At 54.6% G+C, this 43306-nt stretch carries 47 protein-coding genes, 3 tRNA genes and 1 CRISPR repeat array (1 of these 51 running past the window's edge); of the genes, 19 read left to right on the forward strand and 31 right to left on the reverse strand.

What is annotated here, in order from left to right:
- On the forward strand, window positions 1-152 hold the 3' portion of the coding sequence (locus BT114_RS13310; RefSeq protein ID WP_072326988.1) for a K+/H+ antiporter subunit F. Its footprint begins 118 nt before the window's first position; 152 of the gene's 270 nt are visible here — the last part of the coding sequence; the start codon falls outside the window, past its left edge; its stop codon occupies window positions 150-152.
- A 9-nt stretch (window positions 153-161) separates the two neighbouring features.
- Window positions 162-521, forward strand: a complete 360-nt coding sequence (locus BT114_RS13315; protein ID WP_072326989.1) for a Na+/H+ antiporter subunit G — start codon at window positions 162-164, stop codon at window positions 519-521.
- Window positions 522-581: 60 nt separating this feature from the next.
- On the opposite strand, the gene corA is transcribed toward BT114_RS13315, so the two are convergent.
- The 15 genes from corA to flgA form a co-directional block, all read right to left on the reverse strand.
- Window positions 582-1727: a magnesium/cobalt transporter CorA gene (corA, locus tag BT114_RS13320; RefSeq protein ID WP_084662263.1), complete on the reverse strand. Its 1146-nt coding sequence runs from the start codon at window positions 1725-1727 to the stop codon at window positions 582-584.
- Between the two features lie 16 nt (window positions 1728-1743).
- Window positions 1744-2187: a monovalent cation/H(+) antiporter subunit G gene (gene mnhG, locus BT114_RS13325; protein ID WP_072326990.1), complete on the reverse strand. Its 444-nt coding sequence runs from the start codon at window positions 2185-2187 to the stop codon at window positions 1744-1746.
- Window positions 2180-2449, reverse strand: a complete 270-nt coding sequence (locus tag BT114_RS13330) for a cation:proton antiporter (protein WP_072326991.1) — start codon at window positions 2447-2449, stop codon at window positions 2180-2182. The genes mnhG and BT114_RS13330 overlap by 8 nt, the downstream gene beginning before the upstream one ends.
- The gene (locus BT114_RS13335) at window positions 2446-2919 is read right to left on the reverse strand and encodes a Na+/H+ antiporter subunit E (protein WP_072326992.1); all 474 of its coding nucleotides are present in this window, start codon (window positions 2917-2919) and stop codon (window positions 2446-2448) included. The genes BT114_RS13330 and BT114_RS13335 overlap by 4 nt, the downstream gene beginning before the upstream one ends.
- Window positions 2916-4436 (reverse strand): Na+/H+ antiporter subunit D, encoded by a 1521-nt coding sequence (locus BT114_RS13340; protein WP_072326993.1) that lies wholly within the window; start codon window positions 4434-4436, stop codon window positions 2916-2918. The genes BT114_RS13335 and BT114_RS13340 overlap by 4 nt, the downstream gene beginning before the upstream one ends.
- Complete coding sequence (locus BT114_RS13345) at window positions 4433-4780, reverse strand: Na+/H+ antiporter subunit C (protein ID WP_072326994.1); 348 nt, start codon at window positions 4778-4780, stop codon at window positions 4433-4435. The genes BT114_RS13340 and BT114_RS13345 overlap by 4 nt, the downstream gene beginning before the upstream one ends.
- 9 nt (window positions 4781-4789) lie before the next feature.
- Entirely contained in the window at window positions 4790-5221 is a 432-nt protein-coding gene (locus BT114_RS13350) for a Na+/H+ antiporter subunit B (protein ID WP_072326995.1), read from the reverse strand.
- Window positions 5218-7617 carry a putative monovalent cation/H+ antiporter subunit A gene (locus BT114_RS13355; RefSeq protein WP_072326996.1) on the reverse strand — a complete coding sequence of 800 codons (2400 nt, stop codon included), beginning with the start codon at window positions 7615-7617 and terminating at the stop codon, window positions 5218-5220. Before BT114_RS13355 ends, BT114_RS13350 begins: the two co-directional genes overlap by 4 nt.
- 168 nt (window positions 7618-7785) lie before the next feature.
- Complete coding sequence (gene hemH / locus BT114_RS13360; protein WP_281249045.1) at window positions 7786-8796, reverse strand: ferrochelatase; 1011 nt, start codon at window positions 8794-8796, stop codon at window positions 7786-7788.
- A 105-nt stretch (window positions 8797-8901) separates the two neighbouring features.
- Entirely contained in the window at window positions 8902-9204 is a 303-nt protein-coding gene (locus BT114_RS13365) for a DUF6482 family protein (RefSeq protein ID WP_072326997.1), read from the reverse strand.
- Between the two features lie 139 nt (window positions 9205-9343).
- Window positions 9344-9420 (reverse strand) — tRNA-Arg (locus tag BT114_RS13370).
- A 33-nt stretch (window positions 9421-9453) separates the two neighbouring features.
- Window positions 9454-10182 (reverse strand): flagellar brake protein, encoded by a 729-nt coding sequence (locus BT114_RS13375; RefSeq protein ID WP_072326998.1) that lies wholly within the window; start codon window positions 10180-10182, stop codon window positions 9454-9456.
- A gap of 15 nt (window positions 10183-10197) precedes the next feature.
- Complete coding sequence (locus tag BT114_RS13380) at window positions 10198-10689, reverse strand: flagella synthesis protein FlgN (RefSeq protein WP_072326999.1); 492 nt, start codon at window positions 10687-10689, stop codon at window positions 10198-10200.
- A 124-nt stretch (window positions 10690-10813) separates the two neighbouring features.
- Window positions 10814-11104: a flagellar biosynthesis anti-sigma factor FlgM gene (flgM, locus tag BT114_RS13385; RefSeq protein WP_084662266.1), complete on the reverse strand. Its 291-nt coding sequence runs from the start codon at window positions 11102-11104 to the stop codon at window positions 10814-10816.
- Between the two features lie 113 nt (window positions 11105-11217).
- The gene (gene flgA / locus BT114_RS13390) at window positions 11218-11841 is read right to left on the reverse strand and encodes a flagellar basal body P-ring formation chaperone FlgA (protein ID WP_245770450.1); all 624 of its coding nucleotides are present in this window, start codon (window positions 11839-11841) and stop codon (window positions 11218-11220) included.
- A gap of 187 nt (window positions 11842-12028) precedes the next feature.
- Here flgA and BT114_RS13395 point away from each other — a divergent pair, with 187 nt between their 5' ends.
- The 3 genes from BT114_RS13395 to BT114_RS13405 all read left to right on the forward strand — a co-directional run bounded on the left by BT114_RS13395 (window position 12029) and on the right by BT114_RS13405 (window position 14187).
- A complete protein-coding gene (locus BT114_RS13395; RefSeq protein ID WP_072327037.1) occupies window positions 12029-12967 on the forward strand; it encodes a chemotaxis protein CheV in 939 nt (312 codons plus the stop codon).
- 81 nt (window positions 12968-13048) lie between these two features.
- Window positions 13049-13891: a CheR family methyltransferase gene (locus BT114_RS13400; RefSeq protein WP_072327001.1), complete on the forward strand. Its 843-nt coding sequence runs from the start codon at window positions 13049-13051 to the stop codon at window positions 13889-13891.
- 26 nt (window positions 13892-13917) lie between these two features.
- Window positions 13918-14187 (forward strand): late competence development ComFB family protein, encoded by a 270-nt coding sequence (locus BT114_RS13405; protein ID WP_072327002.1) that lies wholly within the window; start codon window positions 13918-13920, stop codon window positions 14185-14187.
- 82 nt (window positions 14188-14269) lie between these two features.
- Here BT114_RS13405 and BT114_RS13410 read toward each other — a convergent pair whose 3' ends face one another.
- Genes BT114_RS13410 through BT114_RS13420 form a run of 3 tightly spaced genes read right to left on the reverse strand, consistent with a single transcriptional unit; the run spans window position 14270 to window position 17983 of the window.
- The gene (locus BT114_RS13410; RefSeq protein ID WP_218163517.1) at window positions 14270-15277 is read right to left on the reverse strand and encodes a TAXI family TRAP transporter solute-binding subunit; all 1008 of its coding nucleotides are present in this window, start codon (window positions 15275-15277) and stop codon (window positions 14270-14272) included.
- A gap of 43 nt (window positions 15278-15320) precedes the next feature.
- Entirely contained in the window at window positions 15321-15773 is a 453-nt protein-coding gene (locus tag BT114_RS13415; RefSeq protein ID WP_072327003.1) for a universal stress protein, read from the reverse strand.
- A 17-nt stretch (window positions 15774-15790) separates the two neighbouring features.
- Window positions 15791-17983, reverse strand: a complete 2193-nt coding sequence (locus BT114_RS13420; protein ID WP_072327004.1) for a TRAP transporter permease — start codon at window positions 17981-17983, stop codon at window positions 15791-15793.
- A 326-nt stretch (window positions 17984-18309) separates the two neighbouring features.
- Here BT114_RS13420 and BT114_RS13425 point away from each other — a divergent pair, with 326 nt between their 5' ends.
- From BT114_RS13425 to BT114_RS13460, 8 genes are all read left to right on the forward strand, one after another.
- Window positions 18310-19380, forward strand: a complete 1071-nt coding sequence (locus BT114_RS13425) for a class I SAM-dependent methyltransferase (protein WP_084662268.1) — start codon at window positions 18310-18312, stop codon at window positions 19378-19380.
- A gap of 5 nt (window positions 19381-19385) precedes the next feature.
- The gene (gene cmoA / locus BT114_RS13430; RefSeq protein ID WP_218163518.1) at window positions 19386-20141 is read left to right on the forward strand and encodes a carboxy-S-adenosyl-L-methionine synthase CmoA; all 756 of its coding nucleotides are present in this window, start codon (window positions 19386-19388) and stop codon (window positions 20139-20141) included.
- Entirely contained in the window at window positions 20138-21157 is a 1020-nt protein-coding gene (gene cmoB, locus BT114_RS13435; RefSeq protein ID WP_072327005.1) for a tRNA 5-methoxyuridine(34)/uridine 5-oxyacetic acid(34) synthase CmoB, read from the forward strand. Before cmoA ends, cmoB begins: the two co-directional genes overlap by 4 nt.
- A gap of 140 nt (window positions 21158-21297) precedes the next feature.
- A complete protein-coding gene (locus BT114_RS13440) occupies window positions 21298-22071 on the forward strand; it encodes a ferredoxin--NADP reductase (protein ID WP_072327006.1) in 774 nt (257 codons plus the stop codon).
- Window positions 22072-22200: 129 nt separating this feature from the next.
- On the forward strand, window positions 22201-22530 hold the full coding sequence (locus BT114_RS13445) for a c-type cytochrome (protein ID WP_072327007.1): 330 nt from the start codon (window positions 22201-22203) through the stop codon (window positions 22528-22530).
- A 15-nt stretch (window positions 22531-22545) separates the two neighbouring features.
- Window positions 22546-23865, forward strand: coding sequence for an FCSD flavin-binding domain-containing protein (locus BT114_RS13450; RefSeq protein ID WP_072327008.1), 1320 nt, complete (start codon window positions 22546-22548; stop codon window positions 23863-23865).
- The gene (locus BT114_RS13455; RefSeq protein WP_084662270.1) at window positions 23866-24885 is read left to right on the forward strand and encodes a YeeE/YedE family protein; all 1020 of its coding nucleotides are present in this window, start codon (window positions 23866-23868) and stop codon (window positions 24883-24885) included. It begins immediately after the preceding gene.
- 35 nt (window positions 24886-24920) lie between these two features.
- Window positions 24921-25709, forward strand: a complete 789-nt coding sequence (locus tag BT114_RS13460) for a thiosulfate oxidation carrier protein SoxY (RefSeq protein ID WP_072327009.1) — start codon at window positions 24921-24923, stop codon at window positions 25707-25709.
- 6 nt (window positions 25710-25715) lie between these two features.
- Here BT114_RS13460 and BT114_RS13465 read toward each other — a convergent pair whose 3' ends face one another.
- The gene (locus tag BT114_RS13465; protein ID WP_072327010.1) at window positions 25716-26492 is read right to left on the reverse strand and encodes a response regulator; all 777 of its coding nucleotides are present in this window, start codon (window positions 26490-26492) and stop codon (window positions 25716-25718) included.
- 209 nt (window positions 26493-26701) lie between these two features.
- On the opposite strand from BT114_RS13465, the gene BT114_RS13470 reads away from it, so the two are divergent.
- Complete coding sequence (locus tag BT114_RS13470; RefSeq protein WP_072327011.1) at window positions 26702-27487, forward strand: hypothetical protein; 786 nt, start codon at window positions 26702-26704, stop codon at window positions 27485-27487.
- Here the strand turns inward: BT114_RS13470 and BT114_RS13475 are convergent.
- The gene (locus tag BT114_RS13475; RefSeq protein WP_072327012.1) at window positions 27474-29099 is read right to left on the reverse strand and encodes a methyl-accepting chemotaxis protein; all 1626 of its coding nucleotides are present in this window, start codon (window positions 29097-29099) and stop codon (window positions 27474-27476) included. The two genes, BT114_RS13470 and BT114_RS13475, sit on opposite strands and share 14 nt — an antisense overlap.
- A gap of 106 nt (window positions 29100-29205) precedes the next feature.
- Complete coding sequence (trpB, locus tag BT114_RS13480; RefSeq protein ID WP_143142844.1) at window positions 29206-30387, reverse strand: tryptophan synthase subunit beta; 1182 nt, start codon at window positions 30385-30387, stop codon at window positions 29206-29208.
- Window positions 30388-30617: 230 nt separating this feature from the next.
- Here trpB and BT114_RS13485 point away from each other — a divergent pair, with 230 nt between their 5' ends.
- Window positions 30618-30950: a DUF3392 domain-containing protein gene (locus tag BT114_RS13485; RefSeq protein ID WP_072327014.1), complete on the forward strand. Its 333-nt coding sequence runs from the start codon at window positions 30618-30620 to the stop codon at window positions 30948-30950.
- 33 nt (window positions 30951-30983) lie between these two features.
- The gene (locus BT114_RS13490) at window positions 30984-31460 is read left to right on the forward strand and encodes a hypothetical protein (RefSeq protein ID WP_072327015.1); all 477 of its coding nucleotides are present in this window, start codon (window positions 30984-30986) and stop codon (window positions 31458-31460) included.
- On the opposite strand, the gene dnaB is transcribed toward BT114_RS13490, so the two are convergent.
- The 7 genes from dnaB to rnr all read right to left on the reverse strand — a co-directional run bounded on the left by dnaB (window position 31461) and on the right by rnr (window position 38609).
- On the reverse strand, window positions 31461-32870 hold the full coding sequence (gene dnaB / locus BT114_RS13495; protein WP_072327016.1) for a replicative DNA helicase: 1410 nt from the start codon (window positions 32868-32870) through the stop codon (window positions 31461-31463).
- A gap of 99 nt (window positions 32871-32969) precedes the next feature.
- On the reverse strand, window positions 32970-33419 hold the full coding sequence (gene rplI, locus BT114_RS13500; protein ID WP_072327017.1) for a 50S ribosomal protein L9: 450 nt from the start codon (window positions 33417-33419) through the stop codon (window positions 32970-32972).
- A gap of 18 nt (window positions 33420-33437) precedes the next feature.
- Complete coding sequence (locus BT114_RS13505) at window positions 33438-34307, reverse strand: hypothetical protein (RefSeq protein WP_143142845.1); 870 nt, start codon at window positions 34305-34307, stop codon at window positions 33438-33440.
- A gap of 51 nt (window positions 34308-34358) precedes the next feature.
- The gene (gene rpsR, locus BT114_RS13510; protein ID WP_072327019.1) at window positions 34359-34586 is read right to left on the reverse strand and encodes a 30S ribosomal protein S18; all 228 of its coding nucleotides are present in this window, start codon (window positions 34584-34586) and stop codon (window positions 34359-34361) included.
- A gap of 23 nt (window positions 34587-34609) precedes the next feature.
- Window positions 34610-35017 (reverse strand): 30S ribosomal protein S6, encoded by a 408-nt coding sequence (gene rpsF, locus BT114_RS13515; RefSeq protein ID WP_072327020.1) that lies wholly within the window; start codon window positions 35015-35017, stop codon window positions 34610-34612.
- A 194-nt stretch (window positions 35018-35211) separates the two neighbouring features.
- A complete protein-coding gene (gene rlmB, locus BT114_RS13520) occupies window positions 35212-36021 on the reverse strand; it encodes a 23S rRNA (guanosine(2251)-2'-O)-methyltransferase RlmB (RefSeq protein ID WP_084662272.1) in 810 nt (269 codons plus the stop codon).
- An 8-nt stretch (window positions 36022-36029) separates the two neighbouring features.
- Window positions 36030-38609 carry a ribonuclease R gene (gene rnr / locus BT114_RS13525; RefSeq protein WP_072327021.1) on the reverse strand — a complete coding sequence of 860 codons (2580 nt, stop codon included), beginning with the start codon at window positions 38607-38609 and terminating at the stop codon, window positions 36030-36032.
- Window positions 38610-38798: 189 nt separating this feature from the next.
- On the opposite strand from rnr, the gene BT114_RS13530 reads away from it, so the two are divergent.
- Both BT114_RS13530 and BT114_RS13535 read left to right on the forward strand, forming a co-directional pair.
- A tRNA-Leu gene (locus tag BT114_RS13530) sits at window positions 38799-38885 on the forward strand.
- A gap of 29 nt (window positions 38886-38914) precedes the next feature.
- Window positions 38915-39001: transfer RNA gene (locus BT114_RS13535), tRNA-Leu, on the forward strand.
- A gap of 57 nt (window positions 39002-39058) precedes the next feature.
- Here BT114_RS13535 and BT114_RS13540 read toward each other — a convergent pair.
- Window positions 39059-39904 carry a DNA/RNA non-specific endonuclease gene (locus BT114_RS13540; RefSeq protein ID WP_072327022.1) on the reverse strand — a complete coding sequence of 282 codons (846 nt, stop codon included), beginning with the start codon at window positions 39902-39904 and terminating at the stop codon, window positions 39059-39061.
- Window positions 39901-41331, reverse strand: a complete 1431-nt coding sequence (locus tag BT114_RS13545; protein WP_072327023.1) for an MBL fold metallo-hydrolase RNA specificity domain-containing protein — start codon at window positions 41329-41331, stop codon at window positions 39901-39903. Before BT114_RS13545 ends, BT114_RS13540 begins: the two co-directional genes overlap by 4 nt.
- A 135-nt stretch (window positions 41332-41466) precedes the next feature.
- Here BT114_RS13545 and BT114_RS13550 point away from each other — a divergent pair, with 135 nt between their 5' ends.
- A complete protein-coding gene (locus BT114_RS13550; RefSeq protein ID WP_072327024.1) occupies window positions 41467-41934 on the forward strand; it encodes a rhodanese-like domain-containing protein in 468 nt (155 codons plus the stop codon).
- Here the strand turns inward: BT114_RS13550 and BT114_RS13555 are convergent.
- On the reverse strand, window positions 41931-42116 hold the full coding sequence (locus BT114_RS13555) for a hypothetical protein (protein WP_072327025.1): 186 nt from the start codon (window positions 42114-42116) through the stop codon (window positions 41931-41933). The two genes, BT114_RS13550 and BT114_RS13555, sit on opposite strands and share 4 nt — an antisense overlap.
- A gap of 608 nt (window positions 42117-42724) precedes the next feature.
- A CRISPR array of direct repeats spans window positions 42725-43303; the repeat unit is 29 nt; unit sequence CGGTTTATCCCCGCACCTGCGGGGAATCG.
- The last annotated feature ends 3 nt before the right edge of the window (window positions 43304-43306 follow it).

A 43306-nucleotide genomic window follows, 5' to 3' on the forward strand; every position in this document is an offset into this window, starting at 1 on the left:
TGTACATCAACAGCATTGCGCTGATCATCATTTTTGGCATGTACATGGGTTCACCACTTTATTTTGAAGCGGCCCTGCTGATTGCCATGCTGGGATTTGTCAGCACTGCCGCGCTGTGCAAATACCTGTTGCGCGGCGACATCATTGAATAGGAGTCAAACATGAACTGGGTTGAAATCCTGCTGGGCTTTTTTGTGCTGCTGGGTGGCGTGTTTATGCTGGTTGGTTCCATCGGTTTGGCGCGCCTGCCAGACTTCTACATGCGCTTGCATGCTCCAACCAAGGCCACCACTCTGGGTGTTGGTGCACTGCTGATTGCATCCATGATGTTTTTTACCATCCAGGATGGTGCTTTCAGCATCCATGAAATCCTGGTCACCATTTTCCTGTTCATCACTGCACCGGTCAGTGCTCACATGATGGCCAAATCTGCTGTCCATGTGAAAACCCGTATCGCCAAAGACACTCAGGGACTGGCTGTACGTGATGCGGCAGAAAAGCGTAACAATCCACTGCTCTGATCACCTGCGCTAACCCCTAAAGCTACAACGGGCACCCAGAGTGCCCGTTGCTGCATCCATTCACAACCAGCCCCTCCTGCGGAAATACAACAGCATGCCACCCGCAATGCTGGCCATCAATCCGAGTGCAAAGGGATAACCCAGCATCCAGTTGAGTTCAGGCATGTTCCAGATACTGATCTCAGGATTAAAGTTCATACCATAAATGCCTGCCACAAAAGTCAGTGGAATGAAGATGGTGGCAATGATGGTCAGCAACTTCATGACTTCGTTCATGCGGCTGCTCAGGGAAGACATGTAGATATCGTAAAGACTGAACAGAATTTCACGCTGGTTTTCAATACTGTCAATCACCTGCACCAAATGATCATACACATCCCGCAGATAAAGTTTGACATCACTGGTGATCAAGGGGGAGTCGTCACGGATCAGGCTGTTGATACCATCCCGTAATGACCAGACTGATTTGCGGAAGTACACCAGATCACGGCGCAACGCGTGGATGGATTGGAGATCCTCAGGCCTGGGTTGCTCCAGCACCTGCTCCTCCAGCTGCTCCAGGGTTTCACTGACCAGATCCAGAGCACTGAAATAATGATCCACCAGATTATCCAGCAAGGCATAAGCCAGATAGTCCACCGAATGACGGCGCATGCGGGTGTTCTTCATGCCCAGCCTTCGAATCACCGGGTCAAACAAGGTGTCATCACTTTCCTGAAAAGTCAGTACATAATTGCTGCCCAGCACCAAGCTGACCTGCTCACTTTTCAGCTTCGGTCGACCGTCAGCAGCAGGCTCCGCACGAATCATGCGCAGCACCACAAAGATCACTTCACCATAGGGTTCAACCTTCGGGCGTTGACTGATGCTGAGAATATCCTCCTGAATCAGCGGGTGGAGTTCAAAGTAGTCCATCACCTGCTGCAACCGCTCAACATCGTGCAGACCACGCACCTGAATCCAGGTTTTGGTGCTACTGCCCAGATAAGGAGCTGAAGCGTCAATCTGGTCAATCGCTAATGACTGACAACGCTCAGTATCATAATCGTGAACAGTCATCAGCATCTGATCCAGTTGCTGTTGACCGGTATGCAACAAGGTGCCTGGTGCCTGACCGGGCTTTTTACGGCGTACCCGGCGGTTTGAGTGGCCCAGCAACCCGGTAAGCCCTTGCAAGGAATGACGAGCCTGTCGCCTGAGCGTCATCACGAACTACCCCATTTCAGAAACTGCTGTTTTTCCTGCGCTTGGGTTTGATGCGGGGTTTGATATCCAGATTACGTCGGTACTGATCCAGCTCCTCTGCAGTTTCCAGCCCGCTCACCAACCGGTGAGTTTCCGGGTCATAACTGGATTTCAGTTCATCTTTGACGCTGCCTTCCCATAACGGCACACCCACAAAATAACCGGCGCGCCCGATAGCATGTGCAGCAATGGGTGCAGTGATCAGAATGAATAAAATCACCGCAATCGCCTTGGTCACCACCACCGCTTCAGTGAAAAACAAAGCCGCCGCCGCCATCACCAGAATGGCACCCAGGGCACCCGCCTTGGTGCTGGCGTGCATGCGGGTTGGCAGGTCGGGTAAACGCAGAATGCCAAGTGCCGCCAGCAGCATAAAAAAACCACTGGATAACATCAGCAGCATGATCAGCCATTCAGTCATGACGAGGACCTCCGCGCTCAAGGAAACGGGCAAAACCAATGGCAGCCAGAAAGGCGGTCAACGCCATCACAATCGCCACATCAATAAAACTGCTGGAGTTGGTATAAATGGCATGCACACCAATCATACCCACCATGATTGAAGCCATCAGCTCCAGCGCCACCACCCGGTCCGGAAGGGTCGGTCCCTTGACCAGGCGAATAAATACCACCACCAGTGCCAGGCTCATCATGATCAAAGTGATATAAGCTGCCAGACTCATCGTAGTATCTCCAGTGCACGGCGCTCCATTTCCTTCAATTCAGCCCGTAACTCTTCTTCATTTTCCATGAACATGGCATGAATGAACAATACACGTCTGTCATCAGACACATCCAGACTCAGAGTGCCGGGTGTGAGTGAAATCAGGTTGGCCACCAGAGTGATTTCCATGTCAGTGCGGGCTTCCAGTGGCAGGGCAATCACACCCGGCTTCATGTACCAGATGGGGGTCACCACATCAAAAGCCACCTTGAAGTTGGCACGGACCAGCTCCTTGAAAAAGAAAAATACAAAACGGACCAGATTGGGCAGACGCCGGGAATAACCATTCAGGATACCGATGTGACGCTGCAGGATCGACAGGGAGGCATAACCCAGCAGGAAGCCCACCAGGAAGTTGTAACCATTAAAAGTACCGGTCAGCACTACCCAGATCAACGCCAGCAATAGATTCCACATGAAGGCAATCATTCTGCACCTCCGCTCACACTTGTACCCAGCACTGCTTCAATATAGCCGGACGGGTTCATCAATTGTGCAGCCGAAGCCTCGGCCAGCTCATAAACCGGTTGTCCATAAAGACCAATCAACAGGGTGCAAGCGGCCAGCAGCACTATCGGCAGGTACATCCAGACCAACTGAGGATCTTTTTCACGGCCGGTCAGACGTTCTGTCGAAACCCCCTCAGGTACAGCCTTCCAGAAGGCCTCTGCCCAGATTTTGATCATTGAATAAAGGGTCAGCAGGCCGACCAGTAATGCCACGCCGGTCACCACCCAGGCCTCAGCTTCAATACCGGCACGAATGATGATGAACTTGGCAAAAAAGCCGGACAGGGGCGGTAAACCAGCCAGTGACAGGGCCGGAATCAGGAAAAGGATCGCCAGGAAGGGACGCTCCTTGTACAGGCCACCGAGTTTTTTCAGATCATAAGAACCCAGCAGGCGATGCGCTACACCACTGACCAGGAACAGGTTGGTTTTCACGATGATGTGGTGGGTGATATAAAACACCCCACCGATCAGTGCCAGTGGCGTGAACAGCGCCAACCCCATCAACATGTAGCCGATCTGGCTGATGATGTGAAATGACAGGATGCGACGGAATTCAAACTGAGCTGCGGCACCCAGTACACCGGTCAACATGGTGAAGGCTGCCCCCCAGAGCAACAACTGGTGGGTGAACTCAGGGGTATGGTTAAAGATCAGTGTGAATACCCGGAACAGGGCATAAACCCCCACCTTGGTCAGCAGGCCGGCAAACAGTGCCGACACCGCCACCGGTGGGGTGTGATAAGACGCAGGCAGCCAGAAAAACAGTGGGAAGGCACCGGCCTTGATGCCAAAAGCCACCATGAACATCACCGCAATCACATCCACCATGCCGGTGTGTTCAGCCTGTGCCAGCTTCACAGCAATATCAGCCATGTTCAGCGTGCCCACCAGGCCATAAAGCAGGCCGATGGCACTGAGGAAAATAGCTGATGACAAGAGGTTCAGGGTCACATACTTGATGGCACCTTCCATCTGCGAGCGTTCTCCGCCCAGAATCAGCAGGGCAAAGGAAGCCACCAACATCACTTCAAACCAGACATAAAGATTGAAGATATCACCGGTCAGGAACGAACCAGCCACCCCGGCCAGCAACAGGTGCAACAGCGGGAAATAACCAAAGCGCTCGTAACTTTCAGAGGTGGTTGCCAGTGAGTAAATCGCCACTGCCACCGCCATCATGCCAGTCAACAGCACCATGATGGCACTCAGCAGATCAGCCACCAGTGTGATACCAAAGGGCGCCTGCCAACTGCCCATATGCATCACAATATGGCCTTCTTCACGCACCGCCAGCAGCAGCATCACACTGACCACCAGCAGTGCCAGCGTACCAACAAGACCAATCAGCCGCTGTACCAGGCTGCTGCGCCAGGCCAATAGCGATAAAGCACCACACAAAAGGGGAATGAAAATCGGCAATGCCACCAGGGTCATGTGTCGGTTTCCTTCATCTGATCCAGATCATCTGCTTTCACCACTTCATAAGCACGGTGAATCAGCACCACGGCAAACGCCAGTACACCAAAGGCAATTACAATTGCCGTCAGGATCAACGCCTGCGGCAAGGGATCAGCCACCAGACCTTCCGGCGCCATGGCACCCTCAGGAATCAGTGGCGGCGCACCACGCGTCATGCCTGCCGAGGCAAAAATCAGCAGGTTGGCAGCGTTAGACAGGAGCATCAGGCCGATCACCAGTTTGACGATACTGCGCCTGAGCATCATATAGATGGCAGCGGCATACAAGAGGCCCACTGCCAGGGCCATTATGGGTTCCATGATTTCACCTCAGACTTGTTCAGATTCGGCCAGTGCCACCACAAAGGTCATCACCGTACCGATCACCGCCAGATAAACACCGATATCAAAAATCAGCGGTGTGGACAGTTTGAACTCCACCCCACCAGGCAGAGGTATCGGCCACCATTGAGCGGTCAGGAAGGGCTGTCCCTGCAGCAAGGCAGGGAAAGCTGAAATCACTCCAAACAGCAGCCCCCAGCCAATCAGGGTGCGTGGATCAATCCGCATCAGGTCACGCGTCAGCTCAGAGCCAAAGGCAAACAGATAAAGAGAAAAGGCACCTGCCGCCACCAGCCCGGCAATAAAACCACCACCGGGTTCATCATGCCCCCGTAACAGCAGGAAGACCGAGAACATCAGTTGCAGCGGCATCAGGAAACGCGCTGCGGCATAAAGGATCAGCGTTCCAGGTTTCATCATGATGTGCGACCCTCATCAACAGCAGACGGATCTTTTTTGGATTGGTCATCAGCCACATCGTCTTCACGACGCGGCAGAATCAAGCTGCCAGCGCGCAGGTTGGAACCCGGTTCAGTGCCTGGGTGCAACTTCAGCATGGCATAAACACCCATCGCGGCCAGGGCCAGCACAAAAATCTCGCCCAGCGTATCCAGCGCACGGAAGTCGACCAGAATCACGTTAACGATGTTGCGGCCATAAGCCAGCGGCTGGCTCTGTTCCACCATGTATTCGGAGATACTGGGGAATACCTGCACATCAATGGTTTTCATGATCAGCAGCGTCATCAGACCGCCGGTCAACAAGGCCACCACCGCATCACGGAAACGCTGACGTGGGGTCGACAGGCTGACAAAAGCCGGCAAGCGGAACAGCACCAACACCAATAGAATCACCGTCAGCGTTTCTACCAGCACCTGAGTGATTCCCAGGTCGGGCGCACTGAACAACACAAAAATCAACGCCACACTAAAGCCCACCGCCCCCATGGATGCCACTGCACCCAGGCGTGATGCGGTAGCACAGGCAACACCGGCAGCAGCAACCAACAACCCAACCACCACCAACTCATGCAGGCGCACATCCAGATCCCAATTCCAATGCACCTGATAACGCCACAACAGCGTATAACCGACCAGTAGCACAAAGGTCATCAGGATTACACTCAGGTAATTGCGCATGGAACCATTCTGCAGTACCCGCGTCTGCCAGGCGGCAATCCATACCAAACCATCCATGATCTTGAAATAACCCGCTTCCGGGCCACGGGCAATCATCGGATCAAGTACACTCAAACGCTGACGGAAGCCATCCCAGCGCCAGAAAATCAGCGCACCTACCAATAGACTGGCCAGAGACATTAACAACGGCGCATTGATACCGTGCCAGAGGTAGAGGTGTACCTGTATAGGTTGACCAGCCACACTGGAGGCTGCCGCCTGCACCAGCAGATCACCAGCCAGACCAGGCCAGACACCAAACACCAGTGACAGAGCTGCCAACACCACCGGCCCCGCCAGCATCGGCCAGGCAGCTTCATGAGGCTTGTGAGGCGTTTCCTTCAAGGCACCATAAAAGGGTTTCAGTGCAATGATGGCAGCCACCGCAATCACCAGCATCGCCGAAGCCAGCGCCAGGGTTACTGTGTAGGCCAGCAGGGTAGAACCGCCCAGCACGGCCTCAAACAGTAACTCCTTGGCCACAAAACCAAACAGCGGCGGCAAACCAGCCAGCGACAGGCCTGCTACCAGCGCAGCGGCAGCTGTCACCGGCATGGCCTTGCGCAATCCACCCATGCGCGTGACATCCTTGGTGCCGGTGGAATGATCCAGCGCACCGGCCACCATAAACAAGGCACCCTTATACAGTGAATGCCCCAACAGGAAAGCTGCAAAGGCAATCATCGCTGTTTCAGTGCCGATCCCCAGCAACAGCGTCAGGGTGCCCAGGGCCATCACGGTTGAATAGGCCAGCAGTTTTTTCACTCCGGTGCTGCGAATGGCCAGGAAGGCACCCACAAACATGGTGGTGGCGCCAAACAGTGGTAACAGCAGCTGCCAGATTTCCGTACCACCCATGGCCGGATGCAAACGTGCCAGCAGGTAGACACCGGCTTTTACCATGGTGGCTGAATGCAGGTAAGAACTGACCGGGGTCGGCGCTGCCATGGCATTCGGCAGCCAGAAATGGAAGGGGAACTGAGCTGACTTGGTGAATGCACCGCCCAGCAGACACAAAAGCGCCGCCAGATACAACGGGTGCTCGGACAGGCCATCCTGTACCAGGATTTCCTGCAGGGAATAGCTGCCACTCATCTGCGCCAGCATCACCATGCCAGCCAGCAGAGCCAGACCACCACCCACAGTAACAAACAGGCCCTGCAAGGCTGCTTTACGTGCATCAGCATCCTGATGGTTAAAACCGATCAACAGGTAAGACGTGATACTGGTCAGCTCCCAGAATACAAACAGGGTGATCAGGCTGTCAGACAGCACCAACCCCAGCATGGAAGCCATGAAAGCCAGCAACACCACATAAAAGCGAGTCAGATCAGGGTGCCCCGCCAAGTAAGCACTGGCATAAAGAAACACAAAAGTGCCAATCACCGTGATCAGCAAGGCAAACAGCAGTGACAGGCCATCCAACACAAAGGTCAGGGAAATATCCAGACCTGGGATCCAGGCCCACTCATGTACCAGTGTCTGGCCCGCCATCACCTCCGGCAGAAAACCGGCAAACCATACCGCCAAGGCGGCAGGCAACAGGGCAACGAGCCAGCCAAGCCGTCGATCAGCGATACTACTCAACAAGGGGACCAGGGCTGCCAACAGGAAGCCCGATAACACAGCAAGCTGCATGGGTTCAGATTTCCTTATGAGAATCAACAAGGGTCAAATCAGACTAATACAGTCAGTTTTGACCGACAAGAAAAACCGGAAGAGGCACCGGTGAGCACCCAGCACTAGGATTAAATAAGAAGGAAAAAGATTCAGGGTGCGACAAAACGCCACACCCCTGGGTCAAAATCACCAACCCTGACTGTGTTGCAACACCAGTTCAACCATCATTTGAATGTGCTCAGGCCGATCATTTAAAGCCGGCACATAGCTGAAATCCGAACCGCCGGCCTGCTCAAAAATCTCACGATTTTCGCCTTCAATTTCCTCCAGCGTTTCCAGACAATCGGCACTGAATCCCGGACAGATCACCGACAAACCTCGCAACTTTTCTGAACCAAGCTGTTCCAGGGTTGCATCGGTATAAGGCTGCAGCCAGGGTTCTTTACCAAAGCGTGATTGGTAGGTCAGCAGCCACTGATCCGACCGCAAACCCAGCTCATCAGCCAACGCCTTGGCAGTCGCTTCACAGTGTCGAGGGTAGGGGTCTCCCTGGCGCGCATAACGCTCTGGAATGCCGTGAAAAGACATCACCAGCTTAGCCGCTTCCTGCCCCTGCTGATGCCATGCCTGACGCACAGATTGAGCCAAGGCACGAATATAGGCAGGGTGCTGATGGTAATCACGGATAAAGCGCAATTCCGGCCAGTGAGGGCAGCGTTTCAAGCTGGCTGCCAGACGATCAAAAGCGGCAGCCGTGGTGGTCGCAGAAAACTGCGGATAAAGGGGCAATACCAATAGTCGCTCAACCCCCAGGCGACGCAGTTCACGCCCGGCATCCTCCATCGAGGGTGATCCATAGGTCATCGCCAGCAGCACTGGAATGGTTTCACCCAGCTCATCCTGTAAACGTGCCTGCAAGGCTTGCTGTTGCTGCCTGCTAATCGCCAGCAGCGGTGAGCCTTGCTCAGTCCAGACCTGCTGATAATTGTGAGCCACGCGCCCGGGGCGGGTACGCAGAATGATGCCATGAAGGATCATCCACCAGAGTGGACGCGGCACATCGACTACACGACGATCCCAGAGAAATTCTGCAAGATACTTTCTGACAGCTGCCGGTGTTGGTGCATCGGGCGTACCCAGATTCACCAGCATAACGGCAAAGGGAGGTTTTTTTTGCGACACTTTTTTTTGCGACACGACGAACCCTCAAGAGCCAGCAAAATGGTTATCACCATCTTACCAGACCCGGAGGCTTATGTATAACTCTTGTATAGGGATATGGCTACCACCCACATCAAGCACTTAGAGACAAAGCGGCAGACTGTAGCCATTCAACTGCAGTTGCGCGGCATCGCGACCGATGACTTCATCGTTGGCAACATGATGCAGCAACACGGCACGGTCGATACCATGACGCTTGAGCTCACCAGTGGCCTCATCAAGGCTACGAAAAACCCTGGGCTGGCCGCGCCATCCTTTTAACAGATCCAGCTCCTGCTCCTGACGGATCTGAATCAGATAAAAACGGCTTCCGGCATGGCTAATGATGCGGATTTCGGTGTTCGGGTGCTCACTGAGCAGTCTTTTCAGTTCTTTGATTTGCATGATTTCACTCCTTGCAAGTTAATCTGGATTCCTGATTCGATTAGTCGGCAGCAAACAGGAAAAGTTCAACCAGCTGTGCAGACTTTCAGCAATCAGCAGTTGCCAGTCTGGTGCAAGGGAGTGACAAAAAGGTGACATCTGGCGTCCCCGACAGGATTCGAACCTGTGACCTTCCCCTTAGGAGGGGGACGCTCTATCCAGCTGAGCTACGGAGACTTGCGAAAGGGGCCGGGATTATAACCCCCGAACTCAGCGCAGGTCCAGACGACGGGCTTCTCGCTGCAGGAAAATGACAAAACGGTCTATTTCAGCCTGGGTACGCCCATCCACATTGATAAAACGAAAACCACAGGTGGTACGCTCCTTACTTTCCTGGTAAACCGCATGCCTCGCTTCAACAGCCAGGGTGACCACCTTTTCAAACTCGGGCAGATTAATGCTCAACTCTTCAAAAATTTCCAGTGACTTGAAAGGGGGAGTTACCAGGTGATCAAACTCCAGCTTGCAACCGGTACTGGAGATATCCAGCAGACTGGCAGGTATCGGTTTGCCCCGCTCATAAGCCAGCAAGGTGACTGGTACATGCATGCTGCGCATGACATGCGCCCTGAAGGCATCACGTTTCTGATTGTGCATCAGGGTTTTCGGAAAAGGCACTTTGTAAACCGCGCCATCTTCCTCATCCAGCAGCTTCTCAATCTTGCAATGGCTGAAAAAGATGGAGATACCCTGCTCGGCACCCCGCACTGAAAAAATCTCACCGGCAACCGCACGCTTATGGCCACTGGGGGGATTCAACTCATCCAGATAAAAAACCTGCTGCTCGCGATCAACCGCCAGGATCATGCTGACATAACTCTGATCATTGTCGCGAAAATGCACCGTAACAGGGGCATTATGACGCTGCAAAGAACTCAGAATGCTGGCAATTTCTGCCGGGCGACTGATGATGTGCTCACTGTCCATGCTTTTTGCCATAACTGCTTGCCCACCTCAGGCTTTACCGAGATTTCTTGGAATATTCAAATCGCCAGCCCCGCCAGCCGGGTTATAAACCCTGACCTTGCCTTGAGAAACCTTCATGGCATTCAACAACATATCAAAGTGCTGAACTGCACGATTAATCAATCGCCCATTTTTCAGGTTTTCTTCCTTGACCAGCTCCAGCAATTCAACCAGTTGATTCCATCCCTTGCGCAAAGCAACGGCCGCCGCAGGAGGCAAGCCATCAAAGAATGCATCCATACCGTCCATATCTGGTGTCAGTTGTTGTTCAACGAGAAAAGCACAGCGCTCATCCACATCCTGCTGAATCCGCTCCAGCAACTGGTTTTTGGCAGCGGTGATGGCTTCCACGGCGCCAGAGTCGGATTGAGGCTGCTGCAACAGCTCACGCTCCTGCTCGAGCAATTTCAGCAACTGCTGAAGATTACCAATGGCCTTGAGCAGTAAGTCCTTGAATATCTGCGCTGCAGGTCTGGACACTCTTGCGTCTCCGTCAGGTTGTACTGGCTGCAGTGTAGCGGAACACCGCCCCATAAAAAAGAACCTGCCGGGCGCTATGCCGGGCAGGTTCTTTTAATTTTGCAAAAGCCTCAGATCACTCAGCTTAGAGTCTGGACTCAAGATTCATCAGATTTGCAGCCAGCTTGCGATAGTCAACCTGATAGCTGCCATCTGCAATCTGTTTTTTCAGCGCTTCAACACGAGCAGAATCAAAAGAGGCTTCTTCATCACTCTTCAGAAGGTGCTGTGCCTCTGCACTCAGCTGCACACGATCAGCACCGGGGGGAGCTGCTTCAGCACCCTGAGCGCCGCCGCTGCTGCGCGATGCAGACTGATCGCTCCCCTTGACGCGCAAGCCAGGGTTGCTGCTAATTCCATTGAGTTCGATAGCCATAAGGGTATCCCGTATAATCAGATCAAATTGCTCTTACCAGAGTATTTCGACCGACTTCATGAAAACTTTAGTACTTTTTTACAGCAAGTCACAGGAAACGCCAGAACCACCGCTTAGAATCTAACCTCAACCACGCCCCGACTAACCACCAAAGCTCGAATCACCCGGCCTGACTGCAGATTCCTGACCCGCACCTGATCACCAATTTTTCCGCTATCCAGCGCTTCACCCGCCATGCGAACCCCCAGGGTACCACTACCACTGGTGGCCACAATCACCACCTGTTCGCCACGATTTACAGCATCGGCAGCCATCAGATTAACATTAGTGATCACCTCATCAGCACGCACTCGATTACGCAGTTGCATGCCATTCAGCTCACTGATGGAAGTGTAATAGTTCCCCCTTACCCTGGAAACATCCATCTCCTGAATGGACAACATGGATGGCGATAAGGCTGCACCTCTGGGCAAGGCAGTACGAGCGACCACCACAGGAACAAAACGGCGAACATCTGCAGCCAGATAAATAAACCAGTCCTGATCCAGGCAGCTGACCTTTAGATTCACACGGCCTCGTAACTCAGAAGTACCGTGCGGCTCAAAATCCAGCGGGGTCTGACAGGCAGCAAGGCGTAAGCGCGGATCCAGCGCAGAAAACTGCACCTCATAACGCCCTGGCTGCCCTTTCAACTGACGATCCAGCCAACTGGCTGCCTGCTGTTGTATCTGGCTCATATCCTGCTGTTGTGCATGGAGCGGTGAAACCAGCACAAGCAGCAACAGCAGCACAACACAATTCGAAAAACGCTTACCTGACATAACAGAGTATCCTGCAAGGAACTTTAGAAATCTTGGCAACACGGGTTTATACTCTCAGGCAAGGTTCATGCAAACCATCCGTTCAACTTCAGAAGAGCGCATTATGACGAACTCTGCAGGCAAGCTGGCCGCACGCAACAAAATCGCTGGCGGCAACCGCATGGAATTGCTGCTTTTCCGTCTCAATGGCAGACAACTTTATGGCATCAATGTCTTCAAGGTAAAGGAAATCATTCCCTGCCCCCGCCTCACCAACCTGCCTCATCACACCCCGGAGGTGCGCGGTGTTGCTCATGTGCGGGATGGCACCATCTCGATTGTTGATCTGGGCATGGCCATTCGCCAACCCGCCATGGAAAAGCCCGAAACCCATTTTGTCATTGTAACCGAATACAACCGCCGAACTCAGGGTTTCCTGGTCCGTGAAGTCGATCGCATTGTTAACATCGACTGGGAAGAGGTCCATCCACCACCCAAGGGAAGCGGCCGTGAAAGCTTTTTGACCGCAGTCACCCAGATGGATAACCAGCTGATCGAAATCATTGATGTCGAAAAGATTATCGCCAGTGTTGATCCTTTTGCCCAGGGTGTTTCTTCCGAGGTGCTGACCGAAGACATCAAGGCCATTGCCAACGAGTTTCACATCCTGCTGGTCGATGACTCCAGTGTTGCCCGCCATCAGGTGGAACGCAACCTGAGTGAAACCGGTGTTCGCTTCACCAGCCTGACCAATGGCCGCGAGGCGCTGGAGTACCTGAACAATCTGGCCGATGACGGCAAGGATGTTGCTGACGAGTTCCTGATGATCATTTCCGATATTGAAATGCCGGAAATGGATGGTTATACCCTGACCAACAAGATCAAGCAGGATCCACGTCTGGCGCAATTACCGGTGTTGCTCCATTCTTCATTAAGTGGCATTTTTAATGAAGCCATGGTCAAGAAGGTAGGGGCAAACTTTTTCCTGGCAAAATACGATGCAGACGAGCTGGCGCGAGTGGTTGTTGGGCAGATCCGCAAGGCAGCCGGGATGAAAGTGTGATGCAAGTCGTAGCTTTGCCTGGCGTAAGTTACTATCATGATTGATCCTTTGTACTCTAATCCCATAAATTGGCGGTGAAGGATGTCGATCAGCAAGACCTTAGGCCCCCAGGAGTTCGAAGCCTTCCGCAAGTTTCTGCAGGAAGCCTGCGGTATTCTGCTGGGCGACAACAAGCAGTACCTGGTCACCAGTCGGCTTGGCAAAATCATGGCCCAGCAACAACTGGCCAGTCTGACCGATTTGATGCGGGAAATGCAGCGCAATCCTCGCTCCGGGCTGAAAGAAGCGGTTGTTGACGCAATGACCACCAACGAAACCCTCTGGTTTCGTGATGTTCATCCCTTCAACATCCTTGAAAACCGTGTTCTGCCTGAAGTAGCCGCCAAGCTCGGTCCGGCAGAACAACTGAAGATCTGGTCATCAGCCAGTTCCACCGGTCAGGAGCCCTACTCCATTTCAATGGTGATTGAGGAGTTTCGCAGCAAGAACCCCGGAGCACTCAAGGCCGGTGAAAAGATCATTGGCACCGACATTTCCACATCAGCGCTGACTCAGGCCAAATCAGGCACCTACGAAATGCTGGCCATCGGTCGCGGCCTGTCGAAGGATCGACTCACCAAACACTTCACCCAGACCGGTGAAGGCCGCTGGAAGGTCAACCCCAGCATTCAACGTCGGGTGGAGTTTCGCATGATGAATCTGCTGCACAGCTATTCAATGCTGGGACGCTTTGACATCGTGTTCTGCCGCAACGTGTTGATCTACTTCTCGGCAGATCTGAAAAAAGACATTCTGCGCCGTATCCACGGTACATTAAAACCGGGTGGTTATCTGTTTTTAGGCGCATCGGAAGCCCTCTCCAACATGCCTGACCTGTATGAAATGGTGCAGTGCAAACCCGGTATTATCTATCGCGCCAAATAAACCGATGATCAGAAAAGAGGTGCAGCATGGTGACTGAAAACGTCCACAACTATTATGAAACAGAGCTGAAATCACTGATCAACACGGACCCACGCCTGAGGGGTAAAAGCTCCGACTACGTTGAAGACGTCATCTGCCTGACCCTGAATCAGTTACCCAGCTTTTATGTCCGTTTTGATGTGGATGCCACCGCCTACATGGCCGAAGACGACATCATCAGTATTCAGGATCGCTTGAAAGCTGCTTTGGGTGAGGCCATCAAGCAGGTTGATGCCTACCCTCACGAACCGGACTGAACCCCACTCCGCCAGTAAAACCGGCTCACAAAACCATAAAAAAGGGCGCCACCAGGGCGCCCTTTTTTACCGGATCAACCGATCACTGCTGATCAGCAGTCAGTGTCAAACCTTTTTCAGTCCAGAACTTCTTGGCACCGGCATGAACCGGGGTCACGATACCAGTCAGGGCACCTTCAACACTCATGGCACGAGCTGCACCGGAAACACTGCGCATGAAGCTCAAGCCTTCTTCAGAGTAAATCTGGCTGACCGCCTGGTACATACGCTCTTCAGACAGGTGGCGACCCGCTACCCACAGGGCAGAATCCTGAATGGTCACAACGTCGTAGTCCACGCCCGGATAGGTGCCAGCAGGAATGGTGACCTGTGCGTAGTAGGGATGATCCTTGAACAGGCTACCCGCTTTGGCGGCTTCGTAGGTCTGCAGGATGCGCACGCGGTTGGAGGAAGCGGCCTGAATCACGGAAGCATTCGGGAAACCGGCAAATACCCACAGGGCATCAATCTGGCGGTCACCAATGGCAGAGGCACCCTGGCTGTAACCGATGTACTGGGGACGAATCTGATCCCACAGACCCAGACCTTCAAAATAACGCTGTGCAGAAGCAGCAGCACCGGAACCAGCCGGACCCACCGCGACGCGCTTACCAACCAGATCCTGCGGGCTGTTGATACCAGAGTTTTCCAACACAATCAGGTGAGCCGGCGCACCAAACATGTAGGCAACCGCCTGCACATTGCGATAACGGCGCGTGTCGTTGGTCAGCTGACCATTCATACCCAGGAACAGGTCACCAGAGTAAACAATACCAAAATCTGCATCACGGGAGTTTACACGGCGCAGGTTCTCTACAGAGCCGGCAGAAGCCATGTTGGATACATCCACACCATCCAGCACACGAGACAGACGGGTGGCAATGCCGTTGGAGAAGTACTGGAAAGTACCGCCATCCGGACCACCGGAGAAGGCCAGACGCTCGGTGCGGGCATCCGCAGTCGGTGCAGTAGCCAGAGCTACAGCAGTAACCGCTGCCGCAGCCAGAGTAGCGGGCTTACGGAAGAACTGGGTGAGGTTCATTGCTTTCATGAACATGTTATTTCCTCGTCTTTTTTTAGTGTTGTCTGAGTCTTCACTCACGAATGGTCAATACGGGGATGATGGATTGGCGCACCACCCTTTCCGCAGTAGACCCCACCAGCACTTTCTCAAGGCCGGTACGACCATGGGTACCCATCACTATCAGATCGGCACCAATGATTTCAGCTTGCTTCAGGATCTCCTGAAAACCGGAACCGATCACCACATCTGTGGTGACCTCATAGCCAGCTTCAGCAGCATCAGCAAAATACTTGTCACGGAAAGCATGCATGTCTTCCAGTGCATGGGTTTCAACTTCCCGCACAAAGGTGTTGACCACCTCAGCAGGCAAGCGACGACGGCGTTTATCCGTCAACTCAGTGATCACGTGCAGCAGGTGCAGGCGTGCCTTGCAAAGACTTGCCAGACTGCGGGCATGATCTGCAGCCTTGGAAGCTCCTTCAGAAAAGTCCGTTGCAAACAACAGGGTTTTGTATTCAGCCATCAGATGTCTCCTTGTTATCAGGGTGCAGAAACCTGCGGATGATTGGCAGCATCACGCTGCAACCACCAGACCACCGCCACCAGCCCCAGACCAGCAGCATCAGTCAGCAGGTTCGGCCAGAACAGCAGGAAAGTACCCAGTCCCAGCACACCCCATTCAAACCAGCTGGTTTTGCGACGCAGGTAACCCATGGCAAAGGCGCCAAAGGCAATGGTACCCAGCGTGGCCGAGAAATAAGCCTGCAGAATCTGCAGCAGCGTACCGTCCATCAGAATGGCCGGAACAAAGGCAAACAGCAGCGGCATCACATACAGCATCTTGGCGAACTTGAAGGAGGTCCAACCGGTTTTCCAGGGGTCAGAGCCAGCAATGGCCGCTCCGGCATAAGCCGCCACACAAACCGGTGGTGTGATATTGGAATCCTGAGACAGCCAGTAAACGATCATGTGAGCGGCAATCACTGCGATACCAAACTCACCCAGTGCAGGCACTGCCAGTACCGCCACAATCAGGTAAGCGGCTGTCACCGGTACCCCCATGCCCAACACCAGCGATGCCAGGGCAATCAGTGCCAGTGCCACCAGCAAGCTGCCACCTGCCATGGAAATCACCAGATCCGAGAACTTCAGACCCATGCCTGTCAGGGAAATGGTGCCAACAATGACACCTATCACACCAATGGTGGCACCGACAATCAGGGTATTTCGGGCACCAATCTGAATCGCTTCCCAGATCTCCTTCGGCCCCATGCGGGTTTCCTTATTCACCCAGCTGACAGCAATACAGGACAGCGTAGCCCAGAAGGCAGCATTACCAGCTGAACGACCAGACAACAGCAGCACCGTGATGATCACCAGCGGCAATGCAAAGTACCAACCGGACTTGAGTACTGTTTTCCAGTGCGGAATTTCTTCACCCTTGATACCAGCCAATCCATTCTTTTTGGCCTCAAAATGCACCATGAAATAGATCGACAGGAAATACAGCGCAGCCGGACCAATCGACAACAGCATGATGGTGGCGTAAGGAATACCGGTCAGCTCGGCCATCAGGAAGCCGCCCGCGCCCATGATCGGCGGCAGGAACATACCCCCGATGGAAGCAGCAGGCTCAATGGCACCAGCCACATGAGGTTTGAAACCGGCACGCTTCATCATCGGAATGGTGAAGGAGCCGGAAGAAACAGTATTGGCAATGGCACTACCGGACACTGAACCAAACAGCGCAGAAGAAATAACAGCTACCTTGGCCGGACCACCGGTGGAACGACCGGCCAGCGCCAGTGGTAATTCAATGAAGAACTTGCCTGCACCCGACTTCTGCAGGAAGGCGCCAAAAAAGATGAACAGAATGACATAGGTCGCCAGCACACTGGCCATCACACCAAAAACCCCGTTGGTGGTCAGGAACAGCGAAGTCGCCAGGCGCTCAAAACGGAAACCCCGGTGTGCAAACAGATCAGGCAGATGCGGTCCGAACAGCGCAAAGGCAATCATGCCTACACCAATCAGGGTGATCGACCAGCCCAGCACGCGGCGACAAACTTCAAGTGACAGGATCAAACCAACAATACTGACCAGCATATCCAGTTCATGCTCGGCACCGGCACGATAGTTCAGCTGCTCAAACTGGCTGATCCAGTAGATCACCGCCGCAGCGATGATCAGCGCCATCACCACATCGGTGGCTGAGGGACTGCGTGGAAAGTGCCTGAGGATCAGGCCATCAACAAAAACCAGCAGCGCGGCAAAAGGCAACATCAGCAAGAGGGTATACTTCAGGGCACCCAGCTCCTCGCTGACGGCCACACCCAGACCGTCATAACCCCAGATTTCAGTGAACATCTGAATCTGGCGATAGAGTTCAAAAGGGGATTCAAAAACCCAGAAACTGCTGACGATGACGGACAACAGACCGCCACCCAGCAAGGCCATGGCAACCTGGTAACGCCGATCTCCGGCAGGATAAAGCAGGAACACCAGCACAAAGGTGATCAACACATACACACCCAGGTGATACTGAGTGCTCAGTGCGGCAAACCCTGCACCGTAAAAGTAGATCAGCACCATTGCAGCGCCGAGTAATGCCACTAACCAGGCCCAGGGCCCTGCCAGCTGACGTTCAGATTTGGCATCCTTTTCCATCAGCTCCTTGAGCTTCTTTTTTTCTTCTTCGCTCAGACCTTCAAGAGACTTGTCTAGATCGGACATGGTGATGAGTTTTCCTGGTTAAGGCTTTTGTTATGCAACAGCTTTTAAACCCTGCACATTTCTAACCCAACGCATAACGCAAACCGCGTGCCATGTTTTAATGACGCTTTAATGACGGGACCTGCAGCCAAGACTTTAGACTTAGGTCGCAGGCGCTTTTCTGTTATTTCATGCGGTATTCCACCCTTTGAAAAAACCACTTTGTGCGGGAATCCGCACACCAGCCTCAATGGCACCCAGACTGGTCAAGACCGACCAAAAGGTCTATCTTTAGCAGCCTTTTTCAGCCAGTCTCTTTTATCTAGCAGAGTCCAGCCAGGGTCGCCATGTCCAGCACAAGTTTTGATAGTCCCTTGAACCAGTTTCTGTTCCGGCAACTGGCACAATGGCAGGATCAACCCCTGAATTTAATTGCAGCACCAGCAGCACTGGACTGGCTCGGTCTGGCCCGTTTTTTTTCTCAGCACCGGCAGCCACTGCAAAGCTGGACGGCTGACTGGCGTGCGCACCAACTGGCACTGCAAGCAGGCATCACCAGCCACTTTGTCAGTGACACCACCCCCACCCAACTGCCAGGCCGGACCCTGGTGTGCTGGCCCAAGTCGCGTGAGGAGGGTGAGTGGTGGCTGCAACAACTGCCCACGCTGCAACCGGCAACACTGCTGCTGGCTGGTGAAACCCAGGGCGGCATCAAGGCGCTGGCAAAACAACTGCAAGACCGGGAGTGCCGAATTGCCAAACTGGACTCAGCCCGCCGTTGTGCCCTCTGGCAACTCCAGCCGGATGACCTGAACCTGCTTGATCTGAAAACAGCTTCTGGCACCAACCCCCTGCACTACTGGCCAGGACCTGCTGACTTGCAACTGGCCAGCCAACCCGGTGTGTTCAGTCATGGCCGAGTGGATGAAGGGTCAGCTTTATTGCTGGAGACCCTTAAAGAACACCACAGCCAACTGCAAGGCAACCAACTGCTGGATGTAGGTTGTGGTTGTGGACTGCTGGGGGCCTGGCTGCTGAAACACCAACCCCACTGGCAACTCACTGCAGTGGATGTCAGTGGCTTTGCCCTGGCCGCCACCCGTGCAACACTCCAGGCGAACCAGCTGTCAGGGCAGGTGCTGCCTGCTGATGTATTTCAGGGTGTGGAATCCCACACACCTGCTGGGGGATTTGATCTGCTGCTCAGCAACCCACCTTTTCACACCGGCAAAGCCACCGATTACGGCCCGGCCCGACGCCTGATTCTTGAAGCCCCGGCCCACCTGCGTAAAGGAGGACAACTGTGGCTGGTTGCCAATCGCTTTCTGCCCTACCCCGACCTTTTGCAACAGGCTTTCGGCAGTTTTAACATTCTGGCTGAAACCGGTAAATTCCGTGTTTACCAGGCCATCCGGTGACACTGATGAACAAAAATTCAATTCCTCGCGACGCCCTTTTTGCCAATCCGCTTGATCGCCTCGCCAGCTTTTCTTTTGATGAACAGGTGGTGCAGGTGTTTCCGGACATGATCAAACGCTCGGTGCCCGGTTACTCGCAGATCCTTGGCATGGCGGGTGTGATTGCCAGGCGTTATGTGCCGGAAGCCGGTCGGGTGTATGACCTGGGTGCCTCACTGGGTGCTGCCACCCTCAGCGTGGCGCAGCAGCTGGATCACCTGCAACAACTGGAATTGATCGCCGTGGACAACTCCCCGGCCATGAGTGAACGCTGCCGCAGCCTGCTGGCAGAAACCCTGCCACAACGCCCGGTTGAAGTGGTCTGTGCGGACATCCGCACACTGGACTATCAGCCCTGTGACCTGATCCTGCTGAATTTCACCCTGCAGTTCCTGCCCCCGGCAGATCGCTTGCCTTTGATGCAGCGGCTGTTTCAGGCCCTGCGCCCGGGCGGGGCATTGATCCTCAGCGAAAAGGTGCACTTCAGTGATCCACGTCAGGCACAGCTGCTTTATGAACTGCACCATGATTTCAAACGCGCCAACGGTTATTCCGATATGGAAATCAGCCAGAAACGCACGGCACTGGAAGATGTGCTGCGCACGGACACCGCAGAAGTCCAGCTGCAACGCCTGCAGGATTGTGGCTTCAGCTTCTGCAGCCAGTGGTTCCAGTACCTGAACTTTGCATCCTTCCTGGCCATCAAGGGAGACCCTTTGTGAAAGGCCCAGATTTTTCTGCCATCTACCGCCAGTTTGCCCTGCTGGGGCGTGAAACCCCCGGTTTTCACCGCTGGCTGGCCCGTCTGCCCGAACAACTGCAACAGGCACTGGACCTGCAGCGTCACCCAGAGTTTGCCGGTTGGTGGAAACGCATCAACAAACTGCCGGACATTCAACGTGCCCGGTTGCAGCTCAACACTGCCGCTGTGGGGGCTGATGACGGTCGCCTGCTGGGTGATGAACCCCTGACCGACAGCCAGCAACGCATGATTGAAGGCCTGCTGCGAGACCTGATGCCCTGGCGCAAAGGGCCTTACCAGTTACAGGGCACCACCATAGATACCGAATGGCGCTCCGATTTTAAATGGGACCGGCTGGCCCCTCACCTGAGTGATCTGCGTGGCCGCAAGGTGCTGGATGTCGGCGGCGGTTCCGGTTATCACGCCTGGCGACTGGCCGGAGCTGGTGCCGCCTTTACCCTGTGCATCGATCCCTCACCGCGTTTTTTTGCCCAGTTTGAAGCAGTACGCAAACTGATGGGCAAGGAAGACCTGCCCGAGGTCCATCACCTGCCGCTGGGGATTGAAGCCGTACCGGAACAACTGGAAGCCTTTGACACGGTCCTGTCGATGGGGGTGCTTTATCACCGCCGCTCACCGATTGATCATCTGCTGGAATTAAAAGACTGCCTGCGCACCGGCGGTGAACTGGTGCTGGAAACCCTGGTGGTGGATGGTGATGAACAGACCTGCCTGGTTCCGGAAGATCGTTATGCCGCCATGGGCAACGTCTGGTTCCTGCCCTCAGTGCCGCTGCTGGAGCGCTGGTTGCGTCGTTGTGGTTTCACCGATGTCCGTTGTGTGGATCTGAACCGCACCAGCGTGGAAGAACAGCGCAGCACTGACTGGATGACTTTCATGTCACTCAGTGACTTTCTTGATCCGGACCACCCACACCTGACCCGTGAAGGGCATCCGGCACCCTTGCGGGCCATCTTGCTGGCTCGAAAACCCTAACCGTTAGCTCAATAGGAAATAACAAGCCCACCAAAAAACAGCATAAGGTTATAAAAACAAACCATTTCGCACATCTGATGGTCTATCGCTAGAATAGCTGATCTTTTTACTGGGCTTTATGCGTTGTGCGAGGAGCTGTAATGAGCAAGTTTTATGCTGAAGAAGTGACCGGTGTTCACCACTGGACAGACCGGCTGTTCAGTTTCACCACCACCCGTGATGCCGGACTGCGCTTCAAGAATGGTCAATTTGTAATGATCGGCCTGGAAGTGGACGGTCGCCCGCTGATGCGCGCTTACAGCATCGCCAGCCCCAACTATGAAGAACAGTTGCAGTTTTTCAGCATCAAGGTGCCGGACGGCCCGCTCACCTCACGCCTGCAGCACTTGCAGAAGGGTGACACCCTGATGATCAGCCGCAAGCCCACCGGTACCCTGGTACTGGATGATCTAAAGCCCGGTCGCAACCTTTACCTGTTCAGCACCGGCACCGGCCTGGCCCCCTTTCTGAGTGTGATTCAGGACCCGGATACCTATGAGCGCTTTGAAAAGGTGGTACTGCTGCACGGCGTTCGTCATGAAAAGGATCTGGCCTACCGCGAATTCATCACCGGTGAACTGCTGGAACACGAATACCTCAGCGAGCAGATCCGCAACCAGTTGATCTACTACCCCTGCGTGACCCGTGAACCCTTTATACATCAAGGTCGCATCACCGAGTTGGCCGCCAGCGGTCAACTGGCTCGTGATCTGGGCCTGCCGGAACTCAACCCGGAAACCGATCGTGCCATGATCTGTGGTAGCCCAGCCATGTTAAAAGACATCAGTGCCATGCTGGATGCCCGTGGTTTCCATATTTCTCCACGCATGGGTGATGCCGGTGATTATGTGATCGAGCGGGCTTTTGTTGACTGAGCGGAAGCATTAACAATGGTCGCTTTATTCCCAAAAGCGATAAAAGGATAGTTATTTATTCTTTGTCGCTTTTTTTCTGCTGCGTTAGAGTCACATCATTCCGTTATAACGTCAGAACAGGGCAAACCCATGACACCGCACAAACACCTGCTTCACTTGGCTTTTGCTGGGCTGCTTGGCCTGGCTGCTGTCTCTCCTCTGCATGCCGCCGCCACTGCCGAACAGCGCCAGGCTGCACTGCTGGCCAGCTCCTGTGCCAATTGCCACGGCACGGACGGCAAGCTGGCGGGGAGTATTCCTGCCATTGCCGGACGCCCGGCCAGTGTTCTTGAGTCCCAGTTGTTGTCCTTCAAGCGTGGGGAAATGCCACACGCCACCGTGATGGATCGCCTGGCCCGGGGTTATACCGATGAAGAGCTGGCCATCCTGGCTCGTTATTTTGCCAACATCAACCGCTGATCAAGGATGCCTCTGATGACGACTGAACAGAACAAACACCTGGTCTCCCGCCGCAACCTGCTGAAAGGTGCCGGTGCTGCATCCCTGTTGCCGCTGCTGAGTGCCTGCGGCGCTACGGCCATCTCCAATGGCACCGCCGGTCGTGTGGTGGTGGTGGGTGGTGGTTTTGGCGGTGCCACTGCCGCCAAATACATCAAGCGTGGCAATCCAGCCATTGATGTAACCCTGGTTGAACCCAGCAAAACCTTTTACACCTGCCCCTTCTCCAATCTAGTATTGGCAGGAGAACGCAGCATGGACACCATCAGTCACAACTACCGTGAACTGGAGCAGGTTTATGGTGTACGGGTGATTCATGCCCTGGCCGAAGATGTTGACCCGGTTGCCCATACCCTGCGCCTGTCCACCGGTCGCACACTGCAATACGACCGCCTGGTGCTGTCACCCGGTATTGATTTCCGCTGGAATGCCATCGAAGGTTATGACCAGCAAGCGGCAGAATTGGCTCCACACGCCTGGAAAGCCGGTCCTCAGACCCTGCTGCTGCGTCGCCAACTGGAAGCCATGGAAGACGGTGGTGTTTACATCATGGCTGCACCGGCCAACCCCTTCCGCTGCCCGCCCGGACCCTATGAGCGTGCCAGCATGATTGCCCACTACTTCAGCCAGCACAAACCCCGCTCCAAGGTGCTGATCCTGGATGCCAAGGACAACTTCTCCAAACAGGGCCTGTTCACTTCAGCCTGGAAAGAAGTTTATGGTGATCGCATTGAGTGGGTCAGCCTCTCCAATGATGGTCGTGTGGTGCAGGTGGATGCCGCCCGCCGTGAAGTGGTCACTGAATTCGGTACCCGCCACAAGGCTTCCGTACTTAACGTGATCCCGCCGCAAAAGGCCGGTTTTATTGCCGAGCGCGCCGGTGTCACCAATGAAAGTGGCTGGGTACCGGTGAATCCGCGCACCTTTGAATCCGAACGGGTGAAAGACATCTATGTGGTGGGTGATGCCACCGTAGCCGCCCCGATGCCCAAATCCGGCTTTGCAGCCAACGCCCAGGGCAAGGTGGCTGCTGCCGCCATCGTGGCCTCACTGGAAGGCACCGACACCGCTGATCCTTTCTGGGCCAACACCTGTTACAGCCTGATCAGCCCGGATTACGGCATTTCCGTAGCGGGTGTTTATCGTCTGAACGATGAAAGTCGCATCATTGAAACCCCCGGTTCCGGTGGTGTCAGCCCGGCTGGTGCAGCAGCATCCTTCCGCCGCAATGAGGCTGCTTATGCTGTAGGCTGGTACAATGCCATCAGTCAGGACACCTGGGGCACCCGTCTGTAAATGATCGATCTGTTTTACGACCTGCTGGATGACCCACAGCGCCTGGCGCTGTGGGGGACAGCTCTACTGGGACTGCTGCTGGGCAGCATTGCCCAGTGGAGTCGTTTCTGTTTGTTGCGCGGCATGATTGAAGCACGTCAACAGGGTGATCGTCGCAAGTTGCAAGCCTTCCTGCTGGCCATGGCGGTTGCCCTTGCTGGCAGCCAGTTACTGGTGGCACTGGACTGGGTGAATCTGGGCAACTCACTTTATGCCCAATCGGCGGCCTCGCTGCCCTTGCTGGTCATCGGTGGCGTTTTGTTTGGTTATGGCATGGTACTGGCCAATGCCTGCGGTGCTCGCAGCCTGGTGTTGCTGGGCAGCGGCAATCTGCGTTCACTGCTGACCCTGTTCTGCCTGGCGCTGGCCGCTGGCATGACCCTGTCGGGTCTACTGGCTCCCTTGCGGGTGGCACTGGAAGACCTGACCCGAACCAATCTGCCGTTAACGCTTTTACCCGCTGTTTTCACCCTGCCATTGGTTGCCTTGCTGCTATTTGCTGCGTTTTACCGCAGCCAACTCTTGCAATCGCCCCGTGAGCTGACCGGTGGACTGGTGATCGGCTTGCTGGTCCCTGCTGGCTGGTGGCTGACGGGGGTCGTGGGCGCGGATGACTTCAACCCGATGCGACTGGCCTCACTGACCTTTATTGCACCAATTGCTGAAACTCAGCAGTACATGATGCTGTCCACAGGTACACACCTTGGGTTCGGTGTGGTTCTGGTTGCTGGTGTATTGATCGGTGCATTGCTGCGGTCACTGCTGAGTGGCGAATTTCGTTGGCAGGCCTTTGATTCCATCGGCCAGATGCAACGCAGTATCACTGGTGGCCTGCTGATGGGTTGTGGTGGTGTTCTGGCACTAGGCTGCTCCTTTGGTCAGGCGCTGACTGGATTTTCCACCCTGGCTCTGGCAAGCTTTGCGGCTTTGTCAGGCATTCTGCTGGGTGCCTGGCTGGGTATACGTCGTCACTGCAGTTGAACCCGGCTGCTTTCACCCGGATTGGAACAACCGCCATGATCCAGATACACACACGCTTTTTATTGCCACTGGCTGCACTGCTGCTGGCCTTTCTGATCAGCCTGCCACTGCAGGCCGCATCCTGGCAGCAGTTTGCTCCGGTTCAGGCCCAGATCAAAGGCACCCCCGCTAGCGAAGGTCTGCAACTCGAACTACCACTGGTGTCGGAAGACGGCTCCGCAGTACCACTTTCAGTGCGCTTCACCGGCAGCCTGGCAGAGGGCGATCAGCTTGAATCCATCCGGATTTTTGCCACCGCCAACCCCAACGCAGAAATCATCGATTTTATCTTTCATGATGCCCGCAGCCTGGCTGATTTATCCACGCGGGTACGACTGAACGAAACCCAGAATGTGATTGCGCTGGCCACCAGTCGTAATGGCCGTCAGTGGGTTGCTGAGCGCGAAGTACGAGTCACTGTTAGTGGCTGTTTGATGCGCAGTGACGAACAGGCTGATGCAGGCATGCAGAATCCGCGTATTGCGTTACCGCGGCGCCTGCAGGCTGGCCAACCGATTGAAATCAGAACCCTGATCAGTCACCCGATGGAAACGGGATTGAGAAAGGCTGCAGATGGCAAGTTGCTGCCACAAAACCTGATTCACAATATGGTGCTGGAGCTGGATCAACAACCGGTATTTGAAGCGCGCTTTTACACCGGCACTTCTGCCAACCCCTATGTCAGGCTGCATCTGAAAACGGATCAAAATGCCATGGCTCGCTTCCGCTGGACTGACCAGCAGAAGCAGCAGCTAGAAGAAGCAAGGGAAATCAGCTTACGCTGAGTGGGTTTAATCGACAGCCTCAGAGCGGGTAGTGGAAGCTGCCCGGCGACTGGTCAACTCAATGTACTCAACCAGCTTCCTGCGGGTTTCACCATCCATGGGCTGGAAGCGGGTGGCGACGCGGATCTGTTCCGTTCTTGACGGATGCAGTGGATCAGCTTCCAGCCGGATCACCTGGCAGGGCATCACCGTGTGGGTGCCACTGCCTGGCATTTCAATGCGGATCTGCACCGCATCAAACACAGTGACCTGGCGCAAGGCATCATGATCCGCCAGCATCAGCATGCCGGACAGGGACACATCGACCAGATCAGCCTCAATCAACTCACCGCCGCTACTCAGCTTCAGCGCCACCTTTTGGCCTTTGGCGGCACGCACCCGCTCAGCATTACGCCGTTCCATCCGACCACGCGCCAGAAACACCTTTTCCACCAGCTTCTTGGCAGTAAAAGGTTTGACTACAAACGAGGTCACACCCAACTGCACCGCCGTCACCAGAGAATCGCGATCACCCTTGGAGGTAATCATGATAAACGGCAAGTGGCTGGTTTCCGGGTTTTCACGCACTGCTGCCAGCACCTGATCACCCGACATCACCGGCATTTCCCAGTCACAGAAAATCCAGTCTACATCCGGGCGCTGCTTCAGCAGGCGCAGTGCTTCTTGCCCATCGTGAGCTTCAATCACTTCCTTGCAAAACAAGCGATCCCTCAGCACATTGGTAATGGCCGTTCTTGCCGTTGCCGAATCATCCACAACCAGTGCCACATCTTTATCGAGCATCGTCTCGTCCCGGATTCAGCAAAATATTTGGTTAAGTCTAAAAGGGTCTGGCCTGTTAGCATAGCCCCCTACACCATAAATCACCCTGATACACGGTTTCTTTGGTAGAATACGTGCAACAGTTCACAACCTGCTTATTAACATCCAATTGTTTCAGCTTTCCCGGCACACCTTGGACGGCTCCGGCAGTTTTCAGGAGAAACCCAAAGATGGCATCCGAACTCGTTTTTCGACTTGATCAAACACGACGCTTTTTAACGGCCATCCTTTCCAGTAAGGAAGGACGCCACTTTCTGGTTTATCACCTGCTGAACACCCTGATGCTTGCCTTGCTGGTACTGGCCGCCTTATCCCTGCTGCTGTTTGGACTATTTGAAGGCATGATCCTCAAGCGCCGAACGCTGGTGCTGACCTTTGGCATGCTGACCACCCTGCTTGTTGTTGTACCCATGGCCACCATGCCCTTCTTTTCCTTCAAGGATGTAGTACATCGCTGCGTCAGCTTTTTTAATCGCCGTGGGTTATTTACCCACCTGAGTGAGCATGTGTTTTATCGCCGCACTGCCGGTGGCCATATCAACTTGCACCTGGCCAAGGCACATGCGGTGCTGGCAGAAAAACACCGACTGGTACTGAAAAAGGCTGAAGGCAATGTCAGTCGTCAGTTGGCTTTTTCCCTGAGTCGGTCGATTCGTGATGCGGTGAGGATTTCCAAAGAGCAGGTGCAGAACGGCAGCCTTCGCACTGATCAGAAGATCATCGGTGCCACCTACGGTTATCTGTTCGGGGCAGCCAAGAGCAAACTGCGCCTGCAGCGTCACCAACCCGGTTGGATCAGTCGTTGCACCAACGGGGTGTTCTACCGTTTTGGCGCGCTGCATGCAGTATTCATGTACTTCATTATCCATGAAAAGCTGCCCCCTTCCTTCGACCCGGTTTACTTCATGGCAACCGTTGGTGATGTAGTGGGCAGCAAAGGCATCAATCCAGTTTAAAACCATCCACCAGCTTTTCCAGGTGATCCGCCAGCTGCACCAGGTCTTCACTGACTTGTGAGGACTTGGTTACATCCGCCGAAGCCTGCTGTGCCAGTGTTCCGATATGAGACACCTGGGCATTCACCCGACCAGCCACGTCCTGTTGCTCATCAGCGGCCTGTGCCAACTGGGTGTTGAGGCTGCTGATGTTGTTCACTGCATCGGCAATGTTGGTCAGTGACTCACCCACACGCTCCACATCAGAAACACTCTTCTGAGCACTCAGGCGGGCTGTTTCCATCATCTCAACCGCACCCTTGGCTTCCTCCTGCAGGCGATCAATGGTGCGACGGACTTCCTGGGTCGCCTCATGGGTACGGTTGGCCAGTGAGCGCACTTCATCAGCCACCACTGCAAAACCACGACCACTTTCACCGGCGCGTGCTGCTTCAATGGCAGCATTCAGCGCCAGCAGATTTGTTTGCTCAGCAATACCGGTAATGATTTCCAGCACTTTGCCAACATCATCACTGTAATGATCCAGCTCCTGAATCACGCTGGAAGCCCGCTCCAGGTGCTCGGTCAGTTGATGGATACCGGAAATGCTTTCCCGTGTCAGATCACGGCTGGATGCTGCTTCTGCATCAGCCTCCGAGGATGCCTGAGAAGTACGCACGGCATGCTCACGGGCATTCTGTGCACTGGCCTGCATCTGTTCCATCGAGCTGGCCATCTGCTCGGTTTCTGCATACTGATCGTTAACTGCTTGCACAGTCTGATCAGCAACAGTGGCAATGGTGTGGGCTGAAGACTTCAAAGTACGGGTTGTTGATGCCACCTGACGCATACTGGCGGAAAAACGCTCCAGCATGGTGTTGAAGGTTTTTGACAGGGTGCCTATCTCATCCTGGGTCCGCACGGTATGTACCCGAATGGTCAGGTCAGAATGATCCTCCACCTGCTGCATGGCCCGGCGCAGGTAGCGCAGTGGACGCAGAATCATGCGGTAGAGCACCATGGAAATCAGGATCAGACCACCAATAAACAACAACAGCTGGATACCACCCAACTGCAACAGGTTCAGGTTGATACGACGATCCAGATCCGCCAGGGAATAACTCAAACGAATCACACCCAACAGCTCACCTTCTGTACCAACGTGGCAGGTCATGCAGTTGGTGCCACGGTAATCCGTCTGGTTAATCACCGGGCGCAGCACCGTTAACACCCGGCCATCAGGAGTATTCTGAATCATCTGAATGGCTTCACCGCCCAGTGCACGGCGATCCAGTTCATCACGCGGCTGATCCACATCGGTACCCGGTCCGAAGAAACGACGAACCGGCTCTGCACGCAGCACCCGCGCCTCAGTGATGCCCGGCTGGCTTAATACCTTGTCTCGATGCACTTCACGAAACTGCGCCAGGGTACCGGTCAGCATCATGATGTTTAATGTATCCAGATAGCTATCAGCCATGTCCTGGACATTCTGCAGCATGGCCTCTTCCACCATGGCTCGTTCACTACGAATGGTGAACAGCATGGAGACCACCATGACCACCAGCAACACGGCCAGCAGCACTGCGTTCACCTTGGTCTGGATCGAGCTGTTAGCAAACCAGTTATTCATTCAGGTTTCTCCGTCAGTTGCCTGACTTGCATCAGACAAGGACATAAAATTCCCATATTCCCTGTTTCAGGCAAAGGAATCCATGACACAGGCCAAAACCCGGGCATCAAAGCCCAAGTTTTTCCGCCACAAAGTCAGCATCCTTGTCGCCGCGACCAGACAGGTTAATCAGCACACTTGCATCAGGTCCCAGACGCCTGGCTTCCTGCATCGCCCAGGCTACCGCATGTGCTGATTCAAGGGCAGGAATAATGCCTTCAAGACGTGACAGTTTCATAAAGGCATCCAGACAAGCAGTATCATCCACTGCGTGATATTCAGCACGACCCAGATCCTTCAGATAACTGTGGTGTGGTCCTACCGATGGATAATCCAGGCCCGAGGCAATCGAATAAACCGGCTCAGGCTCACCCTGCTCATCCTGCAGCATATAGGAATGGAAACCGTGCATGGTACCCGGTTTGCCATAAGTCAGTGTTGCTGCATGCTCACCCTTGCCCAGGCCGCGACCGGAAGGTTCCACACCCACCAGTTTTACTGCTTCATCGTCCATAAAACCGGAGAACAGACCCATGGCATTGGAACCACCGCCCACACAAGCCACCACGTAGTCGGGCAGCTTGCCGGTCTGCGCAGGGAACTGCTGACGCGCTTCGCGGCCAATGATGGACTGGAAGTCACGCACCATCATCGGGAAGGGATGCGGACCCACCACCGAACCGATGGCATAAAAGAAATTGTCCGGGTCCTTCATGTATTCTTCAAAAGCGCTGTCGACCGCGTCTTTGAGGGTACGGGTGCCGGTTTCCACACTGATCAATCTGGCACCCAGGATTTTCATCTTGGTGACGTTCGGGTGTTCTTTGGCCACATCAATGGCCCCCATGTGAATTTCACAAGGCAGGCCCACCAGGGCGCAGGCAGTGGCCATGGCCACACCATGCTGCCCGGCACCCGTTTCAGCCAGCACCTTGGTTTTACCCATGTGTTTGGCCAACAGGGCTTCACCCAGCGCATGGTTGATCTTGTGAGCACCGGTGTGATTCAGGTCCTCACGCTTCAGATAAATTTTTGCTCCGCCACAGGCTTCCGTCAGCCGACGCGCAAAATAAATCGGGCTGGGGCGTCCAACATAGTGTTGATACAACTCCATCAGCTCTTGCTGATAGGCCTGGGTTTCACGAATTTCGAGATAGGCTTTTGCGATGTCATCCATGATGGCTTTTAAATGCGGCGGAACCGCCTGCCCACCGTAGGGGCCAAAAAAACCATTTGCATCGGGAAGCATCAGTTCACTGGGCGTTTTTTTTGTCTGGTTATTTGCCGAATTCATCGTGCGAAGCGCCTTGAGCTTGATAAAAGTTAAAATTATGTAACCTTGCTACTCTAACCTGACAGTCTCTCACCTCCAATAGCCAGGGTGTAACAAATTTTTGAATATCCCTGTTGCACTCCAATACCAGACGCCTATCATTCCAGCAGTGCTTTCACCACTGGACTGACCTTGCGGATCAACTCATGGATATTATCAACGAAATACTGCTGCGCTCCGGCCTCTGGGCTCGCTCCCACATGGGCAACATTACCCTGGCCCTGATTGCCACCCTGCTGGTGATCTACGGCGATGACATCAACCGTTTTGTCAAACGCCAGCTCAAACCCTACCCACGCTTTGTTCGCCTGATCGGTTTTGTCATCATGTGTGCATTCGGTTACGGTGCCTTAACCGTGCTGTTTACACCAGTGCTGGCTGGCTGGTTTTCTCTGGTCAACGTTAAATGGTTGGCGCCACTGGTTGTTGGCATCTTCCTGTTTGTTGGCTGGCTGGCAGAACGCAAACATCAGATGTAGAATACATAAGCATTCACTGATATAGAGAAGACCATGGCACCCACATCGTTATCGATACCAGAACCTCTGGACAGCCGCGAAAACCCGGACTGGCAGTTCTGGCGGGTGCAAACCCCTCACTGCTGGTATCTTTATGCCAGCCGAGCGGCCACTGATTCGCCTCCACAAGCCCTGCATCTCGGCGCGTTCAGTGATCCCGGCAGCCTGGCAGCACAGCAGGTGCGCTTTCTGGAAAACCCCGCCACCACAGTACAACTGCCTTTAGACCCGGAAGCTCTGCATGCCTGGCTGGAACAACCCCAGCAACTCACCCCACCACCCTTTCATGGGCAACTGGGGAGCGCCTGGAGCGGTTATGGCGTTAGACCCCTAGAGCAGAAGCATCAGGTGGAAGTGATTTATGCCGCTGATCTGCGGCATGAATGGATGGGTGTTTTTACTGAACCGGAAGCCTTTGCAGCCATTGAGCAGCACTATGACCGACGCCGTAGCCGCTGCCTGATCTGCTGATCACTCGCTGTAAATCATGCCCGCTTCTTTGTACTGGGCATAACTTTCCGGTGCCAGATCATCAAAACGGGTGAAACGCCCGGTGAACAACAGATGCACACTGCCAACCGGCCCGTTACGCTGTTTACCAATGATGATTTCAGCCAGGCCTTTATTGCCTTCCTTCTCGGGGTGATACACCTCATCCCGGTAAACAAAACCGATCACGTCAGCATCCTGCTCGATGGCTCCAGACTCACGCAGATCCGACATGATCGGGCGCTTGTTGGTGCGCTGCTCCAGACCCCGGTTCAACTGCGACAGGGCCACCACCGGGCATTGAAATTCTTTGGCCAGCGCCTTTAGCGAGCGGGAAATCTCGGAAATCTCAGCGGTGCGGTTTTCACTGTTGCCCGGTACCCGCATCAACTGCAGGTAATCCACCATGATCATGGCAATGTCACCGTTTTCACGGGCAATACGCCGTGTACGGGTACGCATGTCATTGGGTGAAAGACCCGGGGTGTCATCAATAAACAGCTTCTTGTCTTTCAGCAGGGACAGGGTTGAACCGATGCGATCCCAGTCAGCTTCACCCAGGTGACCAGTGCGAACCTTGGTTTGATCGATCCGACCCAATGATGAAAATACACGCATCAACAGCTGTTCTGCAGGCATCTCCATGGAAAACACCACCACTGCCTTATTAGTGTTCATCATGGCATTTTCCACCAGATTCATGGCAAAGGTGGTTTTACCCATGGAGGGACGACCGGCAATGATCACCAGATCCGAAGGTTGCAATCCGGAGGTCATTGCATCCAGATCCCTGAAACCGGTGGTTAAACCAGTAATCCCGGATTCACTGCCATCCATTTCCTGCAATTTATCAAGCAGGCCAACGGCCACATCCTGAATGCTACGCGGACCACCAAATTTCGGGCGCTCCTCGGCAATGGTAAACACCTCACGCTCAGCTTCATTCAGCAACTCATCGGAGGTACGGCCTTCCGGGTTATAAGCTGAGTCAGCAATACGGCGGGCGGCCTGAATCAGTTTGCGACGCACCGAGCGCTCACGCACGATCTGTGCATAAGCCAGAATGTTGCTGGTGGAGGGGGTGTTACGTGCCAGTTCAATCAGGTAGGGGTCTCCACCCACCTTATCCAGCAAATCACGGGAACGCAATTCTGCTGACAGAATCACTGGATCAAAAGGTGAGCTGCGGCCAGCCAACTCCTGCATCACGCTGAAAATGTGGCGGTGCTCACCTCGGTAAAAATCTGCTTCAACCAGCATTTCTGCCACACCGTCCATGGCAGCATTATCAATCATCAGCCCGCCCAGTACGGACTGCTCAGCCTCCATGGAATGGGGCGGCAGCTTGATGGCAGCTGCTTCCTTATCATCATTGAAGCGGGTGGTATCCATGCTGATCCTCAAATGAAAAAGGCACAGGACGACCCCTGTGCCTTGATCAGAAACCGGGGCCGGTCAGTAACCGGTTCGGCTCAGTTTACTGCCTGAAACTTACTCTGCAACTACGGCAACGCGCAGTACGCTTTCAACTTCAGCATGCAGGTGAACCTGGATCTCAAATTCACCAGTGGTGCGCAGCGGGCCTTCTGGCAGGCGAACTTCGCTCTTGCTCAGCTCAACGCCAGCAGCAGTGGCAGCTTCAGCCAGGTCACGGGCACCAATGGAGCCGAACAGTTTACCTTCGTCACCCGCTTTGGAAGCGATGGTCACACGCTCCAGTGCGTCCAGCTTGGCAGCACGAGCCTGGGCAGCAGCCAGACGCTCAGCGGAAGCAGCTTCCAGTTCCGCACGGCGCTGTTCAAACACTTCACGGTTGGCAGCAGTGGCAGGTACAGCCTTGCCCTGGGGGATCAGGTAGTTACGGCCGTAACCGTTTTTTACGTTAACTTCCTGGCCCAGTGCACCCAGCTTATTGATTTTTTCGAGCAGAATAACTTGCATGTTTATATCCTCAAGACGTTAGGACTCACCATCCCCGTCGCGTGGTGGCGGCGGTGGCGGTGGGGCCAGTCGGTGACGAAAGTTCATCAGACTGTCCGCCAGGGCGATCAGTACGAGCAGAACACTCATGTAAGGCAGGGCAAACAACAGCGTGACATACAACAGGCCCAGCCAGAAACTGTTGTACTGCTTGATTCCGAAAATACCGTGAATCAGTGCCAGTCCCGCAATCAGATGTGGCACCACCAGCACCGGAATCACCGGCATCAACCAGCTTTGTCCGGAAGCAACCACCACCATAACCAGTGGTAGCACCAGGCCAGACCAGGCCGGTAATCTCAGTGCATGAAATTCCTGCTGAAAACCACCGGGGTTATACAACAGACCTTGCCACCACCGCGCCAGTGCCATGCTGACAATCAGCATGATCAACTGCACACCAGTGATGACACCATTCAGCAGCAGGCCAAACATCAGCCGCAACTGCTCCTGGTCAGAGGCACTCAGATTGTATTGCTGAGCCAGGCCACCCTGATCCAGCAACAGATTAATCACTTCTCGCAGCATATCTGGCGACAACCACTGCACACTCAGTGCAACCAGTGACGCCAGAAACGCACCAATCAGTAACATGCGGCTCCAGCCCTGCTGTGAATGCAGAACCTCAGCCAACACCGCTGCACCAATCAGCGCCAGCAGTACATCCGGGCTACCCAATCCCAGCCAGTAATAAAGGCCGGGGATGGCAGCCGCCAGCAACACCTTGATGCCTTCATTGCGTCCCATACGCAGCCAGACCAGCGCCACAATGGCACAGCTGACCAGCGAAAGAACCGGCACAAAGGCCGTCGCTACGGCAGAGCCAATGGCTCTACCGCGGCTTTTCATGACAAATTCGGCTACGGCGCGCATAAGTATCAGGGCCTCAGCCCCTCAAACTCACTCGTGGCTGTCGGAGTAAGGCAGCAGTGCCAGGAAACGGGCACGCTTGATGGCAGTAGACAGCTGACGCTGGTACTTGGCCTTGGTGCCAGTGATGCGGCTGGGAACAATCTTGCCGGTTTCAGTGATGTAGCCTTTCAGCAGGTCCAGATCTTTGTAATCAATCTGTTCGATGCCTTCAGCGGTGAAACGGCAGAACTTACGGCGACGGAAAAAACGGGCCATGATGCTTCTCCTGATTTAAAAGGTTATTCGGCGTCTTCAGAATCATCGTCAGACTGGTCGTCACGATCATCTTCACGATCATCACGGTCGTCGCGGCGGCGATCTTCACGGGACTCGGTGGACTTCATCGGGGAAGGCTCGGTCACCGCTTCGTTGGTGCGAATAATCAGGTTGCGGATTACAGCATCGTTGTAGCGGAAGATTTCTTCCAGCTCGTTAACCACGCTCTCCGGGCACTCCAGGTTCATCAGTACGTAATGAGCCTTGGTGATCTTGTCGATTGGGTAAGCCAGGTGACGACGGCCCCAGTCTTCCAGACGGTGAACGGTGCCCTGGTTTTCAGTAACCAGAGTGGTGTAGCGCTCGACCATGGCAGGAACCTGCTCGCTCTGGTCGGGGTGAACCATGAAAACAATTTCATAATGACGCATTGATATGCTCCTTACGGTTTGACAGCCTTCCACCCCGCGACATCAAAAGCCTGCCGCAAAATGAAAAGCAAGGAGGAAACTGCATGTTGACGGCAGAAAAATCCACCGCCTGCCTGAGCCAATTTCCGACAGCTACCCAGACAAGCGCGAAATTCTACCCTTTAATGCCCGGTGGCCGCAACCAGAACAGCCACTTAAACCAGTCGCTGACGCACCACCTCATAAAGTGCCACACCAGCCGCCACCGACACATTCAGACTGGAAACTTCACCCGCCATCGGCAACTTCACCAACTGATCACAATGCTCACGGGTCAGACGGCGCATGCCACGACCCTCGGCACCCATCACCAGCGCCAGCGAAGCTTTTAAATCCACCTGATACAATAACTGCTCGGCTTCACCGGCAGTACCCAGCACCCACACGCCATAATCAGCCAGACTACGCAGCGTGCGCGCCAGATTGGTCACCTGAATCAACGGCACACTCTCAGCAGCCCCACAGGCCACCTTGCGCACCGTGGCATTCAGACCGGCCGACTTGTCTCGCGGCACAATCACCGCATCCGCACCGGCTGCATCAGCGGTGCGAATGCAAGCTCCCAGATTATGTGGATCAGTGACACCATCCAGCACCAGCAGCAATAACGGTTTATCTGCAGCCTGCTCCAGCAGCTGCTCCAGATCACTTTCACTGCCTGCCTGACGCGGCTCCACCAGCGCAATCACCCCCTGGTGCACCCCGTCCGTCAACTGATCCAGCGTTTCCCGCGGGCACTCACTCACCGCAATGCCGGCAGCCTGCGCCAGGTCGAGCACTTCCTGCATGCGTGCATCACGCCGCCCTTCCTGCACCTGCAAGGCATGCACCCGGCCAGCCTGATGACGCAGCAGACTGTTCACGGCATGCAAACCAAACACCTGTGCCTGCCCCGCCTCCACCACCGGACGCTCACGACCGGGTTTATTACCGCGCGGCTTGTGCCTGTTGCGTTCCTTACTCATTGAATGCTTCACTCTGCCTTTTTCTTTCTGGCGCGCTCTTTTTTACCTGGCCGTTTCTTTTTGGGTTTCTTGTCCCCGGTGTCTTTTTTGTCCCTGGTGTCTTTTTTGTCCCTGGTGTCTTTTTTCTTTTTGCCGCCTTCTTTGGCCGCTTTATCTTTCACTTTCTTGCGTGGTTTACGCGCTGTTTTTTCCGGTTGCAGCTCACTTGCCACGACCGGCTCAGTGACCACCGGTTCAGTAACCAACTGCTGTCTGGCATCAGCCAACTGATCTGCTGACGGACGACTGACCCCCGGACGCCTTGCCGGTGCCGCACGTCGACGCGGCGGTCGAGCCGGTTTGGCCAGGGTTTCAGTCAGGTCGAAGTCAATCTTGCGCTCATCCAGATCAACCCGCGACACCACCACTTCCACCTCATCACCCAGACGCCAGCTGCGCCCGCTGCGCTCACCTTTCAAGCGCTGTTTTTCCGGCTCAAAGTGGTAGTAGTCACCCGGCAGGGCACTGATGTGCACCAACCCTTCCACAAAAAACTCATGCAGCTCGATGAACAGGCCAAAAGCCACTACAGAAGTGACCTTACCGGTGAATACCTCACCCAGGTGTGCAGAAATGAACTCACACTTCAGCCAGTCAGTGACATCCCGCACCGCTTCATCAGCGCGACGCTCGGCCATCGAACAGTGTTCACCCAGCTCCAGCATCTGCTGCGGGTTATAGGGTAACCATTGCTCCAGCTTCTGCACCGGCGTGGTTTCCACCCGCTGAATGTGTGCGGATTCCTTGCCGCTGCGCACCAGCGCACGCACTGCACGGTGCACCAGCAAATCAGGATAACGACGGATCGGTGAAGTGAAATGGGCATAAGCCGGATAAGCCAGACCAAAATGCCCCTCATTCACCGGGGTGTACACCGCCTGACGCATGGAACGCAGCATCATGGTCTGGATGATTTCCGAATCCGGTCGATCCTTGATGCGATTAAACACTTCCTGATAGTCCTGCGGACTGGGTTTTTCACCCCCCTCCAGACTGATACCCAGCTCCGCCAGAAACGCCCGCAGGGTTTCCAGTCGTTCGGCTTTGGGTCCTTCGTGCACCCGGTACAGACCGGCCAGTTGGTGTTTTTCCAGGAAGCGCGCAGTGGCCACGTTGGCGCACAGCATGCACTCCTCAATGATCTTGTGGGCATCATTGCGCACCACCGGCACAATCTGCTCGATCTTCTTGTCTGCCCCGAACACAATGCGTGTTTCACGGGTTTCAAAGTCGATGGCACCACGCTGATCACGCGCCGCACGCAAGGCCTTGTACAACTGATGCAACTCCCGCAACGGGGCTTCCAGTTGCGGGTGACGCTTTTTCAGATCCCTGGCCACTTTTGAATCCGAATCGTCCAGCAATGCACCCACCTGGGTGTAGGTCAGACGTGCCTTGGAGTTCATCACCCCTTCATAAAAGCGATAACGGGTCAGCGTGCCGGTTTTGCTGATGTTCATCTCGCAGACCATACACAAACGATCCACGTGCGGATTCAGTGAACACAGGCCATTGGACAGCGCCTCCGGCAACATCGGAATCACCCGACCGGGGAAATACACCGAGGTGGCGCGTTTTTGTGCCTCATGATCCAGCGGTGAGTTGATGCCCACATAGTGAGACACATCGGCAATCGCCACCCACAGCTTCCAGCCACCGGTACGGGTTTTTTCACAATAAACCGCGTCATCAAAATCCTTGGCATCTTCACCATCAATGGTGACCAGCGGCAGATCACGCAGATCCACCCGATGCAGCTTGTCCGCTTCAGCCACTTCACTGCTGAGTTTGGCTGCCTGTTTCAACACGGCTTCCGGCCATTCAAACGGCAGGTTGTAACTGCGCAGTGCCACTTCAATTTCCATACCGGCAGCCATGAAGTCACCCAGCACCTCGGTGATGCGACCCACCACCATACGGCGCGGACCAGGGTGCTCAAGAATCTCCACCTGCACAATCTCACCCTCGCGGGCACCTGCCATTTCATCCGGTGGAATCAACACTTCATGATGCAGGGAAGTGTTTTCAGGAATCACCACAGCAAAACCGCCGGGCTGGAATTTCAGGCGACCCACCAGCTGTTTGACACCGCGCTCCAGCACCTCAACAATCACCCCTTCACGGCGACCGCGCTGATCCTTGCCGCTTTCACGCACCAGCACCAGATCACCATCCCACACCCTGGCCAGCTGCTTGTTATGCAGGAACAGATCACCGCCGCCACCTTCCGGCACCAGAAAACCAAAACCATCACGATGCGCCTGCACCCGACCCTTGATCAGATCCAGCTTGTCGATCAGTGCATAAGCCCGCCGCCGGTTGACCAGCAACTGGCAGTCCCGCTCCATCGCAATCAAACGACGGCGCAGCGCCTCAATGGAAGTTTCATCAGTCATGCCATAAGCCTTGCACAACTGCTCATGGGTCATCGGGCGACCGGATTCCTCCAGGCACTGCAGAATGTACTCACGACTGGGAACGGGATGTTCATATTTGCCCGACTCGCGGTGGGCATAGGGGTCTTTATCAAGCGGCCAGGTTGCTTTCATAGGGTATTGGTCCTTTTCTTCCTTGCAATGCTCTGCATTGACTCGCGGCGGGGCTGAATGAGGTCTGGATTTCAGCAATCGTCTGAGTTTAGCACGTTGCCAGCGGGCTTCCTCATAAGGTTTTCAATTTCTTTGCAAAAAACACTTGCAAGGTAAAAACAACGCTGTAGAATACGCCTCCGTTGGGATGCCCAGATGGCGGAATTGGTAGACGCGCTGGTTTCAGGTATCAGTGACCGAAAGGTCGTGGAAGTTCGAGTCTTCTTCTGGGCACCATCCCCAACAAAACAGCAGCAGCACTTCTTGCCCAGGTGGCGGAATTGGTAGACGCGCTGGTTTCAGGTATCAGTGATCGAAAGGTCGTGGAAGTTCGAGTCTTCTCCTGGGCACCATCGAAGTGACTGCAAGCAATTAAAAAAAGCGACCTTAACCGGGCGCTTTTTTTTGTTTCAAAAACGCCCCATCCTGCGATTGACTTCCGACAGCCGCCAGGGCTCAGGGTGAATGACTGTTTCCAGCTCATCCTGTAATTCCTGCGGCAAACGATGCAGAAAATTCAGCCCGGTCAACTGCTCAATTTCGCGCACCGTCACCAGAAACTGATCCAGCGGCTCATTCCCCCGCACCTGCTGCGGCACCAGAAACGCCAACACCTTCAGGCGCCTTTCAGCAGTGGGTGGCGCGACAAAAATCTTGTAAAACCCGGCGGGAATTTCCACCCAGCTGCCATTCAGGCGCTGTGTCGGTTCACCAAACACCGGCCCGGTGATCACCCACACCTCACCCTTGATTGGCGCAAAGTGATCCAGTGCCGTTGCCTCAATGCGCTGCCACACCCGCCGGTTCAGCTCCGGTGTTTGCGGACTGATATTGGTCATCAGAAAACTGCGCAACTGCGCTTCACGCCCATGCACCCGCGACATGGCATGATTGGGTGCCAGATGCCCACGATCATAACCAGACCCGGTGTACTCATCATGATTCACCCGGGTGAAGGTGCGCCGGTCCTCCTGAAAACGCTGCGGCCGTGGATCACTCGGCCCCGGCTCAACCGGTTCCAGCCGATAGGTGACCCACAGGGGATTCATGCGAAACTCCGAGTAACCCACCATAAAACCGGGATTACGCAACACCCGGTGCCAGGTCTGCCAGTTTTTCCAGTCCTGCACCTGCGGCAAACCGGCATAAGCATGGTACTCCCGCTGCTGCACTTCCTGCCAGTAGAAAAAACCACCGCCCAGCAGCACAACCACCAGCAACCAAGCGGGCAACCTCAACAAACCACGCAACTTCATGATGCTGCATCAACCTCCCGCAAAGGGCTGAAAGGGTCCAATAAATCCAGTTGCTGCCCTGCTGAAGGCGCACGCGCCATGGTCCAGGGCTTGATGGCTTCAATCAAGGCTTGCTGAGATTCCGTTTCACCATGCACCAGCAACAAGGCCGGGGCATCCTCAAAATGCCGATACCAGTCAATCAAACCCTTCTGATCGGCATGGGCAGAAAAACCACCAATGGTATGCACCCTGGCGGCCACATTGATCTCCTCACCCCAGAGTTTGATGGTGGTCGCGCCTTCAATGATGCGCCGCCCCAGGGTGTTACGCGCCTGGAACCCAACAAACACCAGATGATTGCCTTCACGCCAGACATGGTTTTTCAAATGGTGACGAATCCGTCCCCCTTCACACATGCCACTGCCGGCAATGATGATTGCACCCTTCCTGATGTTGTTGATCTGCATCGACTCATCCGGTGAACGGGTGATGTGCAGATTCGGCAGCAGATCCTTGTACTGGTGTTTTGCCCACAACTCACGGGTTTCAGCATCATACAAATGGCTGTGATTGGCATACACCTCGGTGGCCTCTATCGCCATTGGGCTATCCAGATAAATCTGCCAGTCAGCCACGCCCCACTCCTTGTAATGCTTGGCAAACAGATACAACAGCTCCTGAGTGCGCCCCACCGCAAAAGCGGGAATCAGCACATTACCACCCGACTGACGTGCCTCCTTCAGCACCTCACCCATCTCGATGAAACTCTCTTCCCAACTGCGGTGACAACGCCCACCGTAGGTGCTCTCCATCAACACCACGTCAGCCTGCTTCAGGAAAGTGGGATTACGCAGAATGGGGGCACCGGCATGGCCCAGATCACCGGAAAAAACAATCCGCCGCTGATGGCCTTTTTCTTCCACATCCAGTTGCACAATGGCAGAACCCAGAATATGCCCGGCATCAAACAACCGCAGCACCACATCATCAGCAATCTTCAGCGGGCTGTCATAATCCATGCCGCGAAAATGACGCAGCGCTTTCTCAGCATCGGCGGTGGTGAACAGCGGCTCAATCAACGGCAGCCCCTTGCGCTCGCGCTTGCGGTTCTGAGTGAAGGCATCCCGCTCAGCAATGTGGGCGGCATCCATAAACATCACCCGACACATCTCCTGGCAGGCACGCTGGGTATAAATCTTGCCCTTGAAACCTTCCTTAACCAGCACCGGAATCCGACCGCAATGATCCAGGTGGGAATGACTCAACACCACGGCATCAATACTGGCCGGATCAAAGGGAAAGGGCTCACCGTTGGCCTCTTCTTCCCGCGCCTTGCCGCCACCCTGCATCAGGCCACAATCCAACAGAATGCGTGAACGACCGACCTGCACCAGATGGCAGGAACCCGTCACTTCCTGTGCGGCACCCAGAAACTCGATATGCATGGAAACTCCTTAAACCCTGATTGGGCAGTGTTTTTTTGAAGTCTATCAGAAAGCTGCGACATTTTTGTCTGGAACCTGGCAGCACCCTGCCTTTCAAAGGGATAATAACCTGAAGCCATTAAACCGGGAGCCACCATGAAACACCTTGCCCTGACCCTGCTGTTGTCACTGCTGACCCTGCCGGCACTGGTTCTTCCTGCACTGGCAGAAGTCACCCACCGACCCGCCAGCGCGGAACTGATCAACAGCGGCATCCCCGTCATCGATATCCGCACCGAACAGGAATGGCGGCAAACCGGCGTAGTGGCTGGTGCCATCCCCATCACCTTCTTTGATGCCAGAGGCCGCTACGATGCACAGGCCTTTCTGCAACAACTGGAACAACAGGTCGACAAGGACCAGCCCATCGCCCTGATCTGCCGCACCGGCAACCGCACACGCGCAGTCAGCCAGTTTCTCAGTGAACAGGGATATCAGGTGATCAACATGGAAGGCGGCATCATGAAAATGCTGAGAGAAGGGTATCAGCCGGTCAGTTACAACCAGCGCGTTGCGGAACTGAATGCAACAGACAGTTGCACCCCAGGCCCCATGGGCTGTTAAGCGGCCAAAAGAAAAAGGGCCTGTCCGTCATGGAAGGCCCTTCCCTTGTGCTTGACCTTGCGGTAACCCGCTTTGGCCTGCTTTTTCCGATCCGGATGCTCACCGGCATGCCCCACAGGCATGAACTTCGCCACCAGATTATGGAAACCCAGATCACTGGTGCGCTTCTTGCGTCTGGACATCACATCCTCCTTACTGCGTTAAACAAAACAACCGAAAACCATATCGGTCAAGGGTGGGAGAGTTGAAGCCTACTGAGTGAACAAATATCCAACCCGTGAAAAAGCCGCAATTCAGTTCAACTGGTGTATCCCGCTTTTGCTGATAAGTCGTACCAGTACCCGGCACTGAAAAAAGAAAAACCCCAAACTGGTACGACTGATGGTGCTCCAATTGCCCAAGAGTGGTTCACCGGTTCAGGGTCTAACAGCCAATCTAGTCACTCCTGGCAATACTGTCAATCGGCCAACCCTTCGAAGCAATGGCAGACAATTGTGAGCGCTGCCTGGTGTTGGTTGTTCGCTACAGGTTGTCGCATTTCAGTAGCTCCGGTTATCCCCGCGCCTGCGGGGAATCGATGCGTTCGCAACTCGTATCATCCAATACCCTTAAGTTATCCCCGCGCCTGCGGGGAATCGATTTGACCTCCGTCTAATCCCGTTTGATCCCGCGGTTTACCCCCGCCCTGCGGGGAATCGATTTGACCTCCGTCTAATCCCGTTTGATCCCGCGGTTTACCCCCGCCCTGCGGGGAATCGAAAAAGCTGGAGGTCTGAGAATGGTTGCTGTGCGGTTTATCCCCGCACCTGCGGGGAATCGATCACAAAGATGGAAAAGCGCAAGCAAGCCACCGGTTTATCCCCGCACCTGCGGGGAATCGAACAACAGGCACAGTTACATGGCTAGATATACCGGTTTATCCCCGCACCTGCGGGGAATCGGCCGATTAGCTCAAAATCTTTATCTTCCATATCGGTTTATCCCCGCACCTGCGGGGAATCGTTGTCTTGCTCTATCTGCCTGAGTTCGTGACGCGGTTTATCCCCGCACCTGCGGGGAATCGGCCAGGATTATCACTGGAGGCATGAGCCGGTGCGGTTTATCCCCGCACCTGCGGGGAATCGGAGGCAGGCGTTAAAAAGCCATACATTCAATGCGGTTTATCCCCGCACCTGCGGGGAATCGACCACAACTGAATAGTAGTTAACTACAGTTTACGGTTTATCCCCGCACCTGCGGGGAATCGCCACAAGTGCCAGTTACCGCGCCCTGATTAACGCGGTTTATCCCCGCACCTGCGGGGAATCGATCAACAATCGGCACTGCGGGATTGTTTCTACCGGTTTATCCCCGCACCTGCGGGGAATCGAGC

The sequence above is a fragment of the Marinospirillum alkaliphilum DSM 21637 genome, assembly GCF_900119735.1.
GTDB classification, from domain to species: Bacteria; Pseudomonadota; Gammaproteobacteria; order Pseudomonadales; family Halomonadaceae; genus Marinospirillum; species Marinospirillum alkaliphilum.

What these genes read in the sequence shown, in the direction of transcription:
- rlmB (WP_084662272.1), bottom strand. Translation starts at nt 36,021, where the DNA reads ATGAGTAAGGAACGCAACAGGCACAAGCCGCGCGGTAATAAACCCGGT.
- BT114_RS13335 (WP_072326992.1), bottom strand. Translation starts at nt 2,919, where the DNA reads ATGATTGCCTTCATGTGGAATCTATTGCTGGCGTTGATCTGGGTAGTG.
- dnaB (WP_072327016.1), bottom strand. Translation starts at nt 32,870, where the DNA reads ATGGATACCACCCGCTTCAATGATGATAAGGAAGCAGCTGCCATCAAG.
- BT114_RS13485 (WP_072327014.1), top strand. Translation starts at nt 30,618, where the DNA reads ATGGATATTATCAACGAAATACTGCTGCGCTCCGGCCTCTGGGCTCGC.
- BT114_RS13345 (WP_072326994.1), bottom strand. Translation starts at nt 4,780, where the DNA reads ATGGAACCCATAATGGCCCTGGCAGTGGGCCTCTTGTATGCCGCTGCC.
- BT114_RS13540 (WP_072327022.1), bottom strand. Translation starts at nt 39,904, where the DNA reads ATGAAGTTGCGTGGTTTGTTGAGGTTGCCCGCTTGGTTGCTGGTGGTT.
- corA (WP_084662263.1), bottom strand. Translation starts at nt 1,727, where the DNA reads ATGACGCTCAGGCGACAGGCTCGTCATTCCTTGCAAGGGCTTACCGGG.
- BT114_RS13400 (WP_072327001.1), top strand. Translation starts at nt 13,049, where the DNA reads ATGTCGATCAGCAAGACCTTAGGCCCCCAGGAGTTCGAAGCCTTCCGC.
- BT114_RS13425 (WP_084662268.1), top strand. Translation starts at nt 18,310, where the DNA reads ATGTCCAGCACAAGTTTTGATAGTCCCTTGAACCAGTTTCTGTTCCGG.
- BT114_RS13420 (WP_072327004.1), bottom strand. Translation starts at nt 17,983, where the DNA reads ATGTCCGATCTAGACAAGTCTCTTGAAGGTCTGAGCGAAGAAGAAAAA.
- BT114_RS13445 (WP_072327007.1), top strand. Translation starts at nt 22,201, where the DNA reads ATGACACCGCACAAACACCTGCTTCACTTGGCTTTTGCTGGGCTGCTT.
- BT114_RS13545 (WP_072327023.1), bottom strand. Translation starts at nt 41,331, where the DNA reads ATGCATATCGAGTTTCTGGGTGCCGCACAGGAAGTGACGGGTTCCTGC.
- BT114_RS13505 (WP_143142845.1), bottom strand. Translation starts at nt 34,307, where the DNA reads ATGAAAAGCCGCGGTAGAGCCATTGGCTCTGCCGTAGCGACGGCCTTT.
- flgA (WP_245770450.1), bottom strand. Translation starts at nt 11,841, where the DNA reads ATGAGCCAGATACAACAGCAGGCAGCCAGTTGGCTGGATCGTCAGTTG.
- trpB (WP_143142844.1), bottom strand. Translation starts at nt 30,387, where the DNA reads ATGCTTCCCGATGCAAATGGTTTTTTTGGCCCCTACGGTGGGCAGGCG.
- BT114_RS13395 (WP_072327037.1), top strand. Translation starts at nt 12,029, where the DNA reads ATGACGAACTCTGCAGGCAAGCTGGCCGCACGCAACAAAATCGCTGGC.
- BT114_RS13330 (WP_072326991.1), bottom strand. Translation starts at nt 2,449, where the DNA reads ATGAGTCTGGCAGCTTATATCACTTTGATCATGATGAGCCTGGCACTG.
- BT114_RS13355 (WP_072326996.1), bottom strand. Translation starts at nt 7,617, where the DNA reads ATGCAGCTTGCTGTGTTATCGGGCTTCCTGTTGGCAGCCCTGGTCCCC.
- rplI (WP_072327017.1), bottom strand. Translation starts at nt 33,419, where the DNA reads ATGCAAGTTATTCTGCTCGAAAAAATCAATAAGCTGGGTGCACTGGGC.
- flgM (WP_084662266.1), bottom strand. Translation starts at nt 11,104, where the DNA reads ATGGCTATCGAACTCAATGGAATTAGCAGCAACCCTGGCTTGCGCGTC.
- BT114_RS13340 (WP_072326993.1), bottom strand. Translation starts at nt 4,436, where the DNA reads ATGACCCTGGTGGCATTGCCGATTTTCATTCCCCTTTTGTGTGGTGCT.
- rpsF (WP_072327020.1), bottom strand. Translation starts at nt 35,017, where the DNA reads ATGCGTCATTATGAAATTGTTTTCATGGTTCACCCCGACCAGAGCGAG.
- BT114_RS13550 (WP_072327024.1), top strand. Translation starts at nt 41,467, where the DNA reads ATGAAACACCTTGCCCTGACCCTGCTGTTGTCACTGCTGACCCTGCCG.
- BT114_RS13555 (WP_072327025.1), bottom strand. Translation starts at nt 42,116, where the DNA reads ATGTCCAGACGCAAGAAGCGCACCAGTGATCTGGGTTTCCATAATCTG.
- rnr (WP_072327021.1), bottom strand. Translation starts at nt 38,609, where the DNA reads ATGAAAGCAACCTGGCCGCTTGATAAAGACCCCTATGCCCACCGCGAG.
- cmoA (WP_218163518.1), top strand. Translation starts at nt 19,386, where the DNA reads ATGAACAAAAATTCAATTCCTCGCGACGCCCTTTTTGCCAATCCGCTT.
- BT114_RS13350 (WP_072326995.1), bottom strand. Translation starts at nt 5,221, where the DNA reads ATGATGAAACCTGGAACGCTGATCCTTTATGCCGCAGCGCGTTTCCTG.
- BT114_RS13410 (WP_218163517.1), bottom strand. Translation starts at nt 15,277, where the DNA reads ATGAAAGCAATGAACCTCACCCAGTTCTTCCGTAAGCCCGCTACTCTG.
- BT114_RS13375 (WP_072326998.1), bottom strand. Translation starts at nt 10,182, where the DNA reads ATGGCAAAAAGCATGGACAGTGAGCACATCATCAGTCGCCCGGCAGAA.
- BT114_RS13490 (WP_072327015.1), top strand. Translation starts at nt 30,984, where the DNA reads ATGGCACCCACATCGTTATCGATACCAGAACCTCTGGACAGCCGCGAA.
- BT114_RS13470 (WP_072327011.1), top strand. Translation starts at nt 26,702, where the DNA reads ATGGCATCCGAACTCGTTTTTCGACTTGATCAAACACGACGCTTTTTA.
- rpsR (WP_072327019.1), bottom strand. Translation starts at nt 34,586, where the DNA reads ATGGCCCGTTTTTTCCGTCGCCGTAAGTTCTGCCGTTTCACCGCTGAA.
- BT114_RS13465 (WP_072327010.1), bottom strand. Translation starts at nt 26,492, where the DNA reads ATGCTCGATAAAGATGTGGCACTGGTTGTGGATGATTCGGCAACGGCA.
- BT114_RS13475 (WP_072327012.1), bottom strand. Translation starts at nt 29,099, where the DNA reads ATGAATAACTGGTTTGCTAACAGCTCGATCCAGACCAAGGTGAACGCA.
- BT114_RS13440 (WP_072327006.1), top strand. Translation starts at nt 21,298, where the DNA reads ATGAGCAAGTTTTATGCTGAAGAAGTGACCGGTGTTCACCACTGGACA.
- BT114_RS13450 (WP_072327008.1), top strand. Translation starts at nt 22,546, where the DNA reads ATGACGACTGAACAGAACAAACACCTGGTCTCCCGCCGCAACCTGCTG.
- BT114_RS13405 (WP_072327002.1), top strand. Translation starts at nt 13,918, where the DNA reads ATGGTGACTGAAAACGTCCACAACTATTATGAAACAGAGCTGAAATCA.
- BT114_RS13415 (WP_072327003.1), bottom strand. Translation starts at nt 15,773, where the DNA reads ATGGCTGAATACAAAACCCTGTTGTTTGCAACGGACTTTTCTGAAGGA.
- BT114_RS13460 (WP_072327009.1), top strand. Translation starts at nt 24,921, where the DNA reads ATGATCCAGATACACACACGCTTTTTATTGCCACTGGCTGCACTGCTG.
- mnhG (WP_072326990.1), bottom strand. Translation starts at nt 2,187, where the DNA reads ATGACTGAATGGCTGATCATGCTGCTGATGTTATCCAGTGGTTTTTTT.
- BT114_RS13315 (WP_072326989.1), top strand. Translation starts at nt 162, where the DNA reads ATGAACTGGGTTGAAATCCTGCTGGGCTTTTTTGTGCTGCTGGGTGGC.
- BT114_RS13455 (WP_084662270.1), top strand. Translation starts at nt 23,866, where the DNA reads ATGATCGATCTGTTTTACGACCTGCTGGATGACCCACAGCGCCTGGCG.
- BT114_RS13365 (WP_072326997.1), bottom strand. Translation starts at nt 9,204, where the DNA reads ATGCAAATCAAAGAACTGAAAAGACTGCTCAGTGAGCACCCGAACACC.